At 66.8% G+C, this 53,185-nt stretch carries 65 protein-coding genes and 1 tRNA gene (2 of these 66 running past the window's edge); 19 read left to right on the forward strand and 47 right to left on the reverse strand.

What is annotated here, in order from left to right; all coding sequences use genetic code 11:
* A protein-coding gene (gene trhA, locus IT072_RS13530; protein ID WP_223357383.1) for a PAQR family membrane homeostasis protein TrhA crosses the window boundary here: on the forward strand, positions 1 to 103 show its 3' end. The gene continues 716 nt to the left of window position 1, outside the view; only the last 103 of its 819 coding nucleotides appear in the window; its start codon lies off the left edge, out of view; it ends in the stop codon at positions 101 to 103.
* Positions 104 to 106: 3 nt separating this feature from the next.
* Here trhA and IT072_RS13535 read toward each other — a convergent pair whose 3' ends face one another.
* A complete protein-coding gene (locus IT072_RS13535) occupies positions 107 to 373 on the reverse strand; it encodes a hypothetical protein (protein WP_223357384.1) in 267 nt (88 codons plus the stop codon).
* Between the two features lie 63 nt (positions 374 to 436).
* Between IT072_RS13535 and IT072_RS13540 the strand changes: the two genes are divergently transcribed.
* Together IT072_RS13540 and greA are read left to right on the forward strand one after the other, a co-directional pair.
* The gene (locus IT072_RS13540) at positions 437 to 904 is read left to right on the forward strand and encodes a DUF4307 domain-containing protein (RefSeq protein ID WP_223357385.1); all 468 of its coding nucleotides are present in this window, start codon (positions 437 to 439) and stop codon (positions 902 to 904) included.
* Between the two features lie 109 nt (positions 905 to 1,013).
* A complete protein-coding gene (greA, locus tag IT072_RS13545) occupies positions 1,014 to 1,505 on the forward strand; it encodes a transcription elongation factor GreA (RefSeq protein ID WP_223357386.1) in 492 nt (163 codons plus the stop codon).
* 84 nt (positions 1,506 to 1,589) lie between these two features.
* Here greA and IT072_RS13550 read toward each other — a convergent pair whose 3' ends face one another.
* Positions 1,590 to 2,165: a TetR/AcrR family transcriptional regulator gene (locus tag IT072_RS13550; RefSeq protein ID WP_223357387.1), complete on the reverse strand. Its 576-nt coding sequence runs from the start codon at positions 2,163 to 2,165 to the stop codon at positions 1,590 to 1,592.
* Between the two features lie 108 nt (positions 2,166 to 2,273).
* On the opposite strand from IT072_RS13550, the gene IT072_RS13555 reads away from it, so the two are divergent.
* Complete coding sequence (locus IT072_RS13555) at positions 2,274 to 3,236, forward strand: zinc-binding dehydrogenase (protein ID WP_223357388.1); 963 nt, start codon at positions 2,274 to 2,276, stop codon at positions 3,234 to 3,236.
* A 69-nt stretch (positions 3,237 to 3,305) separates the two neighbouring features.
* Here IT072_RS13555 and ilvA read toward each other — a convergent pair whose 3' ends face one another.
* Positions 3,306 to 4,565: a threonine ammonia-lyase gene (gene ilvA, locus IT072_RS13560; protein WP_223357389.1), complete on the reverse strand. Its 1,260-nt coding sequence runs from the start codon at positions 4,563 to 4,565 to the stop codon at positions 3,306 to 3,308.
* A gap of 73 nt (positions 4,566 to 4,638) precedes the next feature.
* Positions 4,639 to 5,883: an AI-2E family transporter gene (locus tag IT072_RS13565; RefSeq protein ID WP_223357390.1), complete on the reverse strand. Its 1,245-nt coding sequence runs from the start codon at positions 5,881 to 5,883 to the stop codon at positions 4,639 to 4,641.
* A gap of 246 nt (positions 5,884 to 6,129) precedes the next feature.
* Between IT072_RS13565 and ftsW the strand changes: the two genes are divergently transcribed.
* The gene (gene ftsW / locus IT072_RS13570) at positions 6,130 to 7,410 is read left to right on the forward strand and encodes a putative lipid II flippase FtsW (RefSeq protein WP_223357391.1); all 1,281 of its coding nucleotides are present in this window, start codon (positions 6,130 to 6,132) and stop codon (positions 7,408 to 7,410) included.
* On the opposite strand, the gene IT072_RS13575 is transcribed toward ftsW, so the two are convergent.
* From IT072_RS13575 to IT072_RS13590, 4 genes are read right to left on the reverse strand one after another with little or no spacing between them, the layout of a single operon-like run.
* Positions 7,358 to 8,455 carry an ABC transporter ATP-binding protein gene (locus IT072_RS13575; RefSeq protein WP_223357392.1) on the reverse strand — a complete coding sequence of 366 codons (1,098 nt, stop codon included), beginning with the start codon at positions 8,453 to 8,455 and terminating at the stop codon, positions 7,358 to 7,360. The genes ftsW and IT072_RS13575 overlap by 53 nt on opposite strands.
* Before the next feature lie 2 nt (positions 8,456 to 8,457).
* Complete coding sequence (locus IT072_RS13580) at positions 8,458 to 9,273, reverse strand: ABC transporter permease (RefSeq protein WP_223357393.1); 816 nt, start codon at positions 9,271 to 9,273, stop codon at positions 8,458 to 8,460.
* Entirely contained in the window at positions 9,270 to 10,262 is a 993-nt protein-coding gene (locus IT072_RS13585; protein ID WP_223360984.1) for an ABC transporter permease, read from the reverse strand. Before IT072_RS13585 ends, IT072_RS13580 begins: the two co-directional genes overlap by 4 nt.
* A complete protein-coding gene (locus IT072_RS13590; RefSeq protein WP_223357394.1) occupies positions 10,241 to 11,380 on the reverse strand; it encodes an ABC transporter substrate-binding protein in 1,140 nt (379 codons plus the stop codon). Before IT072_RS13590 ends, IT072_RS13585 begins: the two co-directional genes overlap by 22 nt.
* A gap of 151 nt (positions 11,381 to 11,531) precedes the next feature.
* Between IT072_RS13590 and IT072_RS13595 the strand changes: the two genes are divergently transcribed.
* Complete coding sequence (locus tag IT072_RS13595; protein WP_223360985.1) at positions 11,532 to 12,758, forward strand: winged helix-turn-helix domain-containing protein; 1,227 nt, start codon at positions 11,532 to 11,534, stop codon at positions 12,756 to 12,758.
* Between the two features lie 103 nt (positions 12,759 to 12,861).
* Positions 12,862 to 13,425, forward strand: a complete 564-nt coding sequence (locus IT072_RS13600) for an AAA family ATPase (protein ID WP_223357395.1) — start codon at positions 12,862 to 12,864, stop codon at positions 13,423 to 13,425.
* 70 nt (positions 13,426 to 13,495) lie between these two features.
* On the opposite strand, the gene IT072_RS13605 is transcribed toward IT072_RS13600, so the two are convergent.
* Together IT072_RS13605 and IT072_RS13610 are read right to left on the reverse strand one after the other, a co-directional pair.
* Positions 13,496 to 14,407 carry a M48 family metalloprotease gene (locus tag IT072_RS13605; protein ID WP_223357396.1) on the reverse strand — a complete coding sequence of 304 codons (912 nt, stop codon included), beginning with the start codon at positions 14,405 to 14,407 and terminating at the stop codon, positions 13,496 to 13,498.
* 7 nt (positions 14,408 to 14,414) lie between these two features.
* On the reverse strand, positions 14,415 to 14,981 hold the full coding sequence (locus IT072_RS13610; RefSeq protein WP_025158674.1) for a LemA family protein: 567 nt from the start codon (positions 14,979 to 14,981) through the stop codon (positions 14,415 to 14,417).
* A 296-nt stretch (positions 14,982 to 15,277) separates the two neighbouring features.
* Here IT072_RS13610 and IT072_RS13615 point away from each other — a divergent pair, with 296 nt between their 5' ends.
* From IT072_RS13615 to IT072_RS13635, 5 genes are read left to right on the forward strand one after another with little or no spacing between them, the layout of a single operon-like run.
* Positions 15,278 to 15,568: a WXG100 family type VII secretion target gene (locus IT072_RS13615; protein ID WP_223357397.1), complete on the forward strand. Its 291-nt coding sequence runs from the start codon at positions 15,278 to 15,280 to the stop codon at positions 15,566 to 15,568.
* A complete protein-coding gene (locus IT072_RS13620) occupies positions 15,559 to 16,101 on the forward strand; it encodes a hypothetical protein (RefSeq protein WP_223357398.1) in 543 nt (180 codons plus the stop codon). Before IT072_RS13615 ends, IT072_RS13620 begins: the two co-directional genes overlap by 10 nt.
* A complete protein-coding gene (locus tag IT072_RS13625; RefSeq protein WP_223357399.1) occupies positions 16,098 to 16,421 on the forward strand; it encodes a hypothetical protein in 324 nt (107 codons plus the stop codon). Before IT072_RS13620 ends, IT072_RS13625 begins: the two co-directional genes overlap by 4 nt.
* The gene (locus IT072_RS13630) at positions 16,418 to 17,179 is read left to right on the forward strand and encodes a hypothetical protein (protein ID WP_223357400.1); all 762 of its coding nucleotides are present in this window, start codon (positions 16,418 to 16,420) and stop codon (positions 17,177 to 17,179) included. Before IT072_RS13625 ends, IT072_RS13630 begins: the two co-directional genes overlap by 4 nt.
* A 31-nt stretch (positions 17,180 to 17,210) precedes the next feature.
* Positions 17,211 to 17,648, forward strand: coding sequence for a hypothetical protein (locus IT072_RS13635; protein ID WP_223357401.1), 438 nt, complete (start codon positions 17,211 to 17,213; stop codon positions 17,646 to 17,648).
* A gap of 3 nt (positions 17,649 to 17,651) precedes the next feature.
* On the opposite strand, the gene IT072_RS13640 is transcribed toward IT072_RS13635, so the two are convergent.
* Genes IT072_RS13640 through IT072_RS13655 form a run of 4 tightly spaced genes read right to left on the reverse strand, consistent with a single transcriptional unit; the run spans position 17,652 to position 22,190 of the window.
* A complete protein-coding gene (locus IT072_RS13640; protein WP_223357402.1) occupies positions 17,652 to 18,974 on the reverse strand; it encodes a D-arabinono-1,4-lactone oxidase in 1,323 nt (440 codons plus the stop codon).
* Positions 18,971 to 20,236, reverse strand: coding sequence for an alanine racemase (locus IT072_RS13645; RefSeq protein WP_223357403.1), 1,266 nt, complete (start codon positions 20,234 to 20,236; stop codon positions 18,971 to 18,973). Before IT072_RS13645 ends, IT072_RS13640 begins: the two co-directional genes overlap by 4 nt.
* On the reverse strand, positions 20,236 to 21,492 hold the full coding sequence (locus IT072_RS13650; protein WP_223357404.1) for an MFS transporter: 1,257 nt from the start codon (positions 21,490 to 21,492) through the stop codon (positions 20,236 to 20,238). Before IT072_RS13650 ends, IT072_RS13645 begins: the two co-directional genes overlap by 1 nt.
* Positions 21,489 to 22,190, reverse strand: coding sequence for a TetR/AcrR family transcriptional regulator (locus tag IT072_RS13655; RefSeq protein ID WP_223357405.1), 702 nt, complete (start codon positions 22,188 to 22,190; stop codon positions 21,489 to 21,491). Before IT072_RS13655 ends, IT072_RS13650 begins: the two co-directional genes overlap by 4 nt.
* Before the next feature lie 136 nt (positions 22,191 to 22,326).
* Between IT072_RS13655 and IT072_RS13660 the strand changes: the two genes are divergently transcribed.
* Entirely contained in the window at positions 22,327 to 24,552 is a 2,226-nt protein-coding gene (locus IT072_RS13660) for an Ig-like domain-containing protein (RefSeq protein ID WP_223357406.1), read from the forward strand.
* Positions 24,553 to 24,570: 18 nt separating this feature from the next.
* Here IT072_RS13660 and IT072_RS13665 read toward each other — a convergent pair whose 3' ends face one another.
* Together IT072_RS13665 and IT072_RS13670 are read right to left on the reverse strand one after the other, a co-directional pair.
* The gene (locus tag IT072_RS13665) at positions 24,571 to 24,942 is read right to left on the reverse strand and encodes a YchJ family protein (RefSeq protein WP_223357407.1); all 372 of its coding nucleotides are present in this window, start codon (positions 24,940 to 24,942) and stop codon (positions 24,571 to 24,573) included.
* Between the two features lie 242 nt (positions 24,943 to 25,184).
* Positions 25,185 to 25,556 carry a VOC family protein gene (locus IT072_RS13670; RefSeq protein WP_223357408.1) on the reverse strand — a complete coding sequence of 124 codons (372 nt, stop codon included), beginning with the start codon at positions 25,554 to 25,556 and terminating at the stop codon, positions 25,185 to 25,187.
* A gap of 227 nt (positions 25,557 to 25,783) precedes the next feature.
* Between IT072_RS13670 and IT072_RS13675 the strand changes: the two genes are divergently transcribed.
* Together IT072_RS13675 and IT072_RS13680 are read left to right on the forward strand one after the other, a co-directional pair.
* Positions 25,784 to 25,857, forward strand: a tRNA-Leu gene (locus IT072_RS13675).
* 163 nt (positions 25,858 to 26,020) lie between these two features.
* Positions 26,021 to 27,244, forward strand: coding sequence for a tyrosine-type recombinase/integrase (locus tag IT072_RS13680; RefSeq protein WP_223357409.1), 1,224 nt, complete (start codon positions 26,021 to 26,023; stop codon positions 27,242 to 27,244).
* Here IT072_RS13680 and IT072_RS13685 read toward each other — a convergent pair.
* Complete coding sequence (locus tag IT072_RS13685) at positions 27,241 to 27,471, reverse strand: DUF3263 domain-containing protein (protein WP_223357410.1); 231 nt, start codon at positions 27,469 to 27,471, stop codon at positions 27,241 to 27,243. The two genes, IT072_RS13680 and IT072_RS13685, sit on opposite strands and share 4 nt — an antisense overlap.
* Before the next feature lie 76 nt (positions 27,472 to 27,547).
* On the opposite strand from IT072_RS13685, the gene IT072_RS13690 reads away from it, so the two are divergent.
* Complete coding sequence (locus IT072_RS13690) at positions 27,548 to 27,688, forward strand: hypothetical protein (protein WP_223357411.1); 141 nt, start codon at positions 27,548 to 27,550, stop codon at positions 27,686 to 27,688.
* Positions 27,689 to 28,191: 503 nt separating this feature from the next.
* Here IT072_RS13690 and IT072_RS13695 read toward each other — a convergent pair.
* The 9 genes from IT072_RS13695 to IT072_RS13735 form a co-directional block, all read right to left on the reverse strand.
* On the reverse strand, positions 28,192 to 28,458 hold the full coding sequence (locus IT072_RS13695) for a hypothetical protein (RefSeq protein ID WP_223357412.1): 267 nt from the start codon (positions 28,456 to 28,458) through the stop codon (positions 28,192 to 28,194).
* A gap of 641 nt (positions 28,459 to 29,099) precedes the next feature.
* Positions 29,100 to 30,545: a hypothetical protein gene (locus tag IT072_RS13700; RefSeq protein ID WP_223357413.1), complete on the reverse strand. Its 1,446-nt coding sequence runs from the start codon at positions 30,543 to 30,545 to the stop codon at positions 29,100 to 29,102.
* Between the two features lie 4 nt (positions 30,546 to 30,549).
* Positions 30,550 to 31,335: a glycoside hydrolase family 16 protein gene (locus IT072_RS13705; RefSeq protein WP_223357414.1), complete on the reverse strand. Its 786-nt coding sequence runs from the start codon at positions 31,333 to 31,335 to the stop codon at positions 30,550 to 30,552.
* A gap of 4 nt (positions 31,336 to 31,339) precedes the next feature.
* Positions 31,340 to 31,894: a hypothetical protein gene (locus IT072_RS13710; RefSeq protein ID WP_223357415.1), complete on the reverse strand. Its 555-nt coding sequence runs from the start codon at positions 31,892 to 31,894 to the stop codon at positions 31,340 to 31,342.
* A gap of 23 nt (positions 31,895 to 31,917) precedes the next feature.
* The gene (locus tag IT072_RS13715) at positions 31,918 to 32,184 is read right to left on the reverse strand and encodes a hypothetical protein (RefSeq protein ID WP_223357416.1); all 267 of its coding nucleotides are present in this window, start codon (positions 32,182 to 32,184) and stop codon (positions 31,918 to 31,920) included.
* A 598-nt stretch (positions 32,185 to 32,782) separates the two neighbouring features.
* Positions 32,783 to 33,166: a hypothetical protein gene (locus tag IT072_RS13725; protein WP_223357417.1), complete on the reverse strand. Its 384-nt coding sequence runs from the start codon at positions 33,164 to 33,166 to the stop codon at positions 32,783 to 32,785.
* Between the two features lie 27 nt (positions 33,167 to 33,193).
* Positions 33,194 to 34,048: a CHAP domain-containing protein gene (locus IT072_RS13730; protein WP_223357418.1), complete on the reverse strand. Its 855-nt coding sequence runs from the start codon at positions 34,046 to 34,048 to the stop codon at positions 33,194 to 33,196.
* Complete coding sequence (locus IT072_RS21285; RefSeq protein ID WP_263282048.1) at positions 34,041 to 34,172, reverse strand: hypothetical protein; 132 nt, start codon at positions 34,170 to 34,172, stop codon at positions 34,041 to 34,043. The genes IT072_RS13730 and IT072_RS21285 overlap by 8 nt, the downstream gene beginning before the upstream one ends.
* A gap of 9 nt (positions 34,173 to 34,181) precedes the next feature.
* Positions 34,182 to 35,096 carry a hypothetical protein gene (locus IT072_RS13735; protein WP_223357419.1) on the reverse strand — a complete coding sequence of 305 codons (915 nt, stop codon included), beginning with the start codon at positions 35,094 to 35,096 and terminating at the stop codon, positions 34,182 to 34,184.
* A 53-nt stretch (positions 35,097 to 35,149) separates the two neighbouring features.
* Here IT072_RS13735 and IT072_RS13740 point away from each other — a divergent pair, with 53 nt between their 5' ends.
* The gene (locus IT072_RS13740; RefSeq protein WP_223357420.1) at positions 35,150 to 35,704 is read left to right on the forward strand and encodes a hypothetical protein; all 555 of its coding nucleotides are present in this window, start codon (positions 35,150 to 35,152) and stop codon (positions 35,702 to 35,704) included.
* Here IT072_RS13740 and IT072_RS13745 read toward each other — a convergent pair.
* From IT072_RS13745 to IT072_RS13760, 4 genes are read right to left on the reverse strand one after another with little or no spacing between them, the layout of a single operon-like run.
* Positions 35,678 to 36,433, reverse strand: coding sequence for a tail fiber domain-containing protein (locus IT072_RS13745; RefSeq protein ID WP_223357421.1), 756 nt, complete (start codon positions 36,431 to 36,433; stop codon positions 35,678 to 35,680). The two genes, IT072_RS13740 and IT072_RS13745, sit on opposite strands and share 27 nt — an antisense overlap.
* Entirely contained in the window at positions 36,433 to 37,653 is a 1,221-nt protein-coding gene (locus IT072_RS13750) for a hypothetical protein (RefSeq protein WP_223357422.1), read from the reverse strand. Before IT072_RS13750 ends, IT072_RS13745 begins: the two co-directional genes overlap by 1 nt.
* Positions 37,654 to 37,663: 10 nt before the next feature.
* Complete coding sequence (locus IT072_RS13755) at positions 37,664 to 38,524, reverse strand: phage tail domain-containing protein (protein WP_223357423.1); 861 nt, start codon at positions 38,522 to 38,524, stop codon at positions 37,664 to 37,666.
* Positions 38,524 to 41,085, reverse strand: coding sequence for a tape measure protein (locus tag IT072_RS13760; protein ID WP_223357424.1), 2,562 nt, complete (start codon positions 41,083 to 41,085; stop codon positions 38,524 to 38,526). Before IT072_RS13760 ends, IT072_RS13755 begins: the two co-directional genes overlap by 1 nt.
* A 139-nt stretch (positions 41,086 to 41,224) precedes the next feature.
* Here IT072_RS13760 and IT072_RS13765 point away from each other — a divergent pair, with 139 nt between their 5' ends.
* The gene (locus IT072_RS13765) at positions 41,225 to 41,473 is read left to right on the forward strand and encodes a hypothetical protein (protein WP_223357425.1); all 249 of its coding nucleotides are present in this window, start codon (positions 41,225 to 41,227) and stop codon (positions 41,471 to 41,473) included.
* Between the two features lie 283 nt (positions 41,474 to 41,756).
* Here the strand turns inward: IT072_RS13765 and IT072_RS13770 are convergent, their stop codons facing one another.
* The 14 genes from IT072_RS13770 to IT072_RS13835 form a co-directional block, all read right to left on the reverse strand.
* On the reverse strand, positions 41,757 to 42,128 hold the full coding sequence (locus IT072_RS13770) for a hypothetical protein (protein ID WP_223357426.1): 372 nt from the start codon (positions 42,126 to 42,128) through the stop codon (positions 41,757 to 41,759).
* Positions 42,129 to 42,214: 86 nt separating this feature from the next.
* The gene (locus tag IT072_RS13775; RefSeq protein ID WP_223357427.1) at positions 42,215 to 42,964 is read right to left on the reverse strand and encodes a phage tail tube protein; all 750 of its coding nucleotides are present in this window, start codon (positions 42,962 to 42,964) and stop codon (positions 42,215 to 42,217) included.
* A 69-nt stretch (positions 42,965 to 43,033) separates the two neighbouring features.
* On the reverse strand, positions 43,034 to 43,456 hold the full coding sequence (locus IT072_RS13780; RefSeq protein WP_223357428.1) for a hypothetical protein: 423 nt from the start codon (positions 43,454 to 43,456) through the stop codon (positions 43,034 to 43,036).
* Complete coding sequence (locus tag IT072_RS13785; RefSeq protein WP_223357429.1) at positions 43,453 to 43,785, reverse strand: hypothetical protein; 333 nt, start codon at positions 43,783 to 43,785, stop codon at positions 43,453 to 43,455. The genes IT072_RS13780 and IT072_RS13785 overlap by 4 nt, the downstream gene beginning before the upstream one ends.
* Positions 43,778 to 44,116: a hypothetical protein gene (locus tag IT072_RS13790; protein ID WP_223357430.1), complete on the reverse strand. Its 339-nt coding sequence runs from the start codon at positions 44,114 to 44,116 to the stop codon at positions 43,778 to 43,780. Before IT072_RS13790 ends, IT072_RS13785 begins: the two co-directional genes overlap by 8 nt.
* Positions 44,116 to 44,511 (reverse strand): Gp19/Gp15/Gp42 family protein, encoded by a 396-nt coding sequence (locus IT072_RS13795; protein ID WP_223357431.1) that lies wholly within the window; start codon positions 44,509 to 44,511, stop codon positions 44,116 to 44,118. The genes IT072_RS13790 and IT072_RS13795 overlap by 1 nt, the downstream gene beginning before the upstream one ends.
* A gap of 13 nt (positions 44,512 to 44,524) precedes the next feature.
* Positions 44,525 to 44,857, reverse strand: a complete 333-nt coding sequence (locus tag IT072_RS13800) for a hypothetical protein (protein WP_223357432.1) — start codon at positions 44,855 to 44,857, stop codon at positions 44,525 to 44,527.
* A gap of 11 nt (positions 44,858 to 44,868) precedes the next feature.
* The gene (locus IT072_RS13805; protein ID WP_223357433.1) at positions 44,869 to 45,912 is read right to left on the reverse strand and encodes a major capsid protein; all 1,044 of its coding nucleotides are present in this window, start codon (positions 45,910 to 45,912) and stop codon (positions 44,869 to 44,871) included.
* Positions 45,913 to 45,927: 15 nt separating this feature from the next.
* A complete protein-coding gene (locus IT072_RS13810) occupies positions 45,928 to 46,311 on the reverse strand; it encodes a head decoration protein (protein WP_223357434.1) in 384 nt (127 codons plus the stop codon).
* A 12-nt stretch (positions 46,312 to 46,323) separates the two neighbouring features.
* Positions 46,324 to 46,986 carry a hypothetical protein gene (locus IT072_RS13815; RefSeq protein ID WP_223357435.1) on the reverse strand — a complete coding sequence of 221 codons (663 nt, stop codon included), beginning with the start codon at positions 46,984 to 46,986 and terminating at the stop codon, positions 46,324 to 46,326.
* Positions 46,987 to 47,048: 62 nt separating this feature from the next.
* Entirely contained in the window at positions 47,049 to 47,861 is an 813-nt protein-coding gene (locus IT072_RS13820) for a hypothetical protein (protein WP_223357436.1), read from the reverse strand.
* Positions 47,842 to 49,251 (reverse strand): phage portal protein, encoded by a 1,410-nt coding sequence (locus IT072_RS13825; protein WP_223357437.1) that lies wholly within the window; start codon positions 49,249 to 49,251, stop codon positions 47,842 to 47,844. Before IT072_RS13825 ends, IT072_RS13820 begins: the two co-directional genes overlap by 20 nt.
* 16 nt (positions 49,252 to 49,267) lie before the next feature.
* Positions 49,268 to 50,929, reverse strand: coding sequence for a phage terminase family protein (locus IT072_RS13830; protein WP_223357438.1), 1,662 nt, complete (start codon positions 50,927 to 50,929; stop codon positions 49,268 to 49,270).
* 6 nt (positions 50,930 to 50,935) lie between these two features.
* Positions 50,936 to 51,409, reverse strand: a complete 474-nt coding sequence (locus IT072_RS13835; protein ID WP_223357439.1) for a phage terminase small subunit — start codon at positions 51,407 to 51,409, stop codon at positions 50,936 to 50,938.
* Positions 51,410 to 51,441: 32 nt separating this feature from the next.
* Between IT072_RS13835 and IT072_RS13840 the strand changes: the two genes are divergently transcribed.
* Entirely contained in the window at positions 51,442 to 52,020 is a 579-nt protein-coding gene (locus IT072_RS13840; protein WP_223357440.1) for a hypothetical protein, read from the forward strand.
* 138 nt (positions 52,021 to 52,158) lie between these two features.
* Here IT072_RS13840 and IT072_RS21405 read toward each other — a convergent pair whose 3' ends face one another.
* From IT072_RS21405 to IT072_RS13855, 3 genes are all read right to left on the reverse strand, one after another.
* The gene (locus IT072_RS21405) at positions 52,159 to 52,587 is read right to left on the reverse strand and encodes an HNH endonuclease (protein ID WP_442786763.1); all 429 of its coding nucleotides are present in this window, start codon (positions 52,585 to 52,587) and stop codon (positions 52,159 to 52,161) included.
* Positions 52,588 to 52,844: 257 nt separating this feature from the next.
* Positions 52,845 to 53,078, reverse strand: a complete 234-nt coding sequence (locus tag IT072_RS13850) for a hypothetical protein (RefSeq protein ID WP_223357442.1) — start codon at positions 53,076 to 53,078, stop codon at positions 52,845 to 52,847.
* On the reverse strand, positions 53,075 to 53,185 hold the 3' end of the coding sequence (locus IT072_RS13855) for a hypothetical protein (RefSeq protein WP_223357443.1). Its footprint extends 141 nt past the window's final position; only the last 111 of its 252 coding nucleotides appear in the window; its start codon lies off the right edge, out of view; the stop codon is at positions 53,075 to 53,077. Before IT072_RS13855 ends, IT072_RS13850 begins: the two co-directional genes overlap by 4 nt.

Below are 53,185 nucleotides of genomic sequence, written 5' to 3' on the forward strand. Positions count from 1 at the left end.
CGGCTTCCACGAGATCTTCCACACGCTGACCGTGCTGGCTTTCCTCTGCCACTGGACGGCGACGCTGCTGATCGCGCTGCACCCCGCCTACAACGCGGGCTGACGCCTAGCGCTCGTCGCCCGGGCGGGGGTCCGGGCGATCGGTCGCCTGCTCGGCGTCGAGCTTCTGCGCGATCTCCTCGCGGTAGCGCACGCGGCGGATGCGGCGGACCATGTCGAGGATCAGCAGCACGGCGGCGACCGCGATCACGAACGTGACGACGAAGCCGACGACGCCCGGAGTGACCTGGTCCTCGCTGGGGCCGCTCGACGGAGTCGGGGTCGGCGTGGCCGCCAGCCAGACGGAGGCGCGCAGGAGGGCGTCGGCGATCATCGTTCGGGGATCTCTTCTCTCGAGTCGGGAGGAAGCCGTGATTCACAGCTTCGTCTCCTAGTCTTGACTCAGCCTACCGCCGCCCCGACGGCAGGCCTGAACGTGGACCGAGAGGCGGAACCGGCGCGCATGGCCGTGACGCAGACCATCGATCGCCGCTACGGACGCACGCCGCAGCGCAAGCGGCGCGACCGCTGGCTCCTCATCGGCGGCGGAGTAGCCGTCCTGGCCGTCGTCGTGGCCTGGTCGTTCTGGGCCGGCTGGGACAACAACCAGTCCGAGCTCGAAGCGACCGACACCGCGTACAGCATCACCGACGCGCATCACGTCGACATCAGCTTCACGATCAACGCCCCGAAAGGCACGCCCGTCACCTGCGCGATCCAGGCCCTCAACGAGGACTTCGCGATCGTCGGCTGGCGCATCGTCAGTTACCCGGGATCCGACGCCCGCGTCACCCAGCACACGGAGACCATCCGCACCATCCAGCAGAGCAACACAGGTTTGATTAACACCTGCTGGCTGACCTAGCATTCTGTGGATACGCCCCGACCGAGGTCGGGGCGTCTACTTTACCCACCGGCTGCGGCCGGCCTATCTGCCCACGCGGCCCATCGCCGCGGGCGCGAAGGAGCTCACCATGTCCCAGGAGACCCCGGTCACCTTTCTGACCCAGGATGCGTACGACCGTCTCGCGGCGGAACTCGAGGAGCTCAGCGTCAACGGCCGCAACGAGATCGCCAAGCGCATCGAGGCGGCGCGCGAGGAGGGCGACCTCAAGGAGAACGGCGGCTACCACGCCGCCAAGGACGAGCAGGGCAAGATCGAGGCCCGCATCGTCCAGCTGACCAACCTCCTGCGCAGTGCCACCGTCGGCGACGCCCCGGAGAGCCACGGCGTCGTCGAGCCGGGCACCGTCATCACCGCGACCATCGCGGGCGACGAGAGCGTCTTCCTGATCGGCAACCGCGAGATCGCGGCCGGGACCGAGCTCCCCGTCTACAGCGAGCAGAGCCCGCTCGGCGCGGCCATCCTGGGCCTCAACGTCGGTGACAAGACCGAGTACACGGCCCCGAACGGCCGGCAGATCGCGGTGGAGATCACGAAGGTCGAGACCTACGCCGGCCAGTAGTCGGCGAGACCACGTCGGATGCGCGTCCCCGTTCCGGGGGCGCGCATCGTCGTTCCGGCCGCCTTGTCCGCGAGGGTCCCTCGGTCAGGCGGGCAGGGATTCGTGCGCGTCGGAGGCGCGGAGGGCGTCGATGGCCAGCGCCGCGAACCTCCGTGCGGCGGCCGGCCGCTTCTCCAGCGGCGCGGAGGAGAGCACCCGGCCGGCGAGGAGGACGAAGAGCAGGTCGTCGACAGCGAAATCGGACCGCAACCCTCCGGCCGCCTGGGCGCGGCGCGCCAGCCCCGCGACGAGCCGCAGCAGCTCTGCGCGGTGGCGATGGAGCTCCGCCGCCTCCGTCGACGAGGACAGGAACGCCTCGACGAAGCCGTGGTTGCGCCCGTTCAGGAGGGTGATCCGTTCGATCACCGACCGGAGCCCGCGCCACGGGTCCGGGTCGGCGCAGCCGTCGACGACGATCGCACGGCACTCCCCCAGCTCCTGCGCGAACGCCGCCTCGATCAGGTCGCGCTTGGTCGGGAACCGGCGGTACAGGGTGGCGGGCCCGATCTCGGCGACGCGGGCGATCTCCCGCATCGGCACGTCGATGCCATGCTCGGCGAAGAGTCCGCGGGCCGCCTCCAGTGCCCGGTCTCTGTTGTCCTGCGCGTCGGCGCGGAGCATCTGAGTCAATCGGTGCCCCCGGTTCCTCAGTTCGGATAAGTGGACGGATGCGTCCACTACGGTCGACCCGACAGTACCGCACTCGGCGGTGCGGAGACGGAGCGGGACGTGCGAGCAGTGGTGATCCGGGAGTTCGGCGACGCGAGCGGCATGGCGGTCGTGGAGACGGCGTCGCCGTCGCCCTCCGCGGGCCAGGTGCTCGTGCGCACCGACGCGATCGGCGTCGGCGGAGTGGATGCGGTCATCCGCCGCGGCACCCTGGGCGGTCTCGGCTTCGAGACCGGGCTCGTGCTCGGCAGCGAGGTCGCGGGCACCGTGGCTGCGGTGGGCGACGGCGTCGACGACTCCTGGGTGGGGCGCCGGGTCTGGGCATTCACGGGGACCTCCGGCGCCTACGCGGACGAGGCCGTCGCAGCGGTGGAGGATGTGGTCCCCCTCCCCGCGGAGCTGTCGCCTATCGACGCGGTCGCCCTCGGCAGCGCGGCTCCCGTGGCGCGGTTCGCGCTCGCCCACGCGCACCTCGCCCCCGGCGAGACCGTCCTCGTCCGCGGTGCCGCAGGAAGCATCGGGATCGCCGCCGTCGAGCTGGCCGCCCGGGCGGGTGCGTCCGCCGTCGCGGTCACGACCTCCTCTGCAGAGCGTGGCGCCCGGCTGCTCGGGCTCGGCGCGACCCACGTGCTCGACCGCCGTGGCGGGGGCGATCCGACGGCGCCCGCCGCCTATGACGTGATCGTCGACATCGTCGGCGGAGAGCACCTCCCCGACTTCCTGGACGTGCTCGCACCGAACGGCCGGTTGGTGCTGGTCGGCGCGGTGGCCGGGTTCCCGCTGCCCGACTTCGGCATGGCGCTGCTGCGGGCGTTCCGCGCGTCGCGTTCGTTCGCGACGTTCAGCCTCGACTCGATCGAGCGGGAGGCGCTGCGGACCGTGCGCGCGGAGACGTTCGACGACGCCGTCCGCGGCGACCTGCACGCGGTCGTCGACGACGTGCTTCCCCTGTCCGAGGCGGCGGCTGCGCACGCCCGCCTGGACCGCTCGCCGGTCTTCGGCCGGCTCGTGCTCACCCCGTGACGGACGCAAGACGGCTGGACAGCGACCCCGGGACACCGACGCGGCCGACACTCGGCCGCCTGGGCGCAGCTACTCGTAGTCGACGACGGCGTCGTAGCCGGCGGTGCGCAGCGCCTCGATGACCTGCTGGCGGTGCTCGGTGCCGCGGGTCTCGACACTGACGTCGAGCTCCACCTGGCTGATCTGCAGGCCGCGCCCGTGCCGGGTGTGCAGCACCTCCACGACGTTCGCGTTCACGCCCGCCAGGATCTCGGCGATGCGTGCGAGCTGGCCGGGGCGGTCGGGCATCATGATCGAGAGCTTGAGGTAGCGGTCGGACGCCGCGAGTCCGTGGCTGATGACGCGCTGCATGAGCAGCGGGTCGATGTTGCCGCCGGACAGGATGGCGACCGTGGCGCCGGATGCGGGGACCTTGTCGGCCAGGATGGCGGCGACAGCGGCCGCCCCCGCGGGTTCGACGACGAGCTTGGCCCGCTCGAGCAGCACGAGCATGGCGCGGGCGATGTCGTCCTCGGTGACCGTGACGACCTCGTCGACGGCGTCGCGGATGATCTCGAAATTGAGGAGGCCGGGCTTGCTCACGGCGATGCCGTCGGCGATGGTCGGCACGGTGGAGATCTCGGTCGGTTCGCCTGCCGCCAGCGAGACGGGGTAGGCCGCGGCGTTGGCCGCCTGCACGCCGATGACGCGGATGGTGCGGCCGTCACGGTGAGCGCGCTGTTTGACCGCGCTCGCGACGCCCGAGATGAGTCCGCCTCCGCCGATGGGAACGACGATGGTCTCCACATCGGGCGCCTCGTCGAGGATCTCGAGGCCCAGCGTCCCCTGACCGGCGACCACGTCGGGGTGGTCGAACGGCGGGATGAGCACGGCGCCGGTCTCCGCGGCGAAGTCGGCGGCGGCGCGCAGCGTCTCGTCGACGATGCTGCCGCTCAGAACCACGTCCGCGCCGTACGCGCGGGTGGCCTGGAACTTGGGGATGGCGACGCCGACCGGCATGAAGATGGTGGCGTGGATGCCGAGCTCGCGCGCGGCGAAGGCGACGCCCTGCGCGTGGTTGCCGGCGGAGGCCGCGACCACACCGCGGGCGCGCTCCTCGGCCGTCAGCTTGGAGAGCCGGTTGTACGCACCGCGGATCTTGTACGATCCGGTGCGCTGGAGGTTCTCGCACTTGAGCAGCACCGGCGCGCCGAGCACGTCGGCGAGATAGCGCGAGCTCTCCATCGGCGTGGGCTGCGCTATGCGCGACACGATCGCGCGCGCCGCCTCGATCTCGTCGAGCCCAGGGCCGGCGAACGGGGTGCGCGTGGAGTCGGTCACGGTAGCCACTCGCTCAGCCTACTCGCCGCCATATTCCACTCCGTGTATGGGTTCGGCGGGCGCCGTACGGTCCCGACACGGTTCAGACGCGCGGGCGGCGCACCGCGCGAGGCACGGTCTCCCAGATCGCACCTTGCGGCATGCTGAACGCGCTCTCCTGCCTGCTCCGCCACGCGCCGCTCGAGATGTAGTGCACCATCACGTTGAGCACGGCGACGAACGGGACGGCGAACAGGGCGCCCGGGATGCCCGCCAGCAGCGAGCCTCCCGCCACCGCGAGCACGACGGCGAGCGGGTGCACCTTGACCGCGGTGCCCATGATCAGCGGCTGGAGGACATGCCCCTCCAGCTGCTGCACGAGGAGAACGACGCCGAGCATGATGAGTGCGAACACCCACCCTTTGAACACCAGTGCGATGAACACGGCGAGCGCGCCGGTGACCACGGCGCCCACGATCGGGATGAACGAGCCGAGGAAGACCAGCACGGCGATCGGCAGCACGAGCGGCAAGCCGAGGAAGAACGCGCCGAGCCCGATCCCGAGCGCGTCGATCGATGCCACGAGCACCTGCACCTTGACGAAGTTGCGCAGCGTGACCCAGCCCGCCTGCCCCGCGCCGTCGACCGCCGCCCGGGCGTTGCGCGGGAAGATCCGCACGATCCAGCCCCAGATGCTCTTGCCGTCGATCAGGATGAACAGGACGCTGAACAGCGTCAGCAGTGCCCCCGCCGCCACATGACCGAGCGTGGAGCCGAGCGAGAGCGCACCGGAGATGAAGACCTGGCCGTCCTCCTGGATCGAGGTCCAGAGCGACTGGAACGCCCCGTTGATCTGAGACTCCGTGAGCCCGAGCGGCCCGGTCGTCAGCCACGACCGGAACTGGTCGTAGGCCGCGACCGACTGCGTCTGCAGCTCCCCGCTCTGCCGGCTGACCTGCCAGATGGCCAGGTAGAGCAGTCCGCCCACCACCACGATCAGCGCGACCAGCGCCGTCACGATCGCGAGCCAGCGCGGCCAGCCGTGGCGATGCAGGAGGTCTCTGAACGGGACGAGCAGCGCGGCGAGCAGCACGGCGATGAGCACCGGGATGACGATGAGCCGCAACTGGACGATCAGGAAGATCAGGACGGCGATCGCCGCACCGATGACCAGCAATCGCCACGACCAGGCGCCGGCGAGACGCACACCGCGCGGCAGCGAGGCGTCGATCGGTTCCAGCAGCTCGACGGGCTCCTCCGGTCCACGCCGACGGCGGAGGAACCGGGTGCGCGCGGGGGCGCGATTCTCACCGGCGGAAGGGGGGACGGAGGTCTCGCTGTCGGCCATGCTGGCCAGTCTAGGCTCGCGGCCCCGGCTCCCTCAGCGCTCTCTCAGCGGGGTCTGACGAACTCACGGCCGGCGTCCAGTAAGCGGCGGGAACGCCGCCCGGACACCCGCACCCATCCCGTGAGATGCCTGGGCACGCGGAGGGGCGCGAGCCTTCGCCGCGCCCGTCCTCTACGGTCGGAGGACAGCACACGGCCGACGCACGGCCGTCCACCGTCGAACAGCACAGGCACCGAGCAGCACCGCATGACCGCACCTCCCTCCCCCGCGCCTCCGGCCGGACCGCGCCGTATCCTCATCCGGTTGAAGGAGAGTGCCGCGCTGCCGTCCGCGTTCGGCACCCTGCTGGCCTCGGTCGTCCTCTTCCTCGTCGTCTTCGGCCTGGTGATGGTGCTGTCGGCGTCGTCCGTGGAGTCGTACACCGACGGGAACGGCTTCTTCGGCCGGTTCGAGTCACAGGGCGGATACGCGGTGCTGGGCGTGGTGCTCATGCTCATCGTGTCGCGGCTGCCGCGCCGGCTGGTGCAACGCGTCGCCGTGGTGGTGCTGGTGGTCTCGTGCGTCCTGCAGGTCCTCGCGCTCGCGACGCCGCTCGGTGTCAAGATCGGCGACAACACGAACTGGATCCGCATCGGCCCGCTCGCCGGGCAGCCCTCGGAGGGCATCAAGCTCGGGCTCGTCATCTGGCTCGGGATGGCGCTCGGCCGGCGACCCGAGGAGCTCCAGGACTGGCGGCTGCTCGCCAGACGCGTGCTCCCGGTGGCGGCGCCGTCGCTGCTGCTCGTCGTCCTCGGCGGCGACCTCGGCACGACCGTGGTCATGGCCGCGTTCACGATCGCCGCACTGTTCTTCGCCGGGGCGCGGCTCAAGCACCTCGGTGTCGTGCTCGGCGCCGGGGCGCTCGCCGCGGTGCTGATCGCGCTGTCGAGCGCCACCCGGCGCGGCCGCATCTCCGCCTTCTTCGGCGGCACGAGCGCGGTCAACCCCGACGTGAACTGGCAGGTCGACAACGCGCACTACGCCCTGGCGTCCGGAGGGCTCTGGGGTGTCGGACTCGGCAACTCGCACGCCAAGTGGTCGTGGCTGCCGTCCGCCGACACCGACTTCATCTTCGCCGTGATCGGCGAGGAGCTGGGGCTCGTGGGCGCGTGCGTCGTCTTGCTGCTGTTCGCTCTTCTGGCGGTCCTGATGATCCGGATGGTGCGCTCGACGGCGGACCCGGTCGTCCGCGTGACGACCGGCACGGTATTGGTGTGGCTGATCTTCCAGGCCTTCGTCAACATCGGGGTCGTGCTCGGGCTCATCCCCACGCTCGGTGTCCCGCTGCCGTTCATCTCGGCGGGAGGCACCGCGCTCATCGCCTCCCTGGTCGCGATGGGCGTGGTGCTCTCGTACACGCGGAGACCGCCGCGCCCGCAGCTGGACGGTGCGCACATCGTCGGCGCCCGGCCCGCCGGAGACGCGCCGCCGGTGCTCAGGCGGCCGGAGGCGCGGCGACCGGCGACACGGTGGCGGGCGCGCCGCTGAGGGCGATCGTCACACGGTCCCCTGCGGCGAGCAGCTCGCCCGCGGCGTGCTGCACCGCGAGTTCCGTGCCGTCCGCCAGCCGGACGCGCGTACGGCGGAGGGCCCCGAGGAAGCTGGAGGTCAGCACCTCGCCCGGGTGACCGGCGGAGGCGAGGAGCACGTCCTCCGGGCGGATGTACGCGGTCACGGGGCCGTCGGCGACCGCGGTGGCGAGCGGGACCTCCTGGCCCAGCACCGTCAGCCGGCCGCCCGCGACCGTGGCCGGGATGCGGTTGGTGAGCCCCACGAACTCGGCGACGAACGCCGACGCCGGGCGGAGATAGAGCTCCTCGGGACGGCCGATCTGCTCGATCACGCCCGCGCGCATCACCGCCACGCGGTCGGCGACGGCGAGCGCCTCCTCCTGGTCGTGCGTCACGAAGAACGTCGTGATGCCGAGCTCGGTCTGGATGCGGCGGATCTCCTCCCGGAGCTGCACGCGCACCTGGGCGTCGAGCGCCGAGAGCGGCTCGTCGAGCAGGAGCACGCGAGGGCGGGTCACCAGCGCACGTGCGAGGGCGACGCGCTGCTGCTGGCCGCCGGAGAGCTGGTGCGCGTACCGGCCGCCGTGCGCGCCGAGGCCGACGAGCTCCAGCGCCTCCGCGGCGCGGCCTCGGCGTTCGGCGCCCGGGACCTTGCGCATCCGCAGCCCGAACTCGACGTTCTGCCCCGCGGTGAGGTGCGGGAACAGCGAGTAGGACTGGAACACCATGCCGAGGTCCCGGCGGTTGGCCGGCTCGTCGGTGACGTCGCGCCCGTCGACCAGGATGCTGCCGGCATCGACGCGCTCGAGACCCGCGAGGGCGCGGAGCGCCGTGGTCTTGCCGCAGCCGCTGGGGCCGAGGAGGGCGATCAGCTCGCCGGGTTCGGCCGCGAGATCAAGCCGGTTCAGGCCGACGCCGCCGCCGAAGTCGCGGACCAGGCCGCGCAGCTCGACGGTGCTGCCGTGGCCGGTGAGGCCGAGCACGGAGGCGTCGGCGGCAGGTGCGGTGGGGAGGACGGACATGGCTAGCCTTTCGCGGTGCGCCGGCGCACCGACACGAGCCGGTCGACGACGACGAGGAGGACGAACGCGAACACCAGCGCCAGGAGGGCGAAGATGACCGCGACGAACGGGTCGGACTGCGAGATGAGCAGCAGGGAGGTCTGCAGGTTCACCCGGCTGAGCAGCGACGCGATGGTGAACTCGCCGAGCACGACCGCGACCGAGAGCGCCGAGGCGGCGAGGACGCCGCGCCGCAGGTTCGGGACGATCGCCCGCCAGAAGACGGTCCACCATCCCGCCCCGAGCGAGCGGGCCGCCTCGCTGAGGGTGAGGAGGTCGATGGCGGCCAGGTTGCTCTGGATGGCCCGGTAGGCGAACGGCAGCACGGTGATGCCGTAGGCGAAGGCCAGCGTCCAGGTACCCGAGCCGAAGATCTCCGTCACCACGGCGTAGGTGGGGGCCAGCCCCACGACCATCACGATCGCCGGGATCATGATCGGCAGCAGGCACACGGCCTCCAGCAGACGCCGCAGGCGGGCGAAACGGAGCTCGACGAGGACCATCGTCGGCAGCAGCACCAGGAGCACGATCGCCACCGTGACCGCTGCCAGCACGAGCGAGTTGCCGAGACCCTGGTACACGCGGTCGTAGCGCGTCGTCTCACCGCTGAAGACGGCCTCCCAACGGTCGAAGCTGTAGACACCGGGCCGCGCGGTGCGGAGCGTGAACTCCAGCATCGAGAGCAGCGGGATGAGGAAGAAGAGCCCGAGGAGGGTCCAGATGACGGCCTTCGCCGCCGGTCCTGGTCCGAGCCGGAGTCGCGCGCTGCGGCGGCTCATCGCTGCCACCTCGCCGTGCGGCGCACGAGGGCGGAGTACGCCAACATGACCACGACCATGACGACGAGCATCCCGAGCGCCATCGCGCCCGCGAGGTTCGCCCGGCCGAGCACCGTCTCGCTGATCAACGCCTGCCGGATCTGCAGCGACACGATGTTGTTCGCCTGGCCGACGAGAGCGGCGGCGGTCGCGTAGGACGAGAAGGCGTTCGCGAACAGCAGCAGGAGGCTGCCCAGGAACGACGGCAGCAGGATGGGGCCGCCCACGCGCCTCCAGTAGGTCCAGCGGCTGCCGCCGAGGGTCGCCGTCGCCTCGAGCCATTGCGGACGCAGACCTTCGAGCGCCGGGAGGAAGGTGATCACCATGAGCGGGATCTGGAAGTAGAGGTACGGGAGGATGAGGCCGGGCACGGTGTAGAGCCAGACGCCGTTCTCGTAGATGTTGATGTGGAACTGGTTGCGCAGCAGCACGGTGACCAGTCCCTGCGCGCCGATGGTCGCGATGAACGCGAACGCGAGCATGACGCCGCCGAACTGGGCGAGCACACTGCTGGCCGAGTCGACGAGCGAGCGCCCGAAGCCTCCCGAGCGTGAGCCGAGGAGGGCGAAGCAGGCAGCGGCGCCGGCGATCGCTCCGACGACGGCGGTGACCGCCGAGAGCCAGAAGGCGCCGAAGAAGGAGCCGGCGATCGCGGGCTCGGCGAGGCCGGACAGGTTGGCCCAGGTGAAGCGGCCCTCTCCGTCCACGAACCCGCTGCCGACCGCGACGAGCGTCGGCACGGCGAGGAAGATCACGACGTAGAAGGCGAACGGGGTCAGCCCGAGCGCGGCGACGAGTCCGCGCGGCCGGCGACGGCCGGATCCGGAACGACGCGCGGGCCGGGGGCCGGACGGCGGCTGCCGCCGGGTCTCCCCGGCGGCAGCGCTGTCGACCGCAGACGCCGGAGCGTCGGCGAGGGTGCGGGTCATCAGCCGACCGCGTTGGCCCAGGTCGAGTTGAGGAGAGTACCGGCGTCCGTGGCCTGCTTCTCGGTCATGACGGCGACCTCGTCGAGCGTGCCCGGGAAGTCCTTGGTGTCCAGGGTCTTCGCCTTCTCCATCGCGTCGACGCGCGCCGGATAGGCTCCGCCCTTCAGCCAGGCGTTCTGGGCGGCGTCGCTGTAGAGGTACTCCTCCCAGAGGCGCGCGGCCGCGGGGTGCGGGGCGTCCTTGTTGATGGCCTGGTTGTAGTAGCCGACGTACGCCTTGCCCGGGAGGACGACGTACTTCCAGTCGATGCCGCCCGACTTGATCGTGTCGGAGGTGGTGTAGCCCTTCTGGTTGAACGACCAGTCGAGCAGGACCGGGGTCTCCCCCGAGGCGATGGTGTTCGGCTTGCCGTCGGCGGCGTTCCAGTTGCCCGCAGCCTTCAGCTTCGAGAACCAGTCGACGCCCGTCTTCAGGTCGTCGAGGCTGCCGCCGGCCTGGAGGGTCGCCCACGCGACGGCGCCGGCCGCGGCCGCGGCCTGGGTCGGGTTGCCGTTGAGCGCGACCGCGCCCTTGAACTCCGGCTTGAGCAGGTCGTCGAAGGTCTTCGGCGGGGTCTTGATCTTGTTGGCGTCGTAGCCGACCGCCATCACGCCGTAGTACCCGACCTTCCAGAGGCCGTCCTTCTCCTTCTGGTCCGCCGGGATGTCGTCGAAACCGGTCGGCTTGTAGGGCGCGAAGTACTCGGTGTTCGCGAGCGCGACGGACGAGCCGATGTCGAAGGTGTCGGGAGCGGTGTCCTGGCCCTTGAGCTTCTTGGCGGCGTCGATCTCCTCCTGGCTGGAGGCGCTGTCCTGACTCGGGTTGATCGTGATGCCGTACTTCTTGGTGAAGCCGTCGAAGATCTCCTGGTAGTTGGCCCAGTCGCCGGGCGTCGCGATGATGTTGAGGCTGCCCTCCTTCTTCGCGGCGGCGACGAGAGCGTCCATGCCGCCCGCGGAGGCGACGTCGGTGGCGGTGGCCGCCTGGTCGCCGGCGGCGGTGCTGCTCGCTTCCGCTCCGCCGGAGCAGGCGGCGAGGGAGAGGGCGACGACGGTGGCCGCGGCCGCGAGGCCGGCGACGCGTACGCGCTTGTTGATCACGGAATATCCTCCAGTGCACGGGTGAGGCCGGGCGTGCGCCCGGTCCGACAGTCACGGTAGGCAGGACGGGAGACGCGTGGGCCAGCGAGCGGTGACGCGCAGATGAACTCCCGGTGTCGGCCGTGCTCGATAGGGTCGATCCGTGGTCGCACTGGTCTCCGCTGAACGGCTCGCCGCCGAAACCGTCTCCCCCGCACTCGCTCGCCGCATCGGCCTGGCCGCGCAGGGCTTCGGCCGTCCACGGCCCGCGGTCGTCGGCACCCGGCAGCTCAACGCGCTCGTCGACCGGCTCAACCTGCTGCAGATCGACTCCGTCAACGTCTTCGAGCGCAGCCACTACCTCCCGGCGTTCGCACGGCTCGGCGCCTACGACCGGTCGCTGCTCGACCGGCTGACGTTCGATCCCCGCGGCCCGCACACCGAGTACTGGGCGCACGAGGCCGCCTTCCTGCGCAAAGAGGACTGGCCGCTGTTCCGCTGGCGGATGGAGGCATACCGCCGCCGTTACGGCGCGGCCGACAGCTGGTTCGAGGCCAATCGCGAGACCGTCGAGTGGCTGCGCCGGGAGCTGGCGGCGAACGGACCTCTCGCGGCCAGCGAGATCGAGCACGACGCGAACACACGGACCGGCCCGTGGTGGGGCTGGTCGGCGGTGAAGCGCGCGCTGGAGTACCTGTTCCTGTTCGGCGAGGTCGCGATCGCCGGCCGCACCCGCTTCCAGCGCCGGTACGCCCTCGCGGAGGATGTCCTCGACGCGAGCATTCTCGACCGCAGCGTCTCCACGGAGGATGCGGTGCGCGAGCTGATCCGCCGCTCGGCCGTCGCGCACGGCATCGGCACGGCCAAGGACTTCGCCGACTACTACCGCATCAAGGTCGCCCCGGCGACGGCGGCCCTCCGCGACCTGGAGGAGACGGGCGAGCTCATCCCGGTCCGGGTGCCCGGGTGGGAGTCGGCCGGCCGGCCGGCGGCGGCCTGGATGCACCGTGACGCCCGCCGTCCGCGCCGTGTCGAGGGCGCCGCCCTGCTCTCCCCCTTCGACCCGGTCGTGTGGTTCCGGGACCGCGGGCTGCGGATGTTCGACTTCCACTACCGCATCGAGATCTACACCCCGGCGCCGCAGCGGATCTACGGCTACTACTCGCTGCCGATCCTGCTCGACGACGCCATCGTCGGACGCATCGACCTCAAGAGCGACCGTCAGGCCGGCGTGCTGCGTGTGCAGTCCGCGTGGACCGAGCCCGGAGCGCCCGCGGCGACCGCGGAACGTCTCGGCCCGCTCCTGGCCGAGACCGCGGCCTGGCAGGGTCTCGGCGGCGTGGAGATCTCGCCCGTCGCGCGCGGCGACCTCATCCCGGCGCTCACCGCCGAGCTGTAAGCCCCGCCATCTGGACCAGATGTTTGGTTTCGCGGCGCGGATCCCCCCGATTCGGTCCACATCCGCGAGTCGTGCGGACGCCCGCTGCGGCTAGGGTGACGACATGCGCATCGTCGTCTCCGGGACCCATGCCAGCGGCAAGAGCACCCTGCTCTCCGACTTCGCGCTCCGGCATCCGGGATTCACCGTGCTGCCCGACCCGTTCGATCTCCTCGACGAAACGTGGGACGCCCCGCGTGCGACGATGTTCGCCTCGCAGCTCCGGCTCGCGGCCGATAGGCTCGACTCCGGCGAGAACCCGGGCGACATGATCGCAGAGCGCGGGCCCCTCGACTTCCTCGCCTACCTGGTCGCTCTCGGCGAGACGACGGGCTCCCCGGCCTCGCCCGCACTCCTCGAACGGTCGGCGGAGATCACCGCTGCGGCGCTGGAGCATGTCGATCTGCTCGTGGTGCTGCCCCTCACCACGGCGGATCCGATCGAGGTCGGGGAGGAGGATCCCGAGCTGCGGGCCGCGATGAACGACGCGCTTCTGGAACTCGTCGACGATCCCGACCTCGTCGGCACACACCTGCGCGTCGCCGAGCTCGTCGGCTCACCCGAGGAGCGGCTCGCGCGGCTCGAAGCGCTCGTCAGCGTCCACGGAGCCCCGCCCACCCCGTCGTAGACCCGCCGATTTGGACGAAATGTGCCCTTCGGCCCGCTCATTCCCGTGATGTGGTCCAAATGGGCGAGGGTCAGAAGCCGGCGCCCATCTTCTCGAGACGCTCGACGCGCTCGGGGATGGGCGGGTGAGTGCTGAAGAGGCGGCTCATGAGGCTCGGCTTGAGCGGCTCGGCGATCCAGAGGTGCGCCATCGAGGTGTTCTGCTTACGCATCGGCTGCGCGTGCGCCTCCAGCTTGAGCAGAGCGCTCGCGAGGGCATCCGGGTGCCGGGTGGTCATCGCGCCCGTGGCGTCGGCGAGGTACTCGCGCTGACGCGAGACGGCGAGCTGGATGAGCGTCGCCAGCAACGGGGCGACGATCGCCGCGATCAGACCGAAGACGAGGATCACGGGGTTGCCGCCCCCGCCGCCCCCGCCGTTGTTGTTGCCGCCCCGGTTGTTGCCGCCGATCGCACCGAAGAACGCCATGCGCATGAAGATGTCGGCGACGAGGCCGATCGCCACGGTGAGACCGAAGACGATCATCGAGAGCCGGATGTCGTAATTGCGCACGTGCCCGAGCTCGTGCGCCATCACGCCTTCGAGCTCGGCATCGGTCATGATGTCGAGCAGGCCCGTGGTCGCGGCGACCGACGCATGCTGCGGGTCGCGGCCGGTGGCGAACGCGTTCGGGGCCGGGTCGTTGACGATGTAGACGGCCGGCATCGGCGTGCCCGTGGTGATCGAGAGGTTCTCGACGACGTTCCACAGCCGTGGGTTGTCCGCTTTGCTGATCTGCACGGCCCCGGACATGCTGAGCGCCTGACTGCTCGCCATGTAGTACTGGAAGACGGAGAACAGCACGGCGCCGATCACGATGACGACGAAGATCGTCCAGCTGTTGTAGAGATACGCGGCCAGCCAGCCGAGCGCGCCGATGATGACCAGGAACAGCAGGATGATGAAGACGGTGTTGCGCTTGTTCCTGGCGATCGCCCTGTACATCGAGGCCCTAGAACTGGACGCGCGGAGGCTCGGCGATCGCGGCGAGGTTCTCCACCTCGAAGAAGTCGCGCTCGCTGAAGCCCAGGCGTCGGGCGAAGAGGTTGTTCGGGAAGACCTTGATCTTGGTGTTGAACTCCCGAACGCCGCCGTTGTAGAACCGGCGCGAGGCCTGGATCTTGTCCTCGGTGTCCACCAGGTCGGCCTGCAGCCGCAGGAAGTTCTGGCTCGCCTGCAGCTGGGGGTAGGCCTCGGCGACGGCGAAGATGCTCTTCAGAGCGGACTGCATGTGACCCTCGGCGACCGACGCGTCGGCCGGGCCCTGTGCGGAGAGCGTCTCGGCGCGCGCCTGCGTGACCGCCTCGAAGACGCCCTTCTCGTGCGCCGCGTAGCCCTTGACCGTCTCGATGAGGTTCGGGATGAGATCGGCGCGTCGCTTGAGCTGCACCGTGATGTCGCTCCACGCCTCGTCGACCCGCACCTTGAGCGTCACGAGGGAGTTGTACGTGGCCCACAGGTAGATTCCGATGATCGCGACGATCACGACGACGATGATGACCGGAATGAGCCATTCCATGGGCGGGTACTCCTTGCGTGGGGCGCGGGCTGGTGGGCGCAGATTCATCCTAACGGCGGGTGCGCGGCCTCCCACGTCCTTCCCATGACTCTCAAAGCTAGGGGCCGGAGTCTTCGAAGGCGGCGGACGGATCCCGCACGGGCGAGCGATGGCCGCGTGGGAGCCGAGGGCCTCGCGCTCGGAGCCGTCGTGGTCGGCGCGCTCACGCCGCCGCGGCGCACGGCTCGAATCGCGTGTCCGACACCCGTGCTGGCACGGATGGGCAGGCCCCGGAGCCCGGGGCTATGGTGGATCGCGTGAGCGTCGAGTACGAAATGGAACTCGGCGGCATGGGGGCTCTCGTGGAGAAGCTGCGCTCTGCCGTCCGGGACATCGAACAGGAACTGTCCACACTGGATGAGGAGGCCGCGCGGCTGCGCTCCTCCTGGACCGGGGAGGCGTCCGCCGCCTACGACCGGGCGCACGCAGACTGGACGCGCTCGCTGAGTGCGCTCAACACCGCGCTCGACCGGTCCGCCGCCGCCGCCGAGAACGCGGTCGGACGGCATCTCGCGGCACGTGCGGAGGTGGCGAAGCTGTGGCAGTGAATGAGGGTTTCGTCGACGGGCACGCTCTGGACGCGCAGGCCCGCCTCGATCGGGGGCGCATCGTCCAAGACGATCTCGGCTCCTTCGTGATGCGGACGCGAGCGCAGCTCGCCGAATCGCTCGGGCCGGACGCTGTCAGCGCCCACTTCGGCGCAGACGGTGTGCTCTCGGCGCTGACCATCGACCAGGACGCCCGCCAGCAGCTGACCGAGGATCAACTCGTCGCGCAGATCGAAGCGGCGTTCGCCGGCGCACCGGCGGTCGGCGTCCCCGGTGATCCCAACGCGGCCGCGGCGATGCTGGACGCTCTCATCGCGTCGGCGTCGGCCGACAGCGTCGATCGCCGCCCGCGATCGGAGCACTCGAATCCCGACGCGACCCTCACACTCCTGAGCATCGACGGCCGACCGGTGAGCATACGTACGAAGCCCGGCTGGATCCTCTCGGAGCCTTCGACAGAACTCGGTGCAGCGATCGTACTTCTCGCACGACGGGCGGCTGAGGCGGCCGGGGACGAAAGGGGAGCGAAATGAGCGACACCGTCGTCATCAATGGGGCGATTCTCGAGAAGGACGCCGAGGACACCTGGCAGGCCGGAGCGGACACGCTCGAGAAGATGGCCCAAGCCATCCCCGAGATCTCCGCCCCCGATTTCTCGATCATGCCCGGCGGCCAGGAAGCCGCGAAGCTCTACGTCACCGCGCGCCAGGCGCTCGCCGAGTACATCACGGGAGGCAAGGACGAATTCCTCGCCTTCGAGCATCTCCTGCTGAAGGCAGCCATCGCCTACGGAAAAGCGCATGGAGCCACCGTGGACGAAATCACCCGCATGGAGAAGGAACTCGAATCGTGAGCTACGTCGATTTCATCCGCGATCAGATCGTTCAGCAACTCAAGTCGGGCAAGGACGGCCTCGACTGGATCGACCAGAATGGTCCGGCGATAATCCGGACCGCGATGAACGTCTACCTCGACACTGTCCTGCGTCTGCCCATACCCGGCGCGATCACGGACCGCTTCGCCGACGAGGCCATCGCCAAGCTGCACGAGGCGACTGCGGAGATCCGTTCCGCCCTGGAGGACGCGGAGAAGGGGATCGCCTACGTCGGCAGCCCTGATCGGCTGCGGGCCGCAGCGACGGCGATCGGCGACAAGGTCATAGCCCCATCACGCCAACTCGCGCCGCAGCTCGTGCTCGGAAAACTGCCCTCGACCTCATCGGCTAATTGGAACGACGGTGAAGCGAGCGAAGGCTACGTGCGCGCGGTCGACGGACGCCAGGAGGCGGTCGTCGCCGTCGACACGTACGCGAACCCCATCTCGTCGGCCCTCGGCGACCTCGCCGACGCCATCGAGAACTACTACCTCGCCGTCCTCGCGGCGGTCGTCGGCACCGTCACCGCGATTCTGGGTGTCGTGGAAGCGATCATCGCCTGCGTCGGAGTCGTGACAGTGCCGGCTGCGGTCATCGGCATCATTCAAGCGGTACTCGGCGGAGTGGCAGCCGCCATCGGGTTCTACCAGGTCTTCATCGGCGCCGAGCAAAGCGCTCGATCGATCACCGGCAATCTGAGTGGCACGATCCCCGCATGGCCTCGCGTCTTGGCGTGAACGGCACTCGACCACGAGACGAGGAATGGAAATGACCACACCGGAGACGAACGGTGTCGGGATACCCGACCACCACGGGCGCACGATCGTGGCCTGGAAGACGATCTCCTTCGTCTCGCTCGGACTTGCGATCGCCGGCTGGCTGTCGTTTCTCGTGCTGATGTTCGTCGCCCTGTACTCCGGCGACGCGACTCCGGTGACGGTCATCTTGGCAGCGAATTTCGCCCTCATGGTCCTCGGATTCGTCGGGATCGCCGTCGTGGCGACCCAGCAGGGCGCGCAGCGCAACGACCTCGCAGACGCCCTCACTCGCGCGGGGCATCCGGGCGTCGACGTCCGCCGCCTCCAGGCCGGCCGCCCTGTCCCCTCCCCGCAGAACCTGGAGCTCCGCCTCCGCAAGGAGCGCGACGACGCCGGCCGGCGCTGGCTTCTCGTCGACGCGTACGCGTACGCGCCGCCGACCGTCTGACGCCTACTCCCCCAGCACCCGTCGCAGATAGGTGTTCTCGAACCGGCGCCCGGGGTCGAGGCGGTCGCGCACGGCGAGGAAGTCGTCGAAGCGCGGGTAGACGCTGCGGAGCGAGTCCGCGTCGCGGTAGTGCATCTTGCCCCAGTGCGGGCGCCCGCCGTGCGCCGTCATGATCTCCTCGACGGCGTGGAAGTAGGCGCTCGGGTCTTCGCGGTAGTAGCGGTGCACGGCGATGTAGCCGGTTTCGCGACCGTAGGCGGTGGAGAGCCAGTTGTCGTCCGCCGCAGCGGAGCGCACCTCGATCGGGAAGGAGATGCGCCAGCCACGGCGCTCGATGAGGGACTTCACCTCGGCGAGCGCCTCCGGGACGGCCTCGCGCGGGATCGCGTACTCCATCTCGCGGAAACGCACCGTGCGGTTGGTGACGTAGACGCTCGGCGAGTGGTCGGTGAAGTCGCGGTTGCCGGTGAGTCTCTGAGCCAGACGGCTGAAGGGCGGCACGATCGCGGGGACGACGGTGCCGAGGGCACACACCCCGCGATAGAGCCCGTTGGCGAGCAGCTCGTCGTCCATCCAGCGTCCCAGGGGCGAGAGCGGCGCGCGCTTCTCGGTGAGCGGGAGACGCGTGTTGGTCTTGGTGAGCGCCGTCTCGGTGTGCGGGAACCAATAGAACTCGAAGTGGTCCTCGGCGGCCGAGCGGGCGAGGTAGGCGTCCAGGACGTCCTGCAGAGGCTCGGGGCGTTCGACGGCCTGGAGGAGGAACGCCGGGACGCACTGGAGGGTGATGTCCACGATGACGCCGAGGGCCCCGAGGCCGAGCCGGGCCGCCGGGAGGAGGTCGGCGTTCTCCGTCTCGCCGATCCGCAGCATCTCCCCCTCACCCGTCACGAGCGTGAGAGCCACGATCTGGGTCGCGAGGCCGCCGAACGCGCCTCCGGTTCCGTGCGTCCCGGTCGAGGTGGCGCCCGCGATGGTCTGCCGGTCGATGTCGCCCATGTTCTGCAGGGCCAGCCCGTGCGGTCGCAGGAGGGCCGGGAGCCGGTGGAGGTGCGTGCCGGCGGCGAGCGTGACCCGGCCGCGCTCCAGGTCGACGTCGACGATCCCGTTCACGTCCTCGAGATCGAGCAGGACGCCGGGCGCGGCCGAGATCGCCGTGAAGCTGTGGCCGGCGCCGATCGCCTTGACGCGCATCCCCTGCTTCGCGGCGGCGGCAACGGCGCGCTGCACCGCCTCCGCGTTCGCGGGGCGCTCGATGCGCTGCGGGCGGATGGACTCGCTGCGACCCCAGTTGCGCCAGACGCCAGTGCGCGCGTCGACCGCCGTCACAGGAAGACCTTCCCCTCGCCGCGGTAGCTCGGCGTCTCCCCGACGACGGCGGCGCGACCGTCCACGGTGTCGACCAGATGGAACACGTCGACATGCTCACTCAACTCGCCCGACTTGGTGTGCCGCAGCCAGACGCGGTCTCCGATGCGCAGCACGCCGGCCGCGGCACCGGTGAGGGGCGTCTGCACCTCGCCCGCCATCTCCCGGTCGACCATCGAGAGCCCGGTGGGCCAGACCACCTTCGGCATCCGGTCGGCCCCGGGAGGGCCGGAGGCGATCCAGCCGCCGCCGAGCAGGGTGGCGATCTCGGGGCCGGGTCGCCGCACGACCGCGAGGGCGAAGGCGGCGGCGGGCGCCGGCCGGAAGCCCGTGTAGGTGTCGAACAGGTGCCCGCCGAACAGACCGCTGCCTGCCGCGATCTCGGTGACCGCGTCGTCCCGGGAGGTGAACTCCAGCGAGCCGGTCCCGCCGCCGTTCACGAACTCCAGCTCGGCGAGTCCGCGAACCGCGGCGACGGCCTCGCCGCGACGGGCGAGCAGCTCGTCCTGCGAGTTCCTCTGCATCCAGCGCAGCGTCGCCCCCCAGGCCGGACGCCCGGCGGGGTTGTCGCCCTGCCCCGCGATCTGCGCCTCGTAGCCCATCATCCCGACCAGCGCGAAGCCGGGGCGCCGGACGATCGCCTCCGCGACCGTGCGCACCTGCTCCACGCTGTGGAGCGGCGAGCGGTACACGCCGATGTGCCCGAGCACCGGCGCATCCCACGACGAGTCGAGCTCGAGGCAGAGCCGGATGGTCTCGCGCTCGGCGGGCGGGACGACGGAGTCGATGAGATCGAGGTGGGCGACGGAGTCGACCATGAGGGTGACGCGCGCCGCGAGCTCGGGCGACTGCGCGAGCCGGGCGATCGCCGCGCGATCGGCGGTCGGATAGCCGACCACGACATCCTCGATCGGCGCGTGCTCCGCGTCGCCCTCGGCGAGCCAGAGGGCTTCGGGGAGGGTGTAGGCCAGCACGCCGGCGTACCCGGGGAGCGCGAGCACGGCGTCGAGCACCGAGCGCACCCGCACCGACTTCGACGCCACACGGATCGGCTTGCGGTTCGCCCGCCGCAGCATGTCGTGCGCGTTGTGCCGCAGCGCCGGCAGGTGGAGCACGGCGAGCGCCGGATCGAGGCGGGCCGTCGCCGCCGAGAGCGACGGCCAGAACACGTCGGGCGTCGTCCAGGTGCGCTGGGCGGGGGTGGGAGGGGTGGTCAGATCCATCAGCGCACGGCTTTCACTCGGGCGACCGCGAGAGCACCCGCGAACGCGAACAATCCGGAGAGGATGAAGAGGCCCATGAACCCGCCGAGCGCGGCGACGATGCCGGCGCCCAGCAGCGGTGCCATCGCCTGCGGCACGGCCGTGGCGATGTTCATGATGCCGAGGTCCTTGCCGCGGCTCTCCGGGTCGGGGAGCACCTGGGTGGCGAGGGCCTGGTCGACGGAGAGGAAGCAGCCGTAGCCGAGACCGAGGAGCCCGGCGGCGACCATGGCCGCCGACAGCTCGGGGACGAAGGCGAGCAGCAGGGCCGCGACGCCCTGGATGGCCGACGACAGGAAGACGAAGGCCTTGCGCCGGCCGAGCCTGTCCGAGAGCCGCCCGAACACCAGGGAGGCGACGATCACGAAGACCATGTAGATGAGGATCAGGATCAGCAGGTCGTCGTCTGCGTCCGGATCCTTCAGCCCGAACTCCAGGAAGTAGAGCAGGAGCGACGTGCCGAACGCGTTGCCGAAGTTGACCAGGATGCGGCTCAGCAGTGTCCAGCCGAAGTCGGGATGCTCGCGCGGGCTGATCCAGAGTCCCTCGATGACGCCGCGCGCCGTCATCGGCTGGCGCAGCTCCGTGGGCAGCACGGCGTCCGGCAGGAAGAGGAAGGGCAGCACCAGCAGCAGGAGCAGCACGGCCATCGCCGCGTAGCCGACGACGGCGCCGACGAAGACGTACGTGACGAGCGAGACGCCCAGGATGATGCCGATGGCCTGCGGGGCGCTGATCCACCCCGACACGTATCCGCGCTGCGCAACGGGCACCTGGTCGCTGATCGTGGCGGTGAGCGCCGCGGTCAGCACGCAGAAACCCGTGAGGGCGAGCGACCAGAACACGCCGATGCCCACGATGGTCGTCTGCAGGCCGAGCAGCAGCAGCGCCGCGGCGAACAGCAGGGCGCCGCCCGCGATCCAGGGGCGGCGGCGGCCGAAGCGGCTGGTGGTGCGATCGGAGAGCGCGCCGGTCAGCGGGTACGCGATGATCGCACAGACGCCCGAGATGCCGGAGATCACGCCGAAGACGACGACGTTGTCGACCCAGTAGGTGGTGTTCAGCTGATTCTGCACCTGATCGGGCAGGAGCTTCTGGATGGGGGCGAGCTGCGCCATCCACACGCCCAGCCAGGCGATGGCGAAGAACGCGATCCACCGCCCGGGGACGCGGCGGGCGGGTTCGGCGAACACCGCCGGGGTGGAGGTCTCGGTCATCGGGCACCTGCGTTCGGGAGGAGGGACGGGGAGGGTGACGCGGGTGGTGCGGTCGGTGCGAGTGGTGCGGTCGGTGCGAGTGGTGCGGTCGGTGCGAGTGGTGCGGTCGCCGCGAGCCCGGCGAGGGCGTCGGCGGCGAAGTCCATGGCGGCGGTGGCCGCCGCGTCGTCGCGGGTCGCGAGCCAGGCGACGGTCATCCCATCGGTGAGCGTGACGAGCAGACGGGCGATCTGGGGCAGCGGGAGGCGCCAGCTGCTCCCGGTGAGCCGGGCCGCGTCGGCGGCCGCGTGCTCCGCGACCTCGTAGTAGCGCTCGTACTGTCGGCGGGCCAGCGGCTCGAACCCCGGCTCGCGCAGCGCCCACTGGGTCAGCTCGAACATGGCCTTCTCGCGGTCCGGGTCGGCGCGCACGCCGTCGAGGTAGTGCTGCAGCCCGCTCCGGATCGCGGCGCGGAGGTCGCCGGGCGGCGGGTCGAAGGCCGGGGCCAGATCCGACTGCTCCCCCGCGACGGCCAGCTCGACCAGTTCGGCCATGAGCTCGTCCCGTGAGGAGAACACATAGTGGAAGCTGGCGAGCGGCATGCCGGCCTCGGCGACGATCCGCCGCGTGGTCGCAGCGGCGACGCCGTCCCGAGCCACCACGCGGAGGGCAGCGTGGAGGAGGGCGGTGCGACGAGCGGCGGGCGGGATGCGCGTCATCGGAGTCTCCTCGGGATGTCTCGCGCGCCGGTGCGCGAGAAAGTGGGACGGTTGACCCAGATGTCAGTATGCCCCAAATCCGGCCCGGTGGTTTGACACGCATCACGTCTGGCCCGTGGAATGGGGTGGAATGCGGGTGCACTTCTCAGACGTTTCTCCTCCAGTCCGGTCGCGGGGGGCGACCGGGCCGCGTCGTCGTGCCCTCGCCTCCGCCGCCGCCTCCGCGCTCCTCCTCGTGACCGCCGGGCTGCTCGGGCTGGCCCCTCCCGCGGCCGCCGCGCCCGACGCCCCGCCCTCGCCCGGCCAGCCGTCGGCCACCGTCCCCTCCTCCGGCACCCCGACCCCCACCCCGCAGCCCCTGTCGCTCGACGATCCGGGCGACGGCCTCGTGACCCGCTTCCCCCTGACCGTCCGCGGCGGAGGAGAGCCCGGCGACACGGTCGCCGTCTCGGCCGGAGCCTCCGCCACTGCGGCGAACCGATGCGAGGCGACCATCGACTCGTCCGGCCGCTTCTCGTGCGATCTCCGCGCCCTCCCGGACGGCCCGAACGTCACGATCCGCGCCGAGTCCGCCGCCACCGGGCAGACGGTCACCACTCAGGTCGCCGTACTCTCGCCGCCCGTGATCGTCGCCGACGGCGCTGCGACCGGCGGCGGCGTGCACGGCACCGCCTATCCCGGCGCCCGCGTCACGGTCACCGCCGACTCGGGAGCGACCTGCCAGTTCCCCGCCGACTCCTCCGGTGCGTGGGGATGCGTGCTCACCGGCTCGCTGCCGGACGGCAGGCACACGGTGACCGCCACCCAGCTGGCGCCGTTCTCCAGCACGCGGAGCGCCGCCAGCGCCCCCGTCTCCATCCTCGTCGACACCGCTGCCCCCGCCGCCCCGACCATCACGGCACCGGCCCCGGGCGCCACGGTGAACACCGGTGACGCGATGACCTTCGCCGGCGGTGGCGAGGAGGGCGGATCGATCACGGTCTACGCCAACACCTCGGCGGGCGCGACCGTCGCCTGCACGGCGCAGGTCGCCGGCGGTGCCTGGTCGTGCTCCGGCACGCTGCCGGAGGGCGGATACCTGGTCACGGCGCTGCAGCGCGACGCCGCCGGAAACATCAGCCCGGGCAGCAACACCGTCGCCGTGACCGTCGCGCGCGCGGGCGCACCGGCCGCCCCTCCAGCGACCCGCACACCGAAGCCGACTCCGACCCCGACCCCCACCCCGACACCGACGACGCCTCCGGGAACCGCGCTGCCCGCGCCGCCAGCCGGCGGAGAGCACCCCGGGACGAAGGGCTGGATCGACACCCCGTTCAGCACGGCCTCCGCACCCGTCGTGTCGGTCGAGGCCTTCCCGGGCTGGCTGCGCTCCGCACTGCTCGCCCTCGCCGCCGTCGTGCTGCTCGTGCTCCCCGCACGGCTGCTGGCCGGCACGATCGCGCGCGGTCGCGCGGCCCGCGAGGCGGGCGGGGAGCCGCCGCGGCGCCGCTCCTCGATCTTCGGCCGCAACCGTGCCCGCGGGGAGCTCGGGGAGGCCGACGCGCTCCTCGGCCGGCGGGCGGAGGAAGGCTCCGGACGCGCCTCCGCGTGGGGCGCGCCTGCGACCCGCGGCGACGCCCCCGGCACCAGCGCGGCCGCCCAGCCTGTCTGGCTCGCACCCGTGACCGGCGTCCTCGCCGCGGCGCTGGTGACGCTGTCCACCTCGGTGAAGGACCCCGGCGCGTACGCGCGCCTCGTGGTCGCCGTCGCCCTGGCGATCGTGCTGGTCAACGCCGTCTGGGTGCTCGCCGCACGTGCCATGGCGCGCCGGCTCCGCCGGCCGCTCCCGACCGTCGCTGTGCGGCCCGCGCTGCTGGTTCTCGTGGCGGTCGCGGCGATCGGCTCCCGTCTGTTCGGACTCGCCCCGGCCCTCCTCTTCGGGCTGGTGCTCGGCGTCGTCATCGCCCCGGAGGTGGGGCGCGTCGCGCGCGGCAGCATCGCGGCCGTTCAGGTCTCGGCGACCGCCGCACTCGGAGTGCTGGCCTGGCTCCTGACCGGCGTGCTGCCGGCGCCCTCCGGCGCGATCTCCGCCTTCGTGCTCGAGTGCGCGAACGCCCTCGCCATGGTGGGCCTCGGCTCGAGCGCGATCGCGCTGCTGCCTCTCGGCGGTCTGGCCGGCCGCGCGGTCTTCCAGTGGAGCCGGCTGATGTGGACAGGCCTCAGCCTCGTCGTGTTCACGCTCCTTTTCGCCCTCCTCCTGCCCGTCGCCTCGCTCGTCGAGAACGGGACGGGCATGATCGCCGCGACCGTGGTCGCGCTGGTGTTCGCCGTGCTCAGCGTCTCGGCGTGGCTCTGGGAGCGGTACGTGGAGCCGGCGCGGTAGGAACGCGCCGGGGAGACGTCAGACGGCCTCCACGTAGAACCAGTCCCGCCCCTCTTTCACGAACCGGGAGGTCTCGTGCAGTTCGCCGCGTTCGGCGCCCTTGTAGTAGGCGCGGAACGCGACGACGCCCTCGGTGTCGAAGGGACCTCCGTGCTCGGTGCGCTCGATGTCCAGACGGTACCAGCGGAGACCGTCGTCGAGATCGAGCTGCGCGGGGCGCGTGGACGCATGCCAACTGCGGAGCAGGTAGGCGCCGTCGCCCCGCGCGAAGGCGCTGAAGCGCGACCGCATCAGCCGCTCGGCCGTCGGAGCGGGTTCCCCGCGGTGCAACGGCCCGCAGCACTCGGAGTAGGTCCGGCCGCTCAGGCACGGGCATCGGTCGGGGGTCACCCGTCGAGCCTACCGTCGGGCGGTGCACCCCCACGGGGCCCGGAGACGACGGTCCCCGAGACAGAGAACCCGGCCGAGGCGGGTATCGGGGGATCGCAAGCCTCGGCCGGGGGAGGACACCTCACCAGAAAGGGTGCCGGAGACCAGTGTGCAACGCCCGGGTGTGCGTCAGCTATGGAGGCCCTGAGGGACTTCTCACAACGCTCGACGGCCGCCCGCGCGTGTCGTAGCGGGCGCCCGCATCACTCGGGCTCGCGCGCGGCCGGGCCGGCGGCGACGACGCAGAACCGGTTGCCGTCGGGGTCGGCGAGGACCACGTAGTCCGCGCCGTCCTCGTAGTCCCACTCCACCTCGGATGCCCCGAGCGACAGCAGCCGCGCGACTTCCGCCTCCTGGTCGTCGGCATAGAGGTCGAGGTGGTGGTGCGGCGACCGGTTCGTCTCCGACCCGACCTCCTTGAGCGCGAGCCGGGGGCCTCGCCCGGATGCCGGCGCGAGCAGTGCCCAATCCGCGTCGGGCTCATACACGGGCTCATACCCGAGCACCGCCGACCAGAATGCGATCCCGCGCTGCACGTCCCGCACACCCCACACCACCGAGCCGATCCGGATCATGGGTCCACCCTCCCCCGCCGACGTGCCGCAGGCAAGCCCCGCGACGGTGTACCGTTGACGTCATGGCAGGCGTTCTCATCGGAATCATCTCGCTCGTGGTCGCGGTCGGCGGGGTCACCGCTCTCATGGCGATGGTGCAGATGGCCAAGTCGCCCTACCGGGGCAAGTAGCCCGACCCCCTCCCGTAGCCTCTCCGCGTCCGCGTCGCTCGCTACGATGGTCGCCGGGCCCCCATAGCCCAATCGGCAGAGGCAGGCGACTTAAAATCGCTTCAGTGTGGGTTCGAGTCCCACTGGGGGCACAAATCTGATGGGCCTGCATCCCTTGTAAACACTGGGAAGTAGCCTCTCGGCATTTGCTCTCCCACACCGTATGCCACACGCGCATGCCACAGAATGTCGGTGATCCGAGCCACAATTGAAGTGTCAATGTGGCAGAACTACCGACTCGAACGGACGCGTGGCATGGCTAAATCGACTCCCTACTCTGCGAGCATCCGGCTCCGCCCGCGCTCCGACGGGTCCGTCGCGCACGACGTCCGCTATCGGCTCGACGGCAAGTCGCGCACCATGTCATTCGACGACAGCGCTTCCGCTTCCCGATGGGCCAAGATCCTCCGCCAGGTCGGTCCCGTCGAGGCGGTCAAGCTCCTGAAGAAAGACATTGACGACGACTCCCCCACCGTGGACGAGTACGCCGAGCGCTACATCACCACAAAGGCCGGCACCGAAGGTCTCACTCGAGACCACTACCGGATGTACATGCGGATCTCGATCAGCCCAGCGATGGGCGCCCTCCCCCTCGAAGCCGTGACACCGCAGCTGATCGCTGAGTGGATCGAGGCACAGATCAAGGAGGGTAAGTCAGCCAAGACCATTGCGAACCGACACGGCTTCCTGTCCGCCATGTTCCAGCACGCAGTGGACGTCTCAGAGATCCTTCGCAAGAACCCGTGTTCACACACCAGTCTTCCGAGCTCCGAGCGGGAGGAGATGGTGTTCCTGTCCGCGGATGAGTTCGCCCATCTTCTGTCGTTCGTCCCGCCAAAGTGGCAGCCGTTGGTCTTTCTCCTTGCTTCGACTGGCCTCCGATGGGGTGAGGTCACGGCACTCAAGCCAGGGGACTTCGACACGGCTCACAACACCGTGACGGTTTCGCGGGCGTGGAAGAAGTCCAAGGATCAAGGTTGGTACGTTGGCGCACCGAAGACGAAGAAGTCACGTCGAACGATCAAGGTTCCTGAGGACGCAATGGCCGCCGTGAAGCCCCTGATTGATCGGGCCGACGAGTGGGTGTTCACGAATTCGAAAGGCCTTCCAGTGCGTCACCAGACGTTCTGGGAGGTGGTTTGGGTGCCAGCGGTTCGGCTCGCCAACGGCAAGCCCGCGTATGCGAAGGCTTACCGAAGCGATCGGCCCTGGTCGGCTGCACCATCAAGCGTGTGGAATCGTGAGCCGTCGCAGACACCCATTCGTAAAGAGCCCCGCATCCACGACCTGCGGCACTCACACGCGTCTTGGCTGATCAACGCTGGCGTTCCACTTACGGCCATCCAGCGCCGTTTGGGGCACGAGTCAGTGAAGACCACGTCAGACACCTACGGTCACCTCTCCCCCGACATGTTGCAGCACGCCGCCGATGTTGCTGGCGAGGTTCTCGCGGGCGCCATGCCGCAGATTGTCGCTTAGGACGCTTGAGTTCGCTTCCCTGCTCGCTCTACTGCGAGTCTTCTGAGCCGGTGTACGAGCATGGGGTGCTCGGCTTCGGCGTCTTGCCCGCGGATCAGGTGATGCAACTGGGAGTAGTACCGGGTGGCAGAGAACCCGAACGTGTGTCGGATCTGTTCTTCCTTGGCCGGGTTGTCGGGGTGGGTGTCCTCGAAGTCGAGGATGAGATGTTCACGAGGGGTCAGCATGAGAGGGAGTCTCACAGGAGCTACCGACACGCCGTCCGGGAGTCAGGGGTGCGCGTGCTGAAGCACACTTGTGGTCATGAAGATCGCGCACTGCCCCAACGATGGGCACATCCTGAGACGACGCAAACCCGACTACCCGGTGACCGGCCAACTGTGGGAGTGGTACTGCCCCATCTGCCCGTACATCCGGCCCTACGAGCACGGTGACGACATGTGACCGTCAGTCGTTCGTGCCTATCCTGTCCGGGTGCCCGACTGGTCCCCCACCGCCTACGCTCGTCCCACCGAGTGGTTGTTGCGTGTATCGGAGTCTCAGCCGCCATATGCAGTGGTCAGACGGATGCTTCTGGGTGACCCGAACCGGCCTGATGAGTGGTTCCGGGTCGTCACCTATGCGCCGACGTCGGATGGTCGAGAGTTGGTCGGGTGGGTGCGCACCCTCGATGACGCCTGCCTGTTGGGGTGGGACTACAAGGTTGCGTTCGAGTCCTGGCGGCACGACCTCGCAGCACGACGGGTGGAAGCGAAGGACATGGTTCAGCCACCCGCCGGCGAGCTCGTGAAGTTCTGGCGGCAACACAGGACTTTATCCGATCGTCCTAAAGCGCCCTAAACCCAGAAAATCACCCCCAGTCCAGACCGAAGCCTGAACCGGGGGGTGCTGGGTGATCGAACCCGAACCTCACGGTACGGGGTACAACATCGGGTAGACCAGAGCGGTCACGCTGTGAGGCGAATCCACCCACCACCACGAACCACGATCTCGGGACTGTCCGTGACGCGGACCTTCACATCGGTGTCTGTGGTGACGACGACAGCGCCTGTCGGGTCAGCATCCGGTCCAGCGAGGAGGATGCTACCGACATTGCCGGTGACGTCGAGGGCATGCCACTCATCTCCGAGCTTTACCTCTACTGCTCCGTGATCACCTGGCAAGCCCGTGAATGTCCACTTGATGAACTCCCGGCCGCCTCTATCGAGATACATGTGGCTCCTCTCGTGAACCCCTCAGGGGGCGATCAAACCGCTGATGGCAAGTGCGACAAAGCGCAACGTAGTGATCCGGGTTCAGGCTAAAGGCCATGTTCAAATCGGCGTCAATGCGCTCGTTTGGGTCGCCGTGGTCATAGGCCCAGTCGTAGGCTCGATCTCCGCAGTGTGCGCAGCGCTGTAGCTTCGCAGAGCCTTTGTGCCGAACGATCCGCTTGTGTGCGTTCCCGTAGCACGGATCATCGATGATCAGATGATGCCCCGGACCAGATGGACGTCCGGGGCTGTGGCGGATGAGCGGGTCTCCGTGAAGTCGCCACTGCCGATAGTGATTCGCGCACCACCCTCGCGCCTTGTGCTCCCGGTTGCATCCTGCAATCGAGCAGCTTTCGATAGGAGTCGGCGGATTCCAAGTCGGGTCTCCGTGGGACTTCCAGCGCTTGTAGTGCTTGCGGCAGAGCCCCTTTGCTATGTGTGGCTCGCGGCAGTTGTCGACATCGCATGTCCTGCGGGTAGGCTCCATGCCTAGCCCCTCTCTGCTAGTACCAGATAGTGGGTCAGGCCCCGATGGATGCTTCCAACATCCTTCGGGGCTGCCCTAATTCTACCCGGCCCCGGCGACAATTACTGGAGATAGGTCATCGGGTGCCTCCTGACACACGGAGCGGATTAGGTTGCGCGTACGCATCCCTGAGCGGGTTCCTGGTGGGGCCCGACACGTAGACGGTGATGTCTCGCAGCACAAGGTTCATCTGCGCGGTCACCGCGTCAACGGCGCCGACAGGGTCAGCGAACGTCACGGTGCGGGCCACTGTGACCGTGAGAGTGTCTGTGACCCCAACGGGATCAGATGCCAGCCTCGAGGTGGCTACCGACCATGCGGCGCTGTCTGTCGCACCAACAGGGTCGGCAGGGTTCGCTGTCGGTCCTGCAGAGGTTTGTGCAGCATCGGTGAGGTTCAGCAGGTCCGCGACGGTGACAACACGATCCAGTTGTGCGAGGACGGCATCCGTCAGACCGACACTGTCGGATGGGGTGCCGGTGTAGTCACCACCTCCGGTGATGTTCGCCACCACCGAATCCGACACACTGACCGGGTCGGCCGAGGAGCGCAGAACGTCCACAGAGCCCGCGACAGCGTCGGTCGCGCCCACACCATCGGCTGGCGCCTGTACGACGGCCTCAACGTCAGAGGCGGCGTCCGTGACACCGACGGGGTCGTTGAGGGTGTAGTCGTAGGCGAGAGTGATCGGAGCCCCGGTGTCCGTGACGCCAACAATGTCGCTCACCGTCACCACAATGGCGCGAGCCGTCGCCGCCACATCGGTGACACCTACCGGATCAGACGGTGTCACCTGCGGGCCGAACCCGGCCGTCACACTGTCCGTCACCCCGACAGAGTCGGAGGGAGTTGCCGTGTAGTTCGTACCACCCGCGGACGCCTTGAAAGCGATCTGCACGGCAGCGACGTTCTGCGCCTGCCCCGACCATGATGCGGTCGTCGCCCCCACAGCACCCGCCGTAGCCTGGACCTTCTGACCCACCACCAGGGATGTCTTCGCACCAGACGCCCCGGTGGCAACGAGAGCCTGCAGCAGGGAGGTGAACGAGTTGTTCCAGGAGAACGTGTTCGAGATCGTCCCCGAGTAGCCGTGCTGGGCGTGAGCGACAAGTACGAGATCGTTCGCCGCGGTGGTGGTGATTGTCGACGCTGCCAGGGATGTGGCGTTCGTACCTGACGCTACCGTCCCCACCACATCGAACGGGGTGGAGGTGACGCCGGCGAGCTCGATGATGCCGAGGCTCGCGTACGTGGCCCCACCACCGGGGACGACACCGTAGACGGTGGCATCGGAGGACACGACGGGGCGTGTCCAGATGTAGAACCCTTGGTCGGACACGTAGGAGAACCGTTGCGTCCACCCTGTACCCGTACTTCCCGATGTGGTGTCGAGGGTGAGGGTGGAGTCGGAGTTCGCGATCAGGACAAGCGTGTTCCCCACCGTGGGGACGCTGGCCAGGGTGGCGGTGACGATGGTGGCTGTGGTCGCGTTCGATGCTGACTGCAGTACGGAAGCGGCCACCGTTTCACCTCCACACGCGGATGTAGTCCACCAGCATTGTCGGGTTCGATCCGGGCCACGATTGCCCGGTTCGGGCGGCGAGGTTCAGGATCAGGTACTGGGAACCACCGATCACCTTCGACGATGTTCTCGAGAGTGCACCGTCGATGTAGAACGCCGTTGTCCCGTCCGCTTTCCACCAGGCCCCGTAGGTGTGCCAGGCGGTCAGGTTGGATGGTGCGTTCACGTGCACGGTGTCCTTGTCGGACGTCGTTACGTAGATGTTCTGCTCTGTGCCTGGCCCCATTCCGAACAGCTCGAAATAGTCCGTCTCCGGCGGCCACGTGTTCGTCTGACTATTCGACATCCACGCGGCCGGCCACAGAATGTTCGAAAGCACCGGGATCTGCACTCGAGCCTCGACGAAGCAACCGGGCGATGTCGTGTACGACTTCAGCGACTGCACCATGCCCGACTTGTACGACAACCCCGGGTAGGTGGTGGAGTCCTGCGCCATCGTCAACAGCAGGTTCGATGACCCGTCCAGGGTGGCGTTGTCGTCGTTGTAATAGTTCGCGTTGTCCGTGTTGGTGCGGTTCCCGCCCGGGTTCTGGCTCGTGAAGATGTTCCACGCCGGGTACAACGTGTCCCACTTCAACCTTTCCAGGGTGGTCCCGTTGAACTCATCCGAGAACCTCAACGACCACCCCGACAAGCCGGACGGTTGGACTGCGGAGTCCGACGTGGGGTCAACCAGTTGGAGGGTGGGTGCCGGAAAGTACCCTACCGTGACCGCCAGATTCCGCGGCATACGCTCAGCTTCCGAGGATTGTGTGAAGCCACGTGATCGTCAGGGTATCGCTGGCCCCTTTTGACCCGATGCCCGTGAGCAGTGCACGAGCGATCGTGTTCGCTGCCGTCGACGTCGCGTTCGTGGAGATCGTGTCCGTCGGGATCACAACCTCCGTGATCGGGGACGCGGTCGTCGCAGTACCGGCCGCATAGGTGACCTTGTAGGTCGCCACACCGCCCGACACGGACGGGAACGTGCTGTCGAATGCCTGATTCGACCCAGACAGGTATGTGACCAGGGCAGCACCTGCACCCGTCTTCGCCACCGCCGTCGAACCGGTGCCGAGCTTCATTCCCGTCGGGAGGGCGGACGTGGTCAGGCCGGCGCCGCGGGACGCGTAAAGCTGGTCACCGACGGCGGTGACGAGGTTGTGGGTCTTGCAGTACCCCTTCAGCTTCCCGTCCGGGCCCCACAGTTCAGCAACGACGGTGCCGTGAATGCTGAGCTCGGAAGTGGTGCCACGGGGGCGGTCCATCGTCGCAGAGAGCGTGTCAGCGACGCGAGACGTTTCGTTCATGGATCTACTCCTTCGGGTTGGGGTTAGACGTCCGCAGGACCGTCGGCGACGTGGTCACCCTTGGGTGCGCTCGAGGTGTTCGCCAGAGCAAGACCACCGACCGGGATCGCCAGGTACGTGATGACGCCCTGCGCGCCGATGATGACCTCAGGGACCGTGTGACCGGTGGCGAGGAAGTACGCCCCCGCACCACCCACGACCACACCAGCGACCGCGTAGGCGCCGTAGATGATCTTTCGTGCGAGGTTGCTGCTGATGACGTTGCCAAGGTTCGTGTTCGTGTCGCTCATGGTGTGACTCCTGTCGTTGGTGAGCATGTGTACGTCGGATTGGAGGCGTCGAACGGGTCCGTTCTCACGCACGTGTAGTTCAGGCCCAGTGCGTCCGTGTACGTCCACGACACGGGCGGCTGACCGGGTGCACCATCGGCACCAGCCGGGCCGGTCGCACCTGTTGGGCCGGTCGCTCCCGGTTGTCCCTGCGCGCCGGCCGGGCCGGCATCACCCTGGGCTCCGGTCGCGCCGGCATCTCCGGTCGCTCCTTGTGGGCCGGTCTGACCTGGAAGGCCGATGTCTCCCTTATCTCCTTTGTCGCCCTTGTCGCCGGTTGGGCCTGTGGCACCGGATGCACCAACAGGACCCGCCGACCCGACTGGGCCCGGGATCGCTTCCGGTGCTGGGGCGGTGGGTTCACAGTTCGTCGACTCGGCACAGTCGCCGTAGAGTCGCGAGTACTGGGTGAAGAGGCGGTCGTACTTGGCGGACAGGTTGTCGTACCGGGCCACACCCACATCGATGCGTCCCTGCTGCACCCAGAACGCCATCCCGATCGCAACAGTCGCGAACAGGACGAGGACGGTCGGCCACACCCATTTCCAGGCTCGTCGGATCATCCGCCGATTCCCTTCTGAAAGATGGCCCACAACGCAATCCCCGCCGCTGGCAGGCCGACAACGAAGCCGATGCCCCACCGGATCCAAAGCCCGGTGGCGGCGTTCTTCGCCTGCAGGTCGAGGACGACCTTGTCGCGTGCGTCGCGTTCTTCCTTCACGGCTGCGATCCGCGAGGCACGCTCACGTTCGATGTCCGCTGTTCGGGCGGTGCGCTCCTCTGCGATGTCCTGAATCAGCGAGGCATGCAGTTCATCCCGTCGGCGCCGCTCTGCTTCGAACGCGTCCTGCGAGACGAGCTTGTCGAGCCGTTCGTTCGTTTCCCTGCGGAACGCTGCAATGTCTTCCCGGAGCAGTTGAAACAACGAGGGCTCATCGGGCATCAGTTCCCCCTCTCAGGGATCGAGGGGCTACTTCGTCGCGCGCTTGTTCGTGAACGCCGAGTCGGTACCGAGCGCGAGGTTGATCAGGGTCTGGAACTGCGTAGTACCAATCGCAGCCGCCTTCGCCTGCTCGACGGTGTCGTACGTCTGGGAGTAGAAGTCACGAGCGTTTCGCGCCTGCTGCTCGCCGTCGTTGATGTACAGCACGTTCTTCTCGCCCGGGGTGCGGTCCCAGAAGATGATCACGAACTGCGGCAGGCCCGCCGGCGGCGCCGCGCAGTAGTAGAGGCGCCCGCGGTTCTCTCGCAGGAGCATCTCCTTGATGAGGGCCGTCTGAGCGGCGTTCGATGCGTCCTGCTGGGCGCGGAGCTCGGTGATGGATGCCATGTCGACTTCGTCTCCTTGCGGGATCAGGGTTGCGCCGCCATCAGCGGCCGAGGTGGTGCCTGGGTAGGGCGGTCGGATGTAGCTGAGGATGTAGCCGGCGGATCGGGTGCGGTCGCGCATGTCGTCGCCCGGGTTTGAGTTCGTGCCGCGGGAGGTGACGATCGAACCGCCGGACGAGACTGAGACGACGATCTCGGTGTGGTCGGGGTCGCCGTCGCCGTCCCAGTCGAACGCGAGCACGTCGCCGCGCTGCACTCCGGCGTGGCCGGGATGCCAGACGCCGAGGTTGCGGCCCCAGGTCTGGATCTGCGAGACGTAGCTGTAGAACGGGTTGCCGAGGGAGTTGAGGCCGAAGAGGTAGAAGCTCACGCAGGCGGCGCAGTCGTCGTACGCGCTGATGCCCTTCGGCCACCACGGGTTCGGCCACCTGGTGCCGAACTGTGCCGCCATCGCTGCGAGCATGTCGTCGACACTGCGGTTCAGGAGGTCAGGCATCGGGGTCCTCCTCGCCATAGCTCGAGCTGATCGCCTCCGGTGCTGCCGTCTTGACGGCGTTCATCGGCGGCAGCGGGATCCCGTCCGAGTCGTACGGAATGTTCGGGTCGTACTCGCTGTCCATCACGCCCTCCTAGCCAGCCGCCGAGGACGCGGTCATCTGCTTAGCGGTCCAGTACACAATCCCGGGGATACCCGCAGCGCCCGAGTTGTTCTGTACCTGGATGGTGAGCTGGGTCGTCGATACTGCGGTGACCACAGCCGTAAACCGACCAGACGTTGCCGTTACCTGCGGAATCGGCGGCTGCGTGAACCTTCCCGTCGGAAGGCTGACCGTCACAGACGCCACAGCCTGCGAGGCGACACCAGATGTGAATGCCGGAGTGATACCAGCGGCCTCGGCGAACGCATGATTGATCTGCCAACCATTCGCCGCAATGTACGACTCCGCGCCAATGATCCGGGCCAGCTGACTGGTCGAGGGGTTCAGCCACGCGAAGAGATCCGACTGCGAGCGGAATGGGACTTCCCCACCAGGGGCTGCTGTGAACTGCGCCGTCTGCGTTACAACTACACCGGACGAGTTCGTCGCAGTGGCACCGGCAGGGATCAGAACCGTCGCGAGCTCCACCGCACCTGCTGGAATCGACGGCTTCGTCGGAGAAGCAGCCGCGGTACCCTGTGCAATCGCGATGACTGGAAGATCGTTCGCATCCGGTGTCGTCACCGTCGACGAGGAATCGTTCTGCTTCGCGTACACGACATCGATGCGGCTATTCGCCGCCGGCGCCGCAGCGTGCAGCACGTTCACGGGACCATCATTGGCGAGCAGCACAACACCGTTGTCCCGCACCGCGATCGCACTGAACGCAGCCACCGCGGAGTTCATCGTCGCCGTCGCCGCCACAATGTTCGCCCCCACGGGGGAAGTGACACCACCACGAGGAGAACCGTCAGCGTTGCACACCACCAGGTTGCGGAAGTCGTACCGCGTGTCATTCGTGTCCGTGAGCGCGAGCTTGGCCGGAAGGCCCTTCCGGATCGTCATGAGCCCTCCAAAAGGGTCTTTAAAAGCAGGACAAGGGCGATTAATCTGGGTAGATGAGCAACACTCAGGGGGAAGACAAAGCCGTAAGCGTCCGCGCGAAACTCATCGGAGGTGCGGCCGTCATCACGCTGCTCGCCGCAGCAGGCATCACGGTTGGGGTCAGCGCCCACGCCGCGCAGGTCAAAGCCGACGCGGAGCACGCGATGACCGTCGCGGCACCCGCCTACCAGGGCGCCATCGATCACGGCGGATCCTTGGACACCCTGGGCGCGCAGTCGGTGCAAGCGAAGAAGGACTACGACGCTGAGCAGGCCAGGCTTGCGGCCGAGAAAGCAGCACAGGAAGCAGCGGCAGCTCAAGCCGCTGCAGAAGCGGCTCAGGCGGCAGCGGATGAGGCCGCCCGTCAGGCTGCCGAACAGCAGCAATCAAACACAGGAACCGACGACTCGGATTCCTCTGGAGGATCATCGGGAAGCAGCAAACTCCCCGCCGGTTCACCTGTCCCCTGGATCCCGAATCCTGACCCGCAAGACACTGCTGGTGGGCGCTGGGACACCAGCGCCTGCGCTAGTGGCTCCGCATCAGGAAACCCCGCCGTCTGCGACTGACTGAGCTTCCAGCGCGGCCACCCGTTCCTCGAGCGAAACCCTCAGCGTTCGTTCCCGCTGTACAGCCATCAGGAGCGGAACCACGAGTTCCTCATACCGGACACCGGCGACGAGACCGTCCTCGTCTAACCAGACATTCAGCGGGGCGACTGGTTCTACATCCTCAGCCATGAGCCCCGACTGCCACGGCGCCCCCTCGCCCATCTCGAGCACGTCGGTGTGCCGCTGGAACCTGTACGCCTGCAGGCCGAGGAAAGCATCAAGATCGATCTCCAACGGCACGATGTTCGTCTTTGACCGTCGAGTTGAGGTGTTGCCACCCATGTTGCCCGACGAGTCGATGTAGACCGCCGAATAGCCAACAGTGACCGTGTTGGACTTCGTTCCAGGAGAACGCACAATCCCAGCCGAAACCACCTGCCCGGAGGCTGTCACGTTCGCGGCGGAAACGTTCCCTGACGCGTTGACGTCGACCGGGGCGATCGTGCCTGGGCTGGCGACCTTCGAATCGACCTGCGCCTTCGTGTAGGCGTTCGCTGCCATCCATGCGGTGGCGATCGTGTTCACCTGAGCAACGATGTTCGCCAGCGTCTGCTGGACCTGCTGCACTAAGGAACCGATGGATGTCCCCGTGGGGCGCTCGAGCTCGCGGAGGCGTTCTCGCTGATCGGCCATCGCGCCGGTGAGCTGTTCGGTACCATCCCGCGGCGCCTTATAGCCGCCAGCCATCACACCACCTCCGGGACGCACTTGATCTTGATCTGCTGGCCCTCTTCGTCACCGGAGAGGGAAACGATTCGACGGCGGAATGTGCCTCCAGCGGTGAGGTACGGATCCCCCACCCCCGTCGTTGGGTTGTACGGGGCGATGGTGATGTCGCAGAAGTCGCCCACGTTGTAGCTGTTCAGCCAGGGACCTGCAGGGTTGCCCTCATCGTCCGTGGGGCGCGCCTCGACCGTGAATGACCATGTCTCTTCCGCACCCCGGCCGGCCACCGCGTTCAACGCCGCGTACTTGTCCAGGGTGCTTTGCATCGAGACCGTGGAATGCGAAGAGTCGACGAGTTCCATCATCGGGAACCCTTGGTCGATGAGGCTCGAGTCATATGCCCGTGAAACCAGGACGTCGTCTGCCTGACGGCCTCCAGTCGCCCACGCGAACGACCCCATACCCGATGCGTCCTCGCTGATCTCGAAGTCCGATATGGGCGAGTCATCAACGGTCAGATTCCACTGTGGGACCGAGGCGGCATAGATCAACGGCTGCGCTACAGTCCCTGTCTGCATAAACCATTCGACGCCGAGGAAATCGGAGGTGAAGCGTGGCTGGAAGTTGATCTCGACGCCACCCTGCAGCTCGGTCAGCTGTTTCAGCGCCTCGCCTACCGGTTTGAAGTCCACACCGAGATACGTCTTCGTGTGGTCTGACACACCATCGATCTCGTCCGCCTGGAACACGATCGGCAGGTTTCCGCCCGTGCGAGACAGTGCCTGCTGTACGAGACGTTTCGCCATCGTTCCCCACCAGATTCCCGTGTACTGGGTTGTGAGCAGCGGATTCGCGATCGTCTTCGTGTTGTCTGCCGGGTCAGGGATCGTCCATTGGGTGACGTCCAGCGTCTCGGCAAGCAGGGGCAGGATAAGCCGATGATCAAAAAGGGACATGAGCCCCTTGGCGCCGATCTGCAGCGTCCGGTCGGGCTGGTTGTACGTGCGAGTCCAGATCGGCCCGCACGCTTTGATGGTGTCGTCTTCAACGACACCCAGGAACGCTTTCCCCTTCGATGCCGTGTTCCTCAGGTCGAGGGCCTGCACATCGGGGTCTTGCATGTCGACCGTGACCCGGATGGTCTCGGCCGTGTCGAGGGAGTCATCCCACGGCCCCTTCATCACGGGAAGGTCGAGGATGCGCCGGCCGGTGCGGAGGTCACCGATGATGTACCGCGTCATCGGTGACCTCCTAGTGGTTCGCGGGTGCCGCCGTGAAGGTGAACTGTGGGGTACCCGTCACTGCACCCAAGGGCGAGAACTGGATCTGGTGCGTTTCACCTGGCCCGACTTGGAAGAAGTCCCTGACTGTCAGATACCCGGACACGTCATTGCTTGGCGAGTCGATCCACGCACGGCCTGTTCGCTGGTTGATTTGCACAAGCGACCCGTCTGGGATGACCCGCTCGAATCGAACCGTCTGCCCGGTGGTGACGTCGGTCGCGGTGAACCCACCGCTCAACCCGCCAGTGGCCGTCAGCGTCCCCCACGTGGGCGCTGTGCCTGTATTCGTGAACGACACGCGACCGGATGACCCGTCAGCACCGAAGTCCCAGTAGGCGGTAGGCGTTGTTCCCAGCGGGAACAGCAACCCGCCGCCGGACACCGGGACACCCGTCGAAAAGCTCTGGTCGGGCCCGTACATGAGTGGATCGAACGCAACCAGGTCGATCGTGAAGGTGAACTGGTTGCCGCCGTAGTCGGGGTCCAGGATCACCGATCGGACGGAAGCCACTCGCCGCATGGGACCGTCGATGTCAGTCACAAGAACGGTGACCGACTTTCCTCGGGCGATTTTCGTCTTCAACAGTTGCTTTGCCGACTGAACATCGGATCGGGCCTCCCCGAGAAACGCGCCCTTGATCGAGAACGCCAGCGACTTTCGCCAGTCCATCGCGATTGCGAATGAACCGTCCGCTTGAGGTCGTTCCCGGATCTCTGTCTTCGATTCCGAGACCGCATCCCAGTCGCCCAGGAACACAAGAACGAATCCATCTGTACCTGTCTCACCCGGGCCAGCGGGGAGCACCAGACTGTCGATAGCAACTGTCATCAGATGCTCCCCGCTGCCACACGGCCAAACTCGCGCCCCATGATCCGACCCGATACAACCGGGTCATTGTCCGGGGCGACGATCTTCTCGACGTACATGTACGGGGCATCCCGAGTCGACGCCGGCTGACCACTGAGCTCGGACAGAATGCCTGGCTTCAGAGGGATAACAGCCTCCGGGTACCGGCCTTCACCGATGTTGGCCATGATCCCGCCGGGGACAGCCTGGACGATGCCGCCGTCAGCGAGGCGAGGGATCTTCCCGATGGTGAAGTTGATCGCCCCACCTGTCGCATCCTTCACCGCACTGGCGACACCGTTGATGCCACCGATCACACCGTTCACGGCGTCAATAACCGAGTTGATGACGCCCTTCACAATGCCGGTGATGCCGTTCCATATGCCGGTGAAGATCTGCACGATGCCGCCCCAGGCCTGCTTCCAGTTGCCGGAGAACACGCCGGTTATGAATGTGATCACACCGCCGAGGACATCGGTGATTCCCTTGATCACCGGTTGCAGCACGTTGGAGATGATCTGCACAACGGACTGAATCACGGGGATCAGGAAGGCGAATGCACCTTTGAGGACGCCGGCAATGATGTTCGCGAGGAACGTCAGCACAGCCGACAACGGTGGGATGATCGCCGACACCAACTGCAGCAGCGGCTGGATCAGGGCCAGGATCGGCGTCAACAGTTGAATGAACAGATCAAGGATGGGTTGCAGCACTGGCATCAGAGCCGCAACCACCTGAATCAGTGGCGTCAGGATTGCGCTGATCAGCGGCATGAACGCGGTAATCAACTGACTGATCACAGGCGCCAATGCTTGGAAGATCGGTGCCAGCATCGAGATCAGAGTGGTGGCCAGGTTGACCACCATCGAAATCACCGGAGACAGGATCGAGATCAGCTGCGTGAAGATCGGCACCAGAGTGGAGATCAAGCTTGTCGCAAGCTGCAGCACGACCGGGATCAGTGGGGTGATGGCCGAGAGCAACGCCGTCACAAGAGGCGAGATCGCCTGAAAGATAGGCATGAGCGCAGAGGCCAGCATCGACACCAGCGGAACGACGGCGCTGACGATGGTCCCGATAACGGGGCCCAGGGACGACAACGCCGGCACCAACGCCTGCAGCACGGTTCCTATGACGGGAACGATCGCCCCCGCGAAGGCGGAGAAGATGCCCGACAACTGGGTGAGCAGGGTCACCACCGAAGGGAGCACAGCGACCAGAACGCCGCCCAGAATGTTCACGAGCTGGGAAAGGAACGGTGCCACAGTGAGAAGTGCGTTAGCGAGCACACCTCCGATGGTTTGCGCCATCACGGCCAGTGCAGAGCCGATTTGGCCGATCACGGGACCGAGCGTGGTGAGCAGGTTGCCGAACGTCTGAGCGAGCTGACTGCCGATGACGCTGAACGCCGCCTGCAGTTGAGGTGATACGGCGACCAGACCAGCGAACGCTGCTGCCAGAATCCCGAGAGGACCTGTCAGGGCGGTAGCGATCGGGGCGAGACCACCAAGCCCTGGGATCGCAGCAATGATCCCGGTCAGGCCACCTGCCCCCAAAGCTGCGAATGCGCCAGCGAGCGGGCCCAGGAGGGCCGCCAGCGGGGCAAGGTTGGCTTTGAGCGAAGCAAGACCACCATCAGCACCTGTGATGAAGCCGGTGAATGCTTCGATGACAGGGTTGAGGCGCGCTCCGATTGCCTGCCCCACTCCGGCTGCCGCAGTCTCGAGAGGGCTGAGCGCCTGCGTGATCGCCAGGATGGTCGGTGCGATTTCGGGGAAGATCCCACCGAGCGCGCCGGCGCCGATCCGTGATAGGGACGCCTTGAAGTTGTCGAATGCGCCCGGGATGGTCTTGCCCATCTCCTGTGCCACCGTGCCCGACGCCTTCGTCATGGCGGCCTCGAAATCGGAGAACCCGATCTGACCCTGCGAAGCCATGTCGAAGACGGCGTCAGCAGTCGTCCCGAATTGGTCTGCGAGAGCCTGGTAGATCGGGATGCCCCGGTCGGCGACCTGCTGCAGAACGTCGTTCTGCGCCTTACCTGTGGAGGCGACCTTGTTGTAGATGTTGCCCATCTCGGACAGGCTCGAACCCGACGCGGCTGCCGAGTTCGCGACCGACTTCAGGACACTCTCGAGCTGCTCACCCGGCTTGATACCGGCAGCAACAGCGCCCGCTGCCACGGTCGCCGCGTCGCCAAGACCGAACGCCGTGCCCTTCACTGAGGCGAGAGCGTTCTTCATGATCCCGTCGACATCGGCAGCCGAGTTGCCGAGGCCAGTGAGCTTCGCCCGGGCGACATCAATGTTGTTCAGTCGGGCGAAACCGCCGGCGAGAGACGCACCGATACCCGCCGCCGCCGCTGCCACTGTTGCGGTAGCGGCACCTTTGAGGACGCCACCTAGGGCCGCGACGAGACCGCCTCCGACCTGACCGCCGACCTTCTGGCCTGCCGCGTCGCCGCCAAGCTGTTCGACGATAAGCCGCTGTGCCCCAGGAGAAACGGGGATGATCGTTACTTCTGCGACGGCTGCTTCAGTCACAGATCACCTCCGGCGGATGCGCAAAAGTCCAGCGCCTCGGCTGGCCTCTAGTTGGGGTTCGCGGCACCCGAAGATGGGTTGCCGAATGGCGACTCAGACGAGGTAGGTTTGCTGCACCAGACCGAAAGGATTCGGGGGAATGTCCCAGCACCAGAACATCTATTCGCAGCGGGGCTGCATCGACTGCAAGCCCTGCGAAGGTGGCGGGGGAAACATCGGCCGCAACAGCACACTGTGGGCGATCGGAATCTTCACCGCAGGCATAGGCCTGCTGTTCCTCCCGTTTTTCAAGAAGTGTCAGTACTGCGGGCACAACATGTGGTGGAACAAGCACTACGGCCCGGACATGCGCCAGGCCGCATTCGCAGCCACAAACCAGACGGCTTAGCGTCCGGCGTTCTTCCTCAGAAGGTCTATGGCCTCGTCGTAGGTGAGTTCCGTGTACCCGAGACGTTCAGGTCGCTGCCATGGTCTCGGGAGTGGCTTCCATTGGTTCTTCTTCGACCCTTTCGCACCCTGAAGGTCGAGCAGGTCGAGCAGCAGCATCCCTTCACGCGACAGCGGATAATCCCACCCGTGAATCGCGGCATGCAGAGGAGATTCCGGGAGAGAGGCCGCCACGGTGATGTAGGCGGCCGTCTCCTCCGGGATGCGGTAGATGTCCTCGAGGGTCAGTCCGCCTCGTCGTAGTTCGAAGACGAACTCAGCTTCGTGGCTCCGCCAGATCTGTCGGAGCTCGGCGATTTTCCCCAGCCCGACGCCTCCGACCACGCCTCGAACACCTGCGCGACGTCATTGAGGTCCAGGACGGCACGGAAATCCTCAGGGATGACGTTCTCCACGAACGCCGCAATCACGGCGATACCCACCTGCTGTTGGTATGCATCCTTCTGCGACCCGGCCATGACCTTCGGTCGTGGGATCGAGTCCTGCGCATTGATGAGCTCGAGCGGAACTCGCGTCGAGAGGAGAAACTGCTCATCGCCGTAGTTCACCTTGAGAGGTTTCCGGCGTGGAGATGGGGTGATGTCAACGGTTGCCACGATGGCGTCCTTTCAGGTGGGTTCAGGTGAGCAGGTGAGGCGGGGCCGGGAACGCCACCTGAAAACGCCCCCGGTCCCGGTCTGGATCAGGCGTGAGCGCCGGCCGCCCATGCGGTGCCCGACCAGTTGAAGTCGAACGCGCCGATCGAGATCTTCTGACCGGTGGTCCAGGCGGTGGTCGGGTTGGCGACATAGCCGAGGCCTGCGAGCTTGGCCGCATTGGTCGAGTCCGAAGCGGTGATGTTCGAGTCAGCGGGGAACACGTTGCCCGGCGCCGCGGCAGACTTCTTGTTCAGGCTCGGGTCGAAGACGCGCTCGACCTTGCCACTGAGGGTGGCGTTCGCGTAGCCCTTCACGGTGACCCCGTATCCGGTCGCGTCGCCGCTGTCGAAGGTGATGTCTTCGAGCTCGACGACCTCTGCGGCGGGGAGCCACACTCGGCGCACGTTGGTGCCGTCGATGACGTCGAAGACGAAAGACTGACGGCCGCCGGTCTGGGATGGGTCGACGTCGTAGCTGCCGTCAGGACCCGGGGCGACACCGAAGTACAGTGCTACCGAGGCACGGTTCGTCTCGATCAACGTGAACTTGTACGAGATCGCCGCGTCCGTTACCACCGTGCGCACCAGGGCTGCGTTCTGCCATCCCTTGATGTCGTTCGACGACCGGTCTGTGGTCCGCGACGTGCCATCCTCCGACAGGTAGCCAAGGTTCGTGAATGCGGCGTTCAGCGCGTCTGACGCTGAGGTCGGGCCGGTGGTGCCCAGCGGGGCAACGTACCAGGCGCCCGTGGGGGCAACGCGGACGTTGCTGGAATCGGGAGTGCCAGTGGGCATGATTCGTCCTCCTTGCCCATCCGGGCATAGAAAAAGCCGCCTCGAGGGCGGCGCATTAGTTGTGGGTGCTCAGGTGAACTGGATCCCGCGGCGGGTCACATTCGCGACCATGTACCACTGGAAGAACTTCGTATCGTTCGGAACCTCGACCGGTCCCGCCGATACCCGGCAGGCAGTGATCGGGTCGCCGTCGCGAATGCCGAGAGGTGCTGGGGCTTCGAAAATCGCCCGCACCATCAGAGCCAGATCCGCAGCGTCACCCTCATCGAGAGCGCGCACGTTGATCCGCAATGTGGCGTCGTCAAGCGTGTTGAAGGTGCCGGTCCCAGTGCCGAGGTTCACGGTCACCATTCGCGTCTCGCCCTCGATGGCCTTGTTCGACACCGACACACCTTCAGTGAACGGCTCCGCACGGGAATCGAGGAGCGACTGCAGCTTCGAGATCGTCACTGCCGGAAGGTCGGTGAAGATCACGCCAGCAACGTTGCTCATGCTCGCCGCTCCTGCCGCTTCTTCTCACGCACCTTGTACGCACGAGTCCGCTTCGGAGCATGCGCAGACGGCACCACCGACTGCAGCGCAGCCAGAGCAGTACCGTTCGCGGCCTCATCCTCAAGCGGGATGGTCGTCGTCACGACAGCTCGAGCGCGACGGCCACCGCCCTTCACAGTTCGAGAGGTGGTGACTTCGACGGAGCCGCCAGGAAGCTTTCCTGCGACCTGGCTGCCGAGGTTGGCAAGGTACTGCTGCATCTCCGGTCCCGCCATGACCTGGTTACCCCAGGCCGCCTGATTGATCTTCACCTTGATGCCCTTAGCCACGGGTAAGCTCCGTACGCTTGAGAACGATCACGGTTCCGACCACCTCACCGCTCGGTTTCTGCCAGAGCGCTTCGATGCCCTCGGATTCGTAGTCGATTCCGCGCACCTTCCATTTGTCGCCAGAGAGAGAGCCAGCGAGGTCGGGTGCGCGGAAGTAGAGAGTTCCGCCGTCGCTCGAAACAACAGTGTCGACGCCCTCGACATCGTTAGTGACCACGGGGGCAAACGAGTGGGCCGTCAGCGGAGACGTTTGGGGGGCGAGGATTGGCTTTCCGTAGCGGTCCAGTTGGCCCGAGTCGACCATTCGAGTGCGGGTTACAGCCTCGGACATCAGAGCATCCTGGTCTTGACTCGAAACGAGCGAATTCCTGATGAGCCGGGGAAGATGTCGATCAGGTCGCCCGGTGCCAGGTAGAGACCGCCTGCCGAGATGCTGGTATCCAAAGTCTTCGATTCGGTGAAAGGACCCGTTGTCTCGCTGTACTGACGCAGCGCCTCAGGGTTCATGAGTACCCGTTTCACAGCGTTCACGACCGCATCACGGATGGCGTTCGCCAAAAGTGGATCCGTCGCGTACAGCACATCTATATCTCGACGGCGGCGCCGGCCCTTCAGTCGCAGCTTGTTCGAGGCTTGCTCGATAAGGTTCTCCGCGAGAGCCTCTTGCGAGGTGGTGAGGGGCTGCCAGACATTGGCCACATCTTCGGGTGTTGCGAACGTCGTCATGGCAGCCTCCTCGTCACTCGGTGGGAACGCCAGCAGCCTCGAGGGCCGCGATGATGTCCTTGCGCGTTGCGTCGGCACCGACAGAGACCTTGTGCTTCTCCGCGTAGGCGGTCCAGGCATCTACGGTGGCTTTCGGGCCGCTCTTCGCTGGAACGTCGTCCGAATCGGGTGCTTCGGTCGGCTCTGCCACCGGGTGATCTTTCTTGACGGGTTCGATTCCCTCGGACCATGCCTTGGGGTTGGTGATGAGCGCCTTGGCCCACGCGGGCACGGTGACGCCAGGTCCGAAGACATGGACGTCACCGTGCTCGTCGTGAACGTGGACGATGCTCGTGAGCTCGGCCACGGTTCTCCTTCCTAGAGGACGTCAGCGGAGAAGCTGAGGTCCGCGTTGGCGAGGACGGGAAGGGCGATCGCGTCGGACACGACCTCGGCGATCAGCGGGGGCTTCTCGCCGCGGTACACGCCCACCACGAGGCCGGGCTGGTCCGCGTCCTCGAGGGCATAGTCGGGGTCCATCGACGTGAGGGTCTGACCCCAGAACGTCGCACCGAGCTCGGTTCCCTCCCAGTCGTCGGTGGCGACCGGTGCAGGCAGGAGCAGCAGCCGATCATCCGGGACGACCTTCGTTGCCGAGCCTCCGACGCTTACGCGGCGGTCGTAGATGACGATCGGGGGCAGGCCGGCGCCCTCGATGATCGCGTTCACGTCCGCGCGAGTCGCGGGGCGGGCACCGCCGTTGATCAGCTGTGTCTGGAACTCGTTGCCGGCGGCGAGTGCGCGGAGAACTCGAGTGGACATCAGGAACGAGCCAGGTGGAACCCCGTTGTCCGTGATGTAGGTGTCCGTCCAGCTCTGCAGGTCCGCAAGACGGGAGACCGTCTTGTCGCTCCACGGTGTGGCCGCGGTGACAGTGTGTCCGGCCGACCGACCGAAGTCGTCGTCGGATTGGAACTTGCCGCCGAAGTTCGTCGGGTTGATGGTTGCCTTGCCGGTCGCAAGAACGATGCCGCGCAGGCGCTCGACGGAGTCGGAGACCGCGTGCACCACACGGTTTGTGGTGTTGAGGACGGCCTGCAGGATGGTCTCGTCAGACGAGTTGCGGGCGCGGAGCTGCGCGTACTCGCTGACGGGAATGTTCTGCCCGACAGCGGGGAGCTCGAGCGTGACGCGCTTCCCGGTCTGTCCCTTGCCGATCTCCGGCTCAGCGTCGTAGGCACGCCACTGGGCGATGTCGACCAGGCCAGTCGAACCCTGCATGAATCGCACAACGATGTCGGCGACCTCACGGTTCGGCAGGAACTGGGCGAGGGTGCCCTTCTGTGCTTCGTAGTCGGCGAGCGAGGCTCGCGCGTACCCGGTCAGAGTTGCCGGGTCGATGACGTCAGTCCAAAGTGCCATGTTCGGTCACTCCTTTCAGGCGAAGACGCAGGTCGTGGCGTCTTTGGCGGTGATCGGCTTCACGAACGACGCGTAGGGGACCTTCGCGGTGTTGATGCGGCCATGATCGAGGACAGGGGCACCGAAGTCGGTCGCGCCGACGACCTTCTGGTCGGTGAGGATGAAGCCGGCGAGGATGCCGGCTCCCGTGGTGGTGCCGACCGTCACGTCATACGGGACAGCAAGTCCCGACACAATCGCGATGGGCGTGCCGGCGGGGATGTACCCGTTCGGGTAGTGGGTGTTCGCGGTGAACGTCGAGATGTCGATCGTCTCGGTCCGCGCGTTGCGGATTCCGTGAGACGAGCCGAGCCACGACAGGTCACCGCCACCGATGGTCTCAGTGCTGAGACGAGGCATGGTGGATCCTTCCTAGGATTCGGTCTTCTTGGATTTGCGTGTTCCGGCGAAGAGATCTGCTCCGGCGCCGACGCCCTTGGCGGGCTGGTTTTGGCCGCGCTTGCCCTGTCCGAGGTCAGGGCCGCCCTTCTTCTGGGCACCACTACTCGCTTCGGTCGAGTGCTCCTGAACCCACGCGGCGATGGCGTCGGTGTCAGCAGCGTCGTCCTTGATGAAACGGCTGCGGTCTAGCTCCAGAAGCGCGTTCGCATCCGGGATGCGTCCGTTGAGCGCGGTCGCAAGAGCGTTCTTGACGCGTTCGGCGGCAAGGATGGCTCGGATCTCCGAGCGACCTTCCTCCTTGGCAGCGTCGAGCGCGTTCTGCTCCGCGGACTGGGTCTTCGTGCGAAGGTCCGCATTGTCCTTCTCGAGCTTCGCGATTTTCTCCGGCGTCCAGTCGCCGAAGGCTTTCACGCGGCCCTCATGCTTGCGGGACTGGTGAAGGTGGTACGCGGCCTGCTGCTCCGGCGTCATGTCCTTGACAGGAGTGTTCGCCGGGAAGCCGGTCTCTCCACCTGCGCCGCCCTTATCGCCTTCGTCACCACCACCGCTGCTCTCTCCATCGTCTGAGACGAATCGGAGTCGCGGGTTGCGGATGAAGATGCCGCCTCGAGTGAACATGCTGTTGTCTCCCATGTCGGGTGTTTCGGATCCCCATGTCGGGGCTACCCACCCGTCCGGGTGGAAGTCTTGGTGAGTCAGATCTGGCTTGGACCCGTGAAATGGTCGGATCGCCACGCCAGAACCGGCCCGAGCTCCCCGTGCTCATGCGTGACGATCACGTCGAGGTAGTCAGCGACCGGGTTGTTCAGCCCGATGTCGCGGCCTCCCCGGTCGGCTGCGCGACCAGACTTCGCAGCTACCGCTTCATGGGTCTGTTCCAGCAATTTCGGGTCAATTACCTGCTCATCCGGTTCACCGATGAAGCTCTTGATCCCGCAGTCACAGCCCGGATGTATCGGCATCAGATCGCCTTTGTAATACCTCTGTGTGGAGGCGATCACGCATAGTGCGCAGTTCTCACGACCCGTCAGCGTCCGCTGATACAGCTCCACCCGGGTACGGGACATCGCTTGCCGCGCTGCATGCGTCTTCGCGAGCTGCATTCCCGAGGAGACCAAGTCAGCCAGTCGTGCAGCACCTGCCGCTGTCGCCGCGTTGAGCGTGTTGCCGTTGCTCAACGACGTGTAGACGGTTGTGAAGGGGCGCTGATAGACCGTGTTGGCATCGACTCCGCGAAGTGACTCGGTCGTTGCGTCAGCGACAGCACCGCGAGAGATCGTCGTCCCAAGTTGCTGTGCCGCAACCCGGGACAGGTACGCATCGGTGAGTTCAGCGACCCGCTTCTGTCCAGCCTCAACTCGAGGGACCAGTTCAGCGATCAGCTTTTCCGCATCAGCATCGCGATACGCGGACAATGACGACCACTTCCGGTACGCGTACGACATGACCTTGCTACGAACCGCCGCCACTTGAGCGTCGTAGTTCTGGTCAAGCCGCGTTACCGCCACCGGTCAGCTCCTCCGCCAGAAGTGCCTCGTCAGCCGCTTCAGCCTCAGCCTGAGCGACCTGCTCGGGGCCGAACTGCCAGATCTCACGCATGATCGTCCGCTTCGCTAGTGACGTGACTGCCTGGGCTGCGGCACTCGCCTTGTCGGTGACCGCGTACCGGCTCGCCGGCTTCCAGTCGAGAGTGATCTTCGCCTTGTTTGCCCGCTCTTCGTCACCCAATGTGAGGAAGGCGATGTACAGAACGTCAACGAGCGCGGAAGTGCACCGCACCTGCTTGTCCTCAGTCGCGAAAATAAGACCCTCGACATTGGCCTGAGCCCCTGACGCCGACTCGTTGTCAGGCGCGAACATCGCGAGCGGTCGACGCGTGACAGCGGCAAGCTCCCGAATATCGTCCTTGATGGCCGACTGAATGCCCTGCATGTCCGCCTGAGCGGTCTGGAACACCTTCGAGTTGTACGGCAGCTGGATCCACGACCCCGGGTCAGTAGTGAGGACGTTGTCCGGGATCGAGTCGAGCTCGTTTCCGTCCTCGTCCGTGGCACCATCCATATCGACCTGGATGACCATCTGCTTGAACGCCTGATAAGCGGCGATGACCATGGCGTTGTAGGTCTTGTGGTTGATGCGGTCGAGGACGTCAAGGTGCGGCTCGAACTCACCGATACCCCTGCGGTTGCGGAAACGCACAACAGGCACGATCGGGTGGTTCAGCTCTTCCCCGTCTACTCCGCCCCGCGTGTCATCCCACACATAAGTCGACGGGCTGAACGAGATACCCTTCCCGGGCCCGCTGCGGTCACGGTAAGCGACCCAGCGGCGCGCGTTCGACATTGCCCCGTCATCCTGGCGCTCACCGGGAAGGTACAAGTAGATGTAGTCCCGCTTCTCATCCGAGTCGTGGAACACCTTCATCGCAGCCCTCACCTCGGACTGCCGGGCCGGGTTGTGGAAAGTCACCACCTGACGCGGGTCTTCACCCGTGATGACGATCTCCCCATCCTCATCCTGCCCAACGATCATGTACGCGTCAGAAAGAGCGAGCATGTTCTCGAGCACATCCGAGAACTCGACGTCGAGGCCGTTGTTCTTCCAGATCTGCCATGCGACGTCATCGACCTGATCCGCAGACACAGCCGTGCGAATCTCACGGATAGCGCATCGTTCGCGAATCGAACCAACGATGAGTTCGGCGAAGTTCGTGCACGCCTTCTTCTGGAAGGAACGGAACGCATCGGACGCTCCGCTCCCAACAGGGACCGGGAGAGGCGGCTCGCCGTCGTGATAGCCGGCAAGTTTCTGGAGGCGAGGAAGGCGCAGATTCAGCTTCTTGACACCCTTGACGATCCACCAGCCGGGAGAGTTGGTCTCTGTGACTTCAATGGTCACTGCGGCCTCCGTTTCCCTACTTGAGTCGGCGGATCACCGCCTTGCGCTTGGCCTTCGGTTTGGCACCGAGCCGACGCGCGTCGGCACATGCTTTCCACGACAAAGTCGCGGCCATTCCTGCATCAAACTTGAGTTCCTGCTGGCCGTCCTGCTTCGCCATGACGAGCAGGGGCTTTCCCTCCTCGTCCTTCACGCGAAGTTCCTTCACGCCGGCGTTGCCGAGATGACGGATCAGATCGTTGTGCGGGTCGAAGTCACCATCCGGATTCTCAATACCTCCGAAACGGACACTCTTGGTGTCGATCGCCTCGGTGTACTCACGCAGCGTGTATGCCATTCGGACGTATTTGTTCGTCCAGAACTCCTCGACCTGATCGGGATACTTCGCCGACCAGGAGCCCATAGTTTCGGTCCAATGAGGCGGGTCACCGTACAGCTTCCACACCTCGTAGAACGACATGGCGTGCTCGAGTGTCTGTGTGACCTCGTCCTCGGGCACTTCCCACTCATCGTCGCCCTCCGGACGCTCCCATAGACCAAGGAGCTCCTGAACACCTGTCGCGATGTCCGTCGCGACGAGCGCTGTAGCGTCACGGAAGCGAGCGCCATCGAACCCGAGGCCAACGAACGCTCCCTGTGGAATCGTCCTGCCAGGGTCCGCGCGATCGAGGATCCTCTTGAAGTCGAAGAACTGCGAACCAGACTTCCGCCACCGGTTCAACCACACACGCTCGAGATACGCCTTGTCAGCCTGCGGACGATCCCACTGCTTCGCGATCGACTCGAACTGACCCGGACCATACTCGCCGGCCGGACCAGTCGCGTCCGATATCGCCGCGACGCGCTTGTCGATAGTTGAAAGGTCGTCGTGCTCATCACCCGCCCACCGAGCAAAGAAGAACAGGGCCGGATTCTCGATCTCGCCGCGGTCGATCATCTCCGCCTCAGCGCGCACATCCTCCTGGATGCTCCCCTGACCCGGTTTCCCGGCAGTCGACGTGTACAGCGCCCATGGGTCCTCGAGCGGCCTCTTCGTGAGGTTGGCGCTCATCGTCTCGTGCGCATTCTTCGCAGACGGCAGATACAGGCGATGTGGCTCGTCGAAGTGCTGGAACGTCGTCAGAGCACCATCACGGGAGCCTGGGGAATTCGAAACCGGGACGACCTGACCGTCAGCACGACCACGTTCGTCAATGCGCAGAATGCGCTCGAGTGAGGATTCGAAGTAGTCCGCGTCAGGGCCCTCCTCGACAACGTACTTCAGCACACCGAAGGCCAGCTCAGAGACCTGCTCCTCGGTGACAGCCATCATCGGGATGTAGGGGAAGGCTACCGGTCGTCCAACGGGATCCCCATCAGCATCGAACCCATCGCAACGAACAGGACCCTCCGGGTGAAGCTCAGCGAACGCCACCCATGCTGCGAACTCAGTCTTGGCCATGCCTTTGCGCCACTCGATTGCGCCGCGCTGAAACCGGCGCCTGCCGGCGAGACGATGCCCCTGCGGGTACACCTCGTAGAGGCGGTACAGTGCAGCGAGCTTCTCGTCATCCAGCAGCGCCGGACGCCCAGCGAGCGAACCAGGACCGAAGACGCACCGGTCAAGGATGAACTCAGCAACCGAAGGGCCCAGCGTGGGAAAGGACAAGTCAAGAGGCGGGACAATCAGAACCGCCACGATCGCCTACTGAGCCAACCGCAGGCGAGGGTCCTCACCCTTCGGCTTCTTCGCAGCGTGACGCTTCTCGGTCCGCTCTTCAGCCTCGTCGGCTGCAGCGAACTGGATCTTCAATCGAGCGCGGTCCTCCGGCGTTGCGCCGAACTTCGCCACCCGCAGTCGCAGCTCATTCGCCACCGACGTGTTGCCGGTCCAGAACTTTGCGTGGATCAGAGCCGTGTCCATCAGCTCCGACCAGTCGGTCTCTGTGAACTCTGTAGAGAGAGGCGAGCTCGCCCACATGCTCCACCACTGACGCGTCCGCTCAGGCCACACGAACTGCTGCATCACAACGTTGCCGTCGATCTCAACTGAGACGTCGAAGGTGGGAAGTTCAGGCTGATCAGAAGGTGCCGCCTCGATTATGCGCATCTGTGCGCCACCACCATTACGGCGAACCCGCCGAGACGGATCCTTCGGAGCAGGTCCCTTGCCAGCCATTGCTACCTCCCATGTCGGGAAAACGGGCGCCCGTGTCGGGCAACACCCGCGGAATTACGCGGGAAAAAGCGTTACAATTGACCATGCGCAAATGCGAATGGTGCGGGACTGCGATCGTCTATAAGAACGCCCAAGCCGTCTACTGCTCAAGCCGATGCCGTGTTTACGCCCACCGAGCCCGGAACAACCCATTCGCAGCCCTCCGCAACGAGAAGCGCTGGGTTCTCTGGGACACGAACAAGCGACCGATCATGCCGTCTGGCGCGCCGGCAAGTTCGACTGACCCGTCAACGTGGTCGATGGGCCACGTCGTCAACGGTCACCTGAACATCGGCTTCGTTCTGGGCGACGGATTCGCCTGTATCGACCTCGACCACTGCCTCGTCGGCGGCCGACCGAACGAAGCGGCCTCCGAGTTCCTCAAGAGCTACCCGAAGCACTACATCGAGATATCGCCGTCCGGTGACGGCCTTCACATCTGGGGAACCGCCGATGAAGGGCCGGGGACGAGGCGCATCGAGAACGGGCTCTCCGTCGAGCGCTACACCACCGGCCGGTACATCACCGTTACCGGCCGCGTCTTCCAGCCTGGCAACCTCCTGCCGCTGTAACGCTTTTCTCGCTCAGCGCCAATCTGCCGCATCGGCACCTTCGCGCGCGTCCGCGAGCTAGAGTACGTCACGATCGACCGCCTCGGCTCATCCTCGCCCGCCACAGCACCAAAAACCCCAGACCCGTACAGATCCAAATCAGCAGCATCGCCCGCCGAACGGCCCCCGGGGGTGGGGGGTGATGGCCTGGGTGCTTGTCGCCGTGTTTTGTTTGCGTGGTTCGCCTTTGAAGGCACGTACGCGGCCGCGTCGTGATTCTTCGCGCGTCTTGGCTGCGTGACAGGTGCTGCATGCCCCCTGGCCGTTGCTCAGGGTGTACGTGCCGCCTTCAGCGACGGGAACGATGTGGTCTGCTTCGGTTGCTGTGCCTGTGCACTTGGGTCCGCGTATCTGACAGCGTCGTCCGCAGCGTTCGAGCACAGCGCGTCTCCACTCGGTGTGGATTGGCGTGCTGGTTCGGTCTCTGCCGTATCCCCAGTTGATGGGCATGTGTTCGTCGCAGTACCTGGAGTTGGTGATGCGGTTCTCGCAGCCTGGCTTTGGACACTTGCGGGGGGCCCGGGGCATCTTTGCTACCCCCTGGTGTTTAGTCGTACCCCCTGGTGTCTTCGTCGCAGCAGAGAGCTGCAGCGAGCGTGGATAGGTACTCGGCGCCGCATTGGTCGCAGGCAGTCATGCCGTTCATACCGGAAACCCGAATAGCAGGGACGATACCTCGGCTAGGAACATGCCCGCTATGACCCCCACTAGGACGGGCCATCCAGGTAGGGAACTGTCTTCCCCGAACCATCCGGGGTCTTTCTCGACGCCTTTTCTGGAGGCCATCAGATACCGCCGCGGTTCTTGTAGCTGTCTGCGATTCGGCGTCCCAGAGTGGAGGGGTCTTCGGTGTCTTCGCTCCTGAACACCGTGACTGCGCCAGAACCTACTGGTGCAGTCTTCCTAGTGGGCGGCTGCTTGAAGCTTCGAGCGATGGCAATCAGGATCGCCATTGTGAGTCCGATGACGATCAGCGCGAGGCATCCTGCGCTGACCCATCCGAGGATCTCCCACATCATGATGTGCTTCCTGTCGTGGAGTTGAAGCTGTGGTCAACGGTGACGCGTTCGGCAGGGATCGTGATGGTGATCGCTGGCACGCCTTGATCCGTCACCTCGATCCGGAC

The organism is Leifsonia sp. ZF2019, assembly GCF_019924635.1.
In the GTDB taxonomy this organism is placed as follows: Bacteria; Actinomycetota; Actinomycetes; order Actinomycetales; family Microbacteriaceae; genus Leifsonia.

What these genes read in the sequence shown, in the direction of transcription:
- IT072_RS13535 (WP_223357384.1), bottom strand. Translation starts at nt 373, where the DNA reads ATGATCGCCGACGCCCTCCTGCGCGCCTCCGTCTGGCTGGCGGCCACG.
- greA (WP_223357386.1), top strand. Translation starts at nt 1,014, where the DNA reads ATGTCCCAGGAGACCCCGGTCACCTTTCTGACCCAGGATGCGTACGAC.
- IT072_RS13550 (WP_223357387.1), bottom strand. Translation starts at nt 2,165, where the DNA reads ATGCTCCGCGCCGACGCGCAGGACAACAGAGACCGGGCACTGGAGGCG.
- IT072_RS13565 (WP_223357390.1), bottom strand. Translation starts at nt 5,883, where the DNA reads ATGGCCGACAGCGAGACCTCCGTCCCCCCTTCCGCCGGTGAGAATCGC.
- ftsW (WP_223357391.1), top strand. Translation starts at nt 6,130, where the DNA reads ATGACCGCACCTCCCTCCCCCGCGCCTCCGGCCGGACCGCGCCGTATC.
- IT072_RS13575 (WP_223357392.1), bottom strand. Translation starts at nt 8,455, where the DNA reads ATGTCCGTCCTCCCCACCGCACCTGCCGCCGACGCCTCCGTGCTCGGC.
- IT072_RS13580 (WP_223357393.1), bottom strand. Translation starts at nt 9,273, where the DNA reads ATGAGCCGCCGCAGCGCGCGACTCCGGCTCGGACCAGGACCGGCGGCG.
- IT072_RS13600 (WP_223357395.1), top strand. Translation starts at nt 12,862, where the DNA reads ATGCGCATCGTCGTCTCCGGGACCCATGCCAGCGGCAAGAGCACCCTG.
- IT072_RS13605 (WP_223357396.1), bottom strand. Translation starts at nt 14,407, where the DNA reads ATGTACAGGGCGATCGCCAGGAACAAGCGCAACACCGTCTTCATCATC.
- IT072_RS13610 (WP_025158674.1), bottom strand. Translation starts at nt 14,981, where the DNA reads ATGGAATGGCTCATTCCGGTCATCATCGTCGTCGTGATCGTCGCGATC.
- IT072_RS13625 (WP_223357399.1), top strand. Translation starts at nt 16,098, where the DNA reads ATGAGCGACACCGTCGTCATCAATGGGGCGATTCTCGAGAAGGACGCC.
- IT072_RS13635 (WP_223357401.1), top strand. Translation starts at nt 17,211, where the DNA reads ATGACCACACCGGAGACGAACGGTGTCGGGATACCCGACCACCACGGG.
- IT072_RS13645 (WP_223357403.1), bottom strand. Translation starts at nt 20,236, where the DNA reads ATGGATCTGACCACCCCTCCCACCCCCGCCCAGCGCACCTGGACGACG.
- IT072_RS13650 (WP_223357404.1), bottom strand. Translation starts at nt 21,492, where the DNA reads ATGACCGAGACCTCCACCCCGGCGGTGTTCGCCGAACCCGCCCGCCGC.
- IT072_RS13655 (WP_223357405.1), bottom strand. Translation starts at nt 22,190, where the DNA reads ATGACGCGCATCCCGCCCGCCGCTCGTCGCACCGCCCTCCTCCACGCT.
- IT072_RS13670 (WP_223357408.1), bottom strand. Translation starts at nt 25,556, where the DNA reads ATGATCCGGATCGGCTCGGTGGTGTGGGGTGTGCGGGACGTGCAGCGC.
- IT072_RS13680 (WP_223357409.1), top strand. Translation starts at nt 26,021, where the DNA reads ATGGCTAAATCGACTCCCTACTCTGCGAGCATCCGGCTCCGCCCGCGC.
- IT072_RS13685 (WP_223357410.1), bottom strand. Translation starts at nt 27,471, where the DNA reads ATGCTGACCCCTCGTGAACATCTCATCCTCGACTTCGAGGACACCCAC.
- IT072_RS13690 (WP_223357411.1), top strand. Translation starts at nt 27,548, where the DNA reads ATGAAGATCGCGCACTGCCCCAACGATGGGCACATCCTGAGACGACGC.
- IT072_RS13695 (WP_223357412.1), bottom strand. Translation starts at nt 28,458, where the DNA reads ATGTATCTCGATAGAGGCGGCCGGGAGTTCATCAAGTGGACATTCACG.
- IT072_RS13705 (WP_223357414.1), bottom strand. Translation starts at nt 31,335, where the DNA reads ATGCCGCGGAATCTGGCGGTCACGGTAGGGTACTTTCCGGCACCCACC.
- IT072_RS13710 (WP_223357415.1), bottom strand. Translation starts at nt 31,894, where the DNA reads ATGAACGAAACGTCTCGCGTCGCTGACACGCTCTCTGCGACGATGGAC.
- IT072_RS13715 (WP_223357416.1), bottom strand. Translation starts at nt 32,184, where the DNA reads ATGAGCGACACGAACACGAACCTTGGCAACGTCATCAGCAGCAACCTC.
- IT072_RS13725 (WP_223357417.1), bottom strand. Translation starts at nt 33,166, where the DNA reads ATGCCCGATGAGCCCTCGTTGTTTCAACTGCTCCGGGAAGACATTGCA.
- IT072_RS13730 (WP_223357418.1), bottom strand. Translation starts at nt 34,048, where the DNA reads ATGCCTGACCTCCTGAACCGCAGTGTCGACGACATGCTCGCAGCGATG.
- IT072_RS21285 (WP_263282048.1), bottom strand. Translation starts at nt 34,172, where the DNA reads ATGGACAGCGAGTACGACCCGAACATTCCGTACGACTCGGACGGGATC.
- IT072_RS13735 (WP_223357419.1), bottom strand. Translation starts at nt 35,096, where the DNA reads ATGACGATCCGGAAGGGCCTTCCGGCCAAGCTCGCGCTCACGGACACG.
- IT072_RS13740 (WP_223357420.1), top strand. Translation starts at nt 35,150, where the DNA reads ATGAGCAACACTCAGGGGGAAGACAAAGCCGTAAGCGTCCGCGCGAAA.
- IT072_RS13745 (WP_223357421.1), bottom strand. Translation starts at nt 36,433, where the DNA reads ATGGCTGGCGGCTATAAGGCGCCGCGGGATGGTACCGAACAGCTCACC.
- IT072_RS13750 (WP_223357422.1), bottom strand. Translation starts at nt 37,653, where the DNA reads ATGACGCGGTACATCATCGGTGACCTCCGCACCGGCCGGCGCATCCTC.
- IT072_RS13755 (WP_223357423.1), bottom strand. Translation starts at nt 38,524, where the DNA reads ATGACAGTTGCTATCGACAGTCTGGTGCTCCCCGCTGGCCCGGGTGAG.
- IT072_RS13765 (WP_223357425.1), top strand. Translation starts at nt 41,225, where the DNA reads ATGTCCCAGCACCAGAACATCTATTCGCAGCGGGGCTGCATCGACTGC.
- IT072_RS13775 (WP_223357427.1), bottom strand. Translation starts at nt 42,964, where the DNA reads ATGCCCACTGGCACTCCCGATTCCAGCAACGTCCGCGTTGCCCCCACG.
- IT072_RS13780 (WP_223357428.1), bottom strand. Translation starts at nt 43,456, where the DNA reads ATGAGCAACGTTGCTGGCGTGATCTTCACCGACCTTCCGGCAGTGACG.
- IT072_RS13790 (WP_223357430.1), bottom strand. Translation starts at nt 44,116, where the DNA reads ATGTCCGAGGCTGTAACCCGCACTCGAATGGTCGACTCGGGCCAACTG.
- IT072_RS13795 (WP_223357431.1), bottom strand. Translation starts at nt 44,511, where the DNA reads ATGACGACGTTCGCAACACCCGAAGATGTGGCCAATGTCTGGCAGCCC.
- IT072_RS13805 (WP_223357433.1), bottom strand. Translation starts at nt 45,912, where the DNA reads ATGGCACTTTGGACTGACGTCATCGACCCGGCAACTCTGACCGGGTAC.
- IT072_RS13810 (WP_223357434.1), bottom strand. Translation starts at nt 46,311, where the DNA reads ATGCCTCGTCTCAGCACTGAGACCATCGGTGGCGGTGACCTGTCGTGG.
- IT072_RS13815 (WP_223357435.1), bottom strand. Translation starts at nt 46,986, where the DNA reads ATGGGAGACAACAGCATGTTCACTCGAGGCGGCATCTTCATCCGCAAC.
- IT072_RS13835 (WP_223357439.1), bottom strand. Translation starts at nt 51,409, where the DNA reads ATGGCTGGCAAGGGACCTGCTCCGAAGGATCCGTCTCGGCGGGTTCGC.
- IT072_RS21405 (WP_442786763.1), bottom strand. Translation starts at nt 52,587, where the DNA reads ATGCCCCGGGCCCCCCGCAAGTGTCCAAAGCCAGGCTGCGAGAACCGC.
- IT072_RS13850 (WP_223357442.1), bottom strand. Translation starts at nt 53,078, where the DNA reads ATGATGTGGGAGATCCTCGGATGGGTCAGCGCAGGATGCCTCGCGCTG.